General features: G+C 65.3%; 47 protein-coding genes and 3 other RNA genes (2 of these 50 only partly in view). 26 read left to right on the top strand and 24 right to left on the bottom strand.

The features are described 5' to 3' along the window. Together FHY18_RS14530 and FHY18_RS14525 are read left to right on the top strand one after the other, a co-directional pair. On the top strand, window positions 1–508 hold the 3' portion of the coding sequence (locus tag FHY18_RS14530; protein WP_259156355.1) for a helix-turn-helix transcriptional regulator. Its footprint begins 386 nt before the window's first position; 508 of the gene's 894 nt are visible here — the last part of the coding sequence; the start codon falls outside the window, past its left edge; it ends in the stop codon at window positions 506–508. A 48-nt stretch (window positions 509–556) separates the two neighbouring features. After that, window positions 557–3,526, top strand: a complete 2,970-nt coding sequence (locus FHY18_RS14525) for a TonB-dependent receptor (protein WP_259156353.1) — start codon at window positions 557–559, stop codon at window positions 3,524–3,526. A gap of 465 nt (window positions 3,527–3,991) precedes the next feature. On the opposite strand, the gene FHY18_RS14520 is transcribed toward FHY18_RS14525, so the two are convergent. After that, window positions 3,992–5,107 (bottom strand): HDOD domain-containing protein, encoded by a 1,116-nt coding sequence (locus FHY18_RS14520; RefSeq protein ID WP_104612398.1) that lies wholly within the window; start codon window positions 5,105–5,107, stop codon window positions 3,992–3,994. Window positions 5,108–5,254: 147 nt separating this feature from the next. Continuing rightward, window positions 5,255–5,791: an inorganic diphosphatase gene (ppa, locus tag FHY18_RS14515; RefSeq protein WP_005990841.1), complete on the bottom strand. Its 537-nt coding sequence runs from the start codon at window positions 5,789–5,791 to the stop codon at window positions 5,255–5,257. A gap of 196 nt (window positions 5,792–5,987) precedes the next feature. Between ppa and FHY18_RS14510 the strand changes: the two genes are divergently transcribed. Next, window positions 5,988–6,470: a hypothetical protein gene (locus FHY18_RS14510; RefSeq protein WP_259156345.1), complete on the top strand. Its 483-nt coding sequence runs from the start codon at window positions 5,988–5,990 to the stop codon at window positions 6,468–6,470. A gap of 199 nt (window positions 6,471–6,669) precedes the next feature. On the opposite strand, the gene FHY18_RS14505 is transcribed toward FHY18_RS14510, so the two are convergent. After that, on the bottom strand, window positions 6,670–8,697 hold the full coding sequence (locus tag FHY18_RS14505; RefSeq protein WP_259156344.1) for a sodium-translocating pyrophosphatase: 2,028 nt from the start codon (window positions 8,695–8,697) through the stop codon (window positions 6,670–6,672). Window positions 8,698–8,947: 250 nt separating this feature from the next. On the opposite strand from FHY18_RS14505, the gene FHY18_RS14500 reads away from it, so the two are divergent. Beyond that, the gene (locus FHY18_RS14500; protein ID WP_259156342.1) at window positions 8,948–9,469 is read left to right on the top strand and encodes a hypothetical protein; all 522 of its coding nucleotides are present in this window, start codon (window positions 8,948–8,950) and stop codon (window positions 9,467–9,469) included. Window positions 9,470–9,939: 470 nt separating this feature from the next. Further along, complete coding sequence (locus tag FHY18_RS14495) at window positions 9,940–10,611, top strand: hypothetical protein (protein ID WP_259156340.1); 672 nt, start codon at window positions 9,940–9,942, stop codon at window positions 10,609–10,611. 344 nt (window positions 10,612–10,955) lie between these two features. Here FHY18_RS14495 and FHY18_RS14490 read toward each other — a convergent pair whose 3' ends face one another. Continuing rightward, window positions 10,956–12,212, bottom strand: a complete 1,257-nt coding sequence (locus FHY18_RS14490; protein WP_259156338.1) for a 6-phosphofructokinase — start codon at window positions 12,210–12,212, stop codon at window positions 10,956–10,958. A 159-nt stretch (window positions 12,213–12,371) separates the two neighbouring features. Between FHY18_RS14490 and FHY18_RS14485 the strand changes: the two genes are divergently transcribed. From FHY18_RS14485 to FHY18_RS14470, 4 genes are all read left to right on the top strand, one after another. Beyond that, window positions 12,372–12,935 (top strand): adenylate kinase, encoded by a 564-nt coding sequence (locus FHY18_RS14485; protein WP_259156337.1) that lies wholly within the window; start codon window positions 12,372–12,374, stop codon window positions 12,933–12,935. A 341-nt stretch (window positions 12,936–13,276) separates the two neighbouring features. Further along, a complete protein-coding gene (mpl, locus tag FHY18_RS14480) occupies window positions 13,277–14,644 on the top strand; it encodes a UDP-N-acetylmuramate:L-alanyl-gamma-D-glutamyl-meso-diaminopimelate ligase (protein ID WP_259156965.1) in 1,368 nt (455 codons plus the stop codon). After that, window positions 14,644–15,240, top strand: a complete 597-nt coding sequence (locus FHY18_RS14475; protein ID WP_259156336.1) for an LON peptidase substrate-binding domain-containing protein — start codon at window positions 14,644–14,646, stop codon at window positions 15,238–15,240. The genes mpl and FHY18_RS14475 overlap by 1 nt, the downstream gene beginning before the upstream one ends. A gap of 282 nt (window positions 15,241–15,522) precedes the next feature. Then, complete coding sequence (locus FHY18_RS14470; RefSeq protein ID WP_259156335.1) at window positions 15,523–16,407, top strand: bestrophin family ion channel; 885 nt, start codon at window positions 15,523–15,525, stop codon at window positions 16,405–16,407. 643 nt (window positions 16,408–17,050) lie between these two features. Here FHY18_RS14470 and FHY18_RS14465 read toward each other — a convergent pair. Further along, window positions 17,051–19,138, bottom strand: a complete 2,088-nt coding sequence (locus FHY18_RS14465; RefSeq protein ID WP_259156332.1) for a bifunctional DedA family/phosphatase PAP2 family protein — start codon at window positions 19,136–19,138, stop codon at window positions 17,051–17,053. Window positions 19,139–19,300: 162 nt separating this feature from the next. Between FHY18_RS14465 and FHY18_RS14460 the strand changes: the two genes are divergently transcribed. The 4 genes from FHY18_RS14460 (at window position 19,301) to FHY18_RS14445 (ending at window position 23,287) form a co-directional block, all read left to right on the top strand. Continuing rightward, window positions 19,301–19,960 carry a serine/threonine-protein kinase gene (locus FHY18_RS14460; protein WP_259156330.1) on the top strand — a complete coding sequence of 220 codons (660 nt, stop codon included), beginning with the start codon at window positions 19,301–19,303 and terminating at the stop codon, window positions 19,958–19,960. Between the two features lie 125 nt (window positions 19,961–20,085). Continuing rightward, window positions 20,086–20,901, top strand: a complete 816-nt coding sequence (locus FHY18_RS14455) for an NAD(P)-dependent oxidoreductase (protein WP_259156328.1) — start codon at window positions 20,086–20,088, stop codon at window positions 20,899–20,901. Window positions 20,902–21,253: 352 nt separating this feature from the next. Further along, window positions 21,254–22,225, top strand: coding sequence for a YiiG family protein (locus FHY18_RS14450; protein ID WP_259156963.1), 972 nt, complete (start codon window positions 21,254–21,256; stop codon window positions 22,223–22,225). Between the two features lie 120 nt (window positions 22,226–22,345). Further along, window positions 22,346–23,287: a YiiG family protein gene (locus FHY18_RS14445; RefSeq protein ID WP_259156326.1), complete on the top strand. Its 942-nt coding sequence runs from the start codon at window positions 22,346–22,348 to the stop codon at window positions 23,285–23,287. 800 nt (window positions 23,288–24,087) lie between these two features. Here the strand turns inward: FHY18_RS14445 and FHY18_RS14440 are convergent. Further along, on the bottom strand, window positions 24,088–24,960 hold the full coding sequence (locus FHY18_RS14440) for an ion transporter (RefSeq protein WP_259156324.1): 873 nt from the start codon (window positions 24,958–24,960) through the stop codon (window positions 24,088–24,090). A 72-nt stretch (window positions 24,961–25,032) separates the two neighbouring features. Here FHY18_RS14440 and FHY18_RS14435 point away from each other — a divergent pair, with 72 nt between their 5' ends. Next, window positions 25,033–26,259 carry an acetylornithine transaminase gene (locus tag FHY18_RS14435; RefSeq protein WP_259156322.1) on the top strand — a complete coding sequence of 409 codons (1,227 nt, stop codon included), beginning with the start codon at window positions 25,033–25,035 and terminating at the stop codon, window positions 26,257–26,259. 350 nt (window positions 26,260–26,609) lie between these two features. On the opposite strand, the gene FHY18_RS14430 is transcribed toward FHY18_RS14435, so the two are convergent. Continuing rightward, on the bottom strand, window positions 26,610–27,227 hold the full coding sequence (locus tag FHY18_RS14430; protein ID WP_259156321.1) for an HAD-IA family hydrolase: 618 nt from the start codon (window positions 27,225–27,227) through the stop codon (window positions 26,610–26,612). Between the two features lie 391 nt (window positions 27,228–27,618). On the opposite strand from FHY18_RS14430, the gene FHY18_RS14425 reads away from it, so the two are divergent. The 6 genes from FHY18_RS14425 to azu all read left to right on the top strand — a co-directional run bounded on the left by FHY18_RS14425 (window position 27,619) and on the right by azu (window position 34,449). Next, window positions 27,619–29,901, top strand: a complete 2,283-nt coding sequence (locus FHY18_RS14425) for a TonB-dependent receptor (RefSeq protein WP_259156961.1) — start codon at window positions 27,619–27,621, stop codon at window positions 29,899–29,901. 88 nt (window positions 29,902–29,989) lie between these two features. Next, window positions 29,990–31,597: a flavin monoamine oxidase family protein gene (locus FHY18_RS14420; RefSeq protein ID WP_259156957.1), complete on the top strand. Its 1,608-nt coding sequence runs from the start codon at window positions 29,990–29,992 to the stop codon at window positions 31,595–31,597. After that, window positions 31,594–32,019: a cytochrome c gene (locus FHY18_RS14415; protein WP_259156320.1), complete on the top strand. Its 426-nt coding sequence runs from the start codon at window positions 31,594–31,596 to the stop codon at window positions 32,017–32,019. The genes FHY18_RS14420 and FHY18_RS14415 overlap by 4 nt, the downstream gene beginning before the upstream one ends. 23 nt (window positions 32,020–32,042) lie before the next feature. After that, window positions 32,043–32,546, top strand: coding sequence for a RidA family protein (locus FHY18_RS14410; RefSeq protein ID WP_259156319.1), 504 nt, complete (start codon window positions 32,043–32,045; stop codon window positions 32,544–32,546). Between the two features lie 30 nt (window positions 32,547–32,576). Beyond that, a complete protein-coding gene (locus FHY18_RS14405; RefSeq protein ID WP_259156317.1) occupies window positions 32,577–33,779 on the top strand; it encodes a pyridoxal phosphate-dependent aminotransferase in 1,203 nt (400 codons plus the stop codon). Window positions 33,780–33,999: 220 nt separating this feature from the next. Next, window positions 34,000–34,449, top strand: coding sequence for an azurin (gene azu, locus FHY18_RS14400; RefSeq protein WP_259156315.1), 450 nt, complete (start codon window positions 34,000–34,002; stop codon window positions 34,447–34,449). 151 nt (window positions 34,450–34,600) lie between these two features. Here azu and FHY18_RS14395 read toward each other — a convergent pair whose 3' ends face one another. After that, window positions 34,601–37,369: a LuxR C-terminal-related transcriptional regulator gene (locus FHY18_RS14395; RefSeq protein ID WP_259156313.1), complete on the bottom strand. Its 2,769-nt coding sequence runs from the start codon at window positions 37,367–37,369 to the stop codon at window positions 34,601–34,603. 528 nt (window positions 37,370–37,897) lie between these two features. Beyond that, a complete protein-coding gene (gene hemL, locus FHY18_RS14390) occupies window positions 37,898–39,187 on the bottom strand; it encodes a glutamate-1-semialdehyde 2,1-aminomutase (protein WP_259156311.1) in 1,290 nt (429 codons plus the stop codon). 305 nt (window positions 39,188–39,492) lie between these two features. On the opposite strand from hemL, the gene FHY18_RS14385 reads away from it, so the two are divergent. Continuing rightward, window positions 39,493–42,675 carry a TonB-dependent receptor plug domain-containing protein gene (locus tag FHY18_RS14385; protein ID WP_259156310.1) on the top strand — a complete coding sequence of 1,061 codons (3,183 nt, stop codon included), beginning with the start codon at window positions 39,493–39,495 and terminating at the stop codon, window positions 42,673–42,675. A gap of 780 nt (window positions 42,676–43,455) precedes the next feature. Here FHY18_RS14385 and thiE read toward each other — a convergent pair. After that, entirely contained in the window at window positions 43,456–44,079 is a 624-nt protein-coding gene (thiE, locus tag FHY18_RS14380) for a thiamine phosphate synthase (RefSeq protein WP_259156309.1), read from the bottom strand. 23 nt (window positions 44,080–44,102) lie between these two features. Here thiE and FHY18_RS14375 point away from each other — a divergent pair, with 23 nt between their 5' ends. Together FHY18_RS14375 and FHY18_RS14370 are read left to right on the top strand one after the other, a co-directional pair. After that, the gene (locus tag FHY18_RS14375; protein WP_259156307.1) at window positions 44,103–44,342 is read left to right on the top strand and encodes a rubredoxin; all 240 of its coding nucleotides are present in this window, start codon (window positions 44,103–44,105) and stop codon (window positions 44,340–44,342) included. A 217-nt stretch (window positions 44,343–44,559) separates the two neighbouring features. Continuing rightward, window positions 44,560–45,015, top strand: coding sequence for a hypothetical protein (locus tag FHY18_RS14370; RefSeq protein ID WP_259156305.1), 456 nt, complete (start codon window positions 44,560–44,562; stop codon window positions 45,013–45,015). A gap of 29 nt (window positions 45,016–45,044) precedes the next feature. On the opposite strand, the gene FHY18_RS14365 is transcribed toward FHY18_RS14370, so the two are convergent. The 8 genes from FHY18_RS14365 to FHY18_RS14330 all read right to left on the bottom strand — a co-directional run bounded on the left by FHY18_RS14365 (window position 45,045) and on the right by FHY18_RS14330 (window position 49,927). After that, window positions 45,045–45,890 carry a SirB1 family protein gene (locus tag FHY18_RS14365; RefSeq protein ID WP_259156303.1) on the bottom strand — a complete coding sequence of 282 codons (846 nt, stop codon included), beginning with the start codon at window positions 45,888–45,890 and terminating at the stop codon, window positions 45,045–45,047. A 75-nt stretch (window positions 45,891–45,965) separates the two neighbouring features. After that, window positions 45,966–46,412 (bottom strand): DUF192 domain-containing protein, encoded by a 447-nt coding sequence (locus FHY18_RS14360; RefSeq protein ID WP_259156302.1) that lies wholly within the window; start codon window positions 46,410–46,412, stop codon window positions 45,966–45,968. A 236-nt stretch (window positions 46,413–46,648) separates the two neighbouring features. Beyond that, complete coding sequence (rpiA, locus tag FHY18_RS14355) at window positions 46,649–47,296, bottom strand: ribose-5-phosphate isomerase RpiA (protein WP_064510477.1); 648 nt, start codon at window positions 47,294–47,296, stop codon at window positions 46,649–46,651. A gap of 94 nt (window positions 47,297–47,390) precedes the next feature. Continuing rightward, window positions 47,391–47,861 (bottom strand): EVE domain-containing protein, encoded by a 471-nt coding sequence (locus tag FHY18_RS14350; protein ID WP_259156297.1) that lies wholly within the window; start codon window positions 47,859–47,861, stop codon window positions 47,391–47,393. After that, complete coding sequence (locus FHY18_RS14345) at window positions 47,858–48,448, bottom strand: 5-formyltetrahydrofolate cyclo-ligase (RefSeq protein ID WP_259156295.1); 591 nt, start codon at window positions 48,446–48,448, stop codon at window positions 47,858–47,860. The genes FHY18_RS14350 and FHY18_RS14345 overlap by 4 nt, the downstream gene beginning before the upstream one ends. Before the next feature lie 681 nt (window positions 48,449–49,129). Continuing rightward, a non-coding RNA gene (ssrS, locus tag FHY18_RS14340) (6S RNA) lies at window positions 49,130–49,313 on the bottom strand. A gap of 96 nt (window positions 49,314–49,409) precedes the next feature. Next, window positions 49,410–49,709 (bottom strand): cell division protein ZapA, encoded by a 300-nt coding sequence (locus FHY18_RS14335; RefSeq protein ID WP_259156292.1) that lies wholly within the window; start codon window positions 49,707–49,709, stop codon window positions 49,410–49,412. Continuing rightward, window positions 49,706–49,927, bottom strand: a complete 222-nt coding sequence (locus FHY18_RS14330) for a TIGR02449 family protein (protein ID WP_039410450.1) — start codon at window positions 49,925–49,927, stop codon at window positions 49,706–49,708. Before FHY18_RS14330 ends, FHY18_RS14335 begins: the two co-directional genes overlap by 4 nt. Window positions 49,928–50,162: 235 nt before the next feature. Here FHY18_RS14330 and FHY18_RS14325 point away from each other — a divergent pair, with 235 nt between their 5' ends. The 3 genes from FHY18_RS14325 (at window position 50,163) to FHY18_RS14315 (ending at window position 52,337) form a co-directional block, all read left to right on the top strand. After that, complete coding sequence (locus FHY18_RS14325) at window positions 50,163–50,705, top strand: YecA family protein (RefSeq protein ID WP_259156286.1); 543 nt, start codon at window positions 50,163–50,165, stop codon at window positions 50,703–50,705. A 14-nt stretch (window positions 50,706–50,719) separates the two neighbouring features. Beyond that, window positions 50,720–52,051, top strand: a complete 1,332-nt coding sequence (gene pepP / locus FHY18_RS14320) for a Xaa-Pro aminopeptidase (RefSeq protein ID WP_259156284.1) — start codon at window positions 50,720–50,722, stop codon at window positions 52,049–52,051. A gap of 209 nt (window positions 52,052–52,260) precedes the next feature. Then, window positions 52,261–52,337, top strand: a non-coding RNA gene (locus FHY18_RS14315) — sX9 sRNA. A 97-nt stretch (window positions 52,338–52,434) separates the two neighbouring features. On the opposite strand, the gene FHY18_RS14310 is transcribed toward FHY18_RS14315, so the two are convergent. The 6 genes from FHY18_RS14310 to hemW all read right to left on the bottom strand — a co-directional run. Further along, entirely contained in the window at window positions 52,435–52,833 is a 399-nt protein-coding gene (locus FHY18_RS14310) for an XVIPCD domain-containing protein (RefSeq protein ID WP_259156282.1), read from the bottom strand. Window positions 52,834–52,863: 30 nt separating this feature from the next. Continuing rightward, window positions 52,864–54,189 (bottom strand): Xaa-Pro dipeptidase, encoded by a 1,326-nt coding sequence (pepQ, locus tag FHY18_RS14305; RefSeq protein WP_259156280.1) that lies wholly within the window; start codon window positions 54,187–54,189, stop codon window positions 52,864–52,866. A gap of 76 nt (window positions 54,190–54,265) precedes the next feature. Beyond that, window positions 54,266–54,341: non-coding RNA, sX9 sRNA (locus FHY18_RS14300), on the bottom strand. 60 nt (window positions 54,342–54,401) lie between these two features. Further along, window positions 54,402–54,749: a PilZ domain-containing protein gene (locus FHY18_RS14295; RefSeq protein WP_259156279.1), complete on the bottom strand. Its 348-nt coding sequence runs from the start codon at window positions 54,747–54,749 to the stop codon at window positions 54,402–54,404. Next, window positions 54,746–57,157, bottom strand: a complete 2,412-nt coding sequence (locus FHY18_RS14290; RefSeq protein WP_259156277.1) for a DUF1631 domain-containing protein — start codon at window positions 57,155–57,157, stop codon at window positions 54,746–54,748. Before FHY18_RS14290 ends, FHY18_RS14295 begins: the two co-directional genes overlap by 4 nt. 192 nt (window positions 57,158–57,349) lie before the next feature. Further along, window positions 57,350–57,671: the final stretch of a radical SAM family heme chaperone HemW gene (gene hemW / locus FHY18_RS14285; protein ID WP_259156276.1), read on the bottom strand. Its footprint extends 836 nt past the window's final position; only the last 322 of its 1,158 coding nucleotides appear in the window; the start codon falls outside the window, past its right edge; its stop codon occupies window positions 57,350–57,352.

Raw genomic sequence — 57,671 nt, 5'->3', positions numbered from 1 at the left:
TGCGGCGTTGCAGAGCGGCAGCGCGTCGGCGCGCCCGCTGTTGCTGCATCTGGCCGCGATGCAGCGCGACTTCGTCGAGCAGGAGCAGCGCTGTCCAGGTCGCTCGCGCAGCCGCCGGCGTCAGGTATTCGGCCGCATGCAGCGTGCCCGGCTCTATCTGGAAGGCAACAGCGACCGTGTGGTGCGCATCAGCGAACTGGCACAGCTGACCAACTTCTCCAGCTGGTATGTGTCCAAGACATTCCAGAGTCTGTACGACGAAAGCCCGCAGGCGTTGTCGGCACGCTTGCGCCTGGAGCGGGCCTCGGATCTGCTGCGCGATACCTCCATGATGATCGGTGAGGTTGCGGCCGCCAGCGGATTCGACAACTGCTGCAGCTTCGCACGCGCATTTCGTGCGCGTTTCGGCGTCTCCGCATCGCGTTATCGCGACCAGACGACCAATCCGCCAGATTCGGCAAAGCCACGGAACGTGACGCGCAAAGCGATGGCGTTCACGCAAACGTAATTTGCACGGGGGCGCTTAACGCGCCACTAACGAACCCTGGAGAGATTGATGAACCTTCGCACCTCCGCAGTGCGGCTGGGCCTGTTGCCCGCCGGTATTGCGATCGCGTTGACGCCGGCTTTCGCCGCCAATGCACAAGAGCAGTCCGCCCCGTCGACCACGACGCTGGACCGCATCGAAATCACCGGCTCGCGCATCCGCTCGGTCGACGTCGAAACCGCGCAGCCGGTGTTCACCGTCTCGCAGCAGGACATCCAGAAGTCCGGCCTGGTCAGCGTTGGCGACATCCTCCAGAACCTGTCGATCGCCGGTACGCAGACCTACAGCAAGGCTGCCGTGCTGACCTCCGATCCGGAACAGGGCGGCCAGTACGTCAACCTGTACAACCTCAATGAGAACCGTACCCTGGTGTTGGTGAACGGCAAGCGTTGGACCAGCAGCCTGAACGGCCTGACCGACATGTCCACCATCCCGAGCTCGCTGATCGAGCGCATCGAAGTCCTGAAGGACGGTGCCTCGGCGATCTACGGCTCCGACGCCGTGGCCGGTGTGGTCAACATCATCCTGCGGCAGAACTACGACGGCGCAGAAGCCTCGGCGTACTTCGGCCAGAACGGTCGTGGCGACGGTTCCAAGGAGCAGTACTCCTTTACCGCCGGCACCACCACCGACCGGGCCTCGCTGGTGTTTGGCGTCAACTACACCAACGAAGATCCGGTGTGGGCCAAGGATCGCACGCTGACCCGTTACTCGGCCGGCCCGAACCATATCGAAGACAGCCTGAGCGCGACCGGCCCTTGGGGCCGTTTCAACGATCCACGTGCGGTGGGTACGCCGGGCGCGGGCAACTATCTCGACACTGACGGCAATGTCGTCGGTGCCGGCCAAGGCACGTGGTCGCCCAACCAGTGGGTGCTCAACCACACCGGTTCGTTTGACGGCAAGGGCGTCGGCGCTGATTCGCGCAGCCTGTCGAACTATCACATTGGCGCAGGTGTAGACGACTACTACAACTCCGTCGATCAGATGATGTTGCAGCAGTCCAGCAAGAATAAGTCGGTTTTCACCACCGGCAGCTACAACCTCACCGACAGCATCACCTTCAAATCAACGGCGATGTATTCGGAACGTACGTCCAACCGTCAGATTGCCGGGTATCCGCTGCAGGCAACGTCGCAGCCGCAGTTCCCGGTCGCCATCAGTGGCAGCAGCTACTACAACCCGATCGGCCAGGACATCAACAGCTGGTTCCGTCGTACGGTTGAACTGCCGCGCACCACCGAGAGCAACGTCAAGACCCTGCACTTCGATGCGGCGCTGGAAGGCGTGTTCGACGTTGGCAGCCACGGCTGGAACTGGGACGTGGGCTTCAACTACAACAAGTACGATGTGACCCAGGTTTCGCGCGGCAACATCAACCTGCTGGCGTTGCAGAAGGCACTGGGTCCGTCGTTCCTCAATGCACAGGGTCAGGTGCAGTGCGGTACCGCAGCGGCTCCGATCGCGTTGGGTACCAGCAATGCGCTGGGCCAGTGCACCCCGTTCAACATCCTGGGTGGCCCGTCGGCCTCCACGCCGAACGCGCTGCAGTACATCAACGCGCTGGGTCAATCCACGCAGCAGAGCCTGAGCAAGCAGTGGACCGCCAACATCACCGGTGGCCTGTTCGATCTGCCGGCCGGTGAGCTGGGCTTCGCCGCAGGCGTCGAGCACCGCGAAATCAGCGGCTACGACTACCCCGATCAGCTGTCCAGCGCCGGTTACACCACCGACCTGGCTGCACAGGCCACCGAAGGTCGCTACCAGACCAACGAAGCCTACCTGGAGCTGTTGATTCCGGTGCTGAAGGATCTGCCGGGCGCCAAGGAATTGTCGTTCGACGTGGCCGCGCGTTACAGCAACTACAGCCGCTTCGGCGACACCACCAACAGCAAGTTCAGCTTCACCTGGAAGCCGATCGACGACCTGCTGGTGCGCGGTACCTACGGCACCGGTTTCCGTGCGCCGACGCTGTCGGACACCTTCGGTGGCGGCTCGCAGACGTTCGATACCTTCACCGATCCGTGCGATGCGACCTTCGGTTCGCTGGGCAACGCAGGCGTGGCGGCACGTTGCGCCGGTGAAGGCCTGCCGGCGGGTTTCCGTCAGACCGACAGCGCCGGCAATCCGGTCACGCGTCGTGACGTGCAGGGCAACGCGCCGTTCAATTCGGGCGTGGGCAATGCAGAGCTGGAGCCGGAGTACAGCATCACCCGCACCGTGGGCATGGTGTACAGCCCGCATTGGGTGCAGGGCCTGGACTTCTCGCTGGACTGGTACCGCATTTCGATCTCCAACATCATCACCGCGCTGACGGCCAATGATGTGTTGAACAACTGCTACCTCAATAATCTGGCCAGCTACTGCGCCGACTACAGTCGCGACGCGGTCACCGGCCAGGTCACCACGCTGAGCCGCGGCAACGTCAACCTGGGTCGTCTGGAAACCGAAGGCTACAACTTCGGTGTACGTTACCGCATGCCGGAAACCGCGTACGGCAAGTTCGCTGTCAACCTGGACACCAACTACCTGGCGACCTACAAGTCGCAGGCAGAAGCTGGCGCCGAGTGGGCAAACTCTGCCGGCTACTGGAACTTCCCGCGCGTGCGTGCCACCTTGGGCCTGGACTGGTCGCTGGGTTCGCTGTCGGCCAACTGGAACCTGCGCTACTACGGCGGTTTCCGTGATTACTGCTGGGATGCAGCGGCAGGTATCGAGTGCAACAACCCGAACTACCAGACCCCGAATCCGGGCTGGGGCGGCGGTACCGGCTCCAACAAGAAGGGCTCGATCTCCTATCAGGACGTCTCCGTCACCTGGCAGGCTCCGTGGGATGGCAGCGTGACCGTTGGTGCCCGCAACATCTGGAACAAGCAGCCGCCGGTGACCTACTCGATCACCAACAGCAGCACTGCGGCAATCGATCCGATGCTGGACTACGACCGCTTCCTGTTCGTGCAGTACAACCAGCGCTTCTGATCATCGAAGCGTCGTGAAAGAAGAAGCGGGCCGAAAGGCCCGCTTTTTTTATGCCTGTCGTCGACTGCGTTCAATGCGCGGTGTATGCATGTCGCCAAAGTGGCCGTGTAGTGCCAGAAAGCTGGCGCGCTCCACAACGACCTGCACGCACTGGAGCCGGAGCCTAGCTGCAGGCGCATGCCACAAAAACGACTCCTTACACGCGTGTGTGGTCTACGACTGCCCAGCTAAGGGGTCTTGAGTCCGATGGCCGTAACCTTGGTCTGGCTCGGATCGCAGATGTCTCCAGGTCTGGATCGTCCGCTGCGGATAACCCGATGCGCGTCGCCTGACTTTGCAGGTCGGCAATAACGCCTATCACGCATCCCACTCGCGTCATGACGCGGCTACAAAGGGCCAAAGAAAAAGGCGCGAGTCCATCGCGCCTTTTTTGCTACCGCAATCGTTGCCCCTGACGGCCGCCGCTCAAGCCTCGGCAAGGCCAAGCAAGGTGTCGGCCTGCTCGCGCCAGGTCGGCAGGCGGGAGATCACGCCGACCTTGGACAGGTACTCTTCGTCCACGGTTTCGCCGCTGGCCAGTGCCGTGGCGACATGCACCGCGCCGGTCACCCAGAAGCTGCGAAGGCTGGAGCGCTGCGGATGGCGATGGAACGCCACCGCCTCGATGATCGGCATCGGCAGGCCCCACAGACCAAGCAGATACGCGCCGGCTTCGGTGTGGCCCAGCCGCTCGTCGCCGCCTTCGGCAGGCGGCTCGCGCTCGTCGCGTACGCCCGGCAACAGCAGCCCGATATCGGCCAGCAAGGCGGCGGTGGAGCCGAGTTCGGCGCTGGTGGGCGGCAACACTTTCGCCGCCAGCCGCGACGACAGCAGGGCGCGGCGCTGCATCGCGCTACGCTCGGCCGGGGTCAGGGTCTGCACCGAGAAGACTTCGCTGGCCAGTACCAGGTCGCGCAGCGTCGCCACGCCCAGGCGGGTTACCGCCGTGCGCAGGTCGGTGATGCTGCGTCCGCCGGAAAAGAACGCCGAATTGCACAGCTGCAGCACCTTGGCCGCGATCGCCGGGTCGCCGGCGATGAGCTTGGCGATGTCGGCCGCGTCGGCGCCATCGTCTTCTTCCAGGGCGTGCATCAGGCTCAGATACAGATGCGGTGGCGAGGGCAGTTTTTCGATGCGACCGATGGCCGCGCGCAGGCGTGGATTGCTGAGCAGGTCGCGCAGTTCTTCCAGGCTGGTGACGGCTTCGAGCAATACTTCCGGCGCCAGCGGCATCGGCAGGAAACGGTGCGCCACGCCGATGATGCGGGCCGGCGGCGTGCGCTGGCCGTCCTGGGCATCGATCAGCGCGATGCGAATGGTGTCCGGGCGCAGCGTGCGGATCTGCCCCAGCAACGTGGCGGCAGTCAGGTCCGGCAACACCGGGGCAACGATGACCGCGTCGAAGGGCGACAGCGCGGCAGCTTCGATCGCCGAATTTCCATCGGCCACCTGCTGCGCCTGCCACTGGTCGCCGAGATCGGCGACGTACTCGACAAGGTCGGACGGAAGACTGGCTTCGTCCCCAACAAACAGAATACGCAAGACACTTCCCCAGAAGTCACCGACGGCGGGCGCCGGCCAAACGCAGCTCGGCAATGTACCCAATCTACCGACGGCGGTCACCGGGATCACGGCAAAAGCGTGATCCCGGTCGCTCCGCACCTGCGAAGCAGTGTTACGGCCAACGGTTCAGGGCGCGTCGGAATTATAGCGTTCCACCGACTCGACCAGAATGCGCTTGGCCTCGGCCGCGCCGCCCCAGCCGTCGAGCTTGACCCACTTGCCCTTCTCCAGGTCCTTGTAATGCTCGAAGAAGTGACCGATGCGCTCCATCCAGTGGCTGGACACCTGGTTGATATCCTCGATGTGCGCGTAGCCGGAGAAAATCTTCTCGATCGGCACCGCCAGGATCTTTTCGTCGCTGCCTGCTTCGTCGCTCATGCGCAGCACGCCGACCGGACGGCAGCGCACCACCGAGCCCGGGACCAGCGGCAGCGGCAGGACCACCAGCACGTCGGCCGGATCGCCATCGCCGCACAGGGTGTTGGGCACGTAGCCGTAGTTGCAGGGGTAACGCATCGGGGTCGACAGGATGCGGTCGACGAAGATCGCACCGCTGGCCTTGTCCACTTCGTACTTGACCGGCTCGGAATCCTTGGGGATTTCGATGACGACGTTGATTTCTTCCGGCAGATTCTTGCCAGAGGTGACCAGTTCAAGGCCCATGCGGGTAGCTCCGAGGCGTCAGCAGTGTGTGGAGCGCGATTCTACGCGTTCGGCTGTTGCGCTGCAGCGACACTGAATGGGCAATCTTCTGAGGGCCGGATGCGGCATAGCCTGCATTCATAACGGGCGGCCGGCTGATCGTGGTGGGCAGGGACGCGGCGCACGCTGCAGACTCATCCACTGCTCGGGAAAGGTCATGTCCAGACTCGCACGCTTGCTCGTCGTACTGCTGCTCTCCCTCACCACCCAGGCGGCCGCTGCCGCAACGCCACCGCCGACCTACGTGGACGCGGTCGACTGGCCGGCCAATGCCGAGGGCTGGGAGGCCTTCATCGATCTGGAGCAGCGGCTGGACCGCGATTTCGACAACATCTGCGGCGATACCTTCTGCGGAGGCGAATTCAGCGATTACCAGCCGCTGCGCTTTCGCTGCTCGGTCCACCGCGTCACCGGCGTAGTGCGCAGCTGCATCTGGACCTTCGGTGCCAGCGAGGTGAGCGTGGATCCCCGCAGCGGTTACCTGCGCTCGGACAGCCGCGTCTGGCGCTGCACCGCACCGCTGAAAGCCGGTACCCGCCTGGACGAGATGTACCGCGTACTGGCAGTGGCCAACCCCTTGTTCGAACCGCTGTCGGGCGGCGCGCCGCCGATCTACGACGGCTTGGTCGGCTGTCTTTGAGCGATGCCGGGCCGGGGCGGTTGCGCGCCCCGTCGTCACCGTTGTGTGCCTTGGCAGCGTTGCGCGAGCGCCCGATCGCCGGTGATGCCGGTCGCTGCGAAGGCACTGGCGGTCGCCTCGCCCGACGCCTTAGGCAGTCCCGCCTCCAGTACCTGCGGCCGCACGGCCGCAGGTGCCAGATCCATGTGGCCATGCCTGGCTACAACAGCGGTACCAGCAGCAGCGCCACGATGTTGATGATCTTGATCAACGGATTGATCGCCGGCCCGGCGGTGTCCTTGTACGGGTCGCCTACGGTGTCGCCGGTGATTGCCGCCTTGTGCGCTTCGCTGCCCTTGCCGCCGAAGTGCCCGTCTTCGATGTACTTCTTGGCGTTGTCCCAGGCCCCGCCACCGGTGGTCATCGAAATGGCCAGGAACAGTCCGGTGACAATGGTGCCGATCAGCAAGCCGCCCAGGGCGCGTGGCCCCAGCAGCAGCCCGACCACGATCGGGACCACGACCGGCAACAAGGAGGGCACGATCATTTCGCGAATCGCCGAGCGGGTCAGCATGTCCACCGCGCGGTCGTATTGCGGCTTGGCGGTACCGGCCATGATGCCGGGGATCTCGTGGAACTGACGGCGGACCTCTTCGACCACCGCGCCGGCCGCACGGCCCACCGCTTCCATCGCCATTGCGCCGAACAGGTAAGGGATCAGGCCGCCGATCAATAGACCGATGATCACCGTGTGGTCGGACAGATCGAAGGCGAAGACCTCGGTGGGATGGGCCGCCTGCAGGTTGTGGGTGTAGTCGGCGAACAGCACCAATGCCGCCAGTGCGGCCGAGCCGATCGCGTAGCCTTTGGTGACCGCCTTGGTGGTGTTGCCGACCGCATCCAGCGGGTCGGTGATCGCGCGGACTTCCGGTGGCAGTTCGGCCATCTCGGCGATGCCACCGGCGTTGTCGGTGATCGGGCCATAGGCGTCCAGCGCCACGATCATGCCGGCCATCGACAGCATTGCCGTGGCAGCGATCGCGATGCCGTACAGGCCGCCGAAATGGAACGCGCCCCAGATCGCTGCACAGACCGCAATCACCGGCAGCGCCGTGGACTTCATCGAGATGCCCAGGCCGGCAATGATGTTGGTGCCGTGTCCGGTCGTGCTGGCAGAGGCAACATGCTGCACCGGCGCGTATTGGGTGCCGGTGTAGTACTCGGTGATCCACACGATCAGGCCGGTCAGCACCAGGCCGATCAAGGCGCAGGCGTACAGCGAGGCGGCGCCATGGCTGTTGTCGCGCATCAGGCTCTGGGTGATCGGCCAATAGGCCAGCGCAGCCAGCACGCCGGAAACGATCACGCCCTTGTAGAGCGCCCCCATGATCGAGCCGCCTGCTTTGACCTTGACGAAAGCCGCGCCCACGATCGAGGCGATGATCGACACGCCGCCCAACACCAGCGGATACAGCACGGCATGCGGCCCGGTCTCGGCCAGGGTCAGGCTGCCGAGCAGCATCGTGGCGATCACGGTCACCGCATAGGTCTCGAACAGATCCGCTGCCATGCCGGCGCAGTCGCCCACGTTGTCGCCTACATTGTCGGCAATCACTGCAGGATTGCGCGGGTCGTCTTCGGGAATGCCGGCCTCTACCTTGCCGACCAGGTCTGCCCCCACATCCGCCCCTTTGGTGAAAATGCCGCCACCCAGGCGCGCGAAGATCGAGATCAGCGAGGAGCCGAACGCCAGGCCGACCAGTGCGTGCAGGTTCTGCTCCAGCGGCAGCCCCAAGGCCTGCAGCACTGCGTAGTAGCCGGCCACCCCCAGCAACCCCAGGCCCACCACCAGCATGCCGGTGATCGCGCCACCGCGGAACGCGACATCCATCGCGCAGCCGATGCCGTGCCGTGCGGCCTCCGCGGTGCGCACATTGGCGCGCACCGAGACGTTCATGCCGATATAGCCAGCCAGGCCCGACAGGACCGCGCCGAGCGCGAAGCCGATCGCCGTGTACCAGCTCAGGAATAGTCCGACCAAGACGAACAGCACGCCGCCAGCGATCGAAATCGTGAGGTACTGCCGATTGAGATATGCGCGCGCCCCTTCCTGGATCGCCGCTGCGATCTCCTGCATGCGTGCGTTGCCGCTCGGTTGCGCGACCACCCAGCGCGCCGAGACGATCCCGTACAAAATTGCCAATACCGCGCAGCCCAACGCAAGCCCTAACCCGTAGTGTTCCAGCATGACCCCTCCCAAGAGAATGGATGTCATCCGGTCGGGATGAACCAAGGGCGGCGCACGCAACGAGTGGGGTGCGAATACGGTCTCGACGGCCCAAGGGCCGTAATGCGCGTCGCGATGTTCATGATGGCCGGATCGCGGCCGAGTATGCGCCGCGGCTTGCAGGGGTGCCACCACCGCGGCTTTGGCGCGTCGTTCAGTCGCGACATGACAGCCTGCGGCCAACGTGATCGAGCCGATCCAGGAGTAACTTATGTCGAACGATGCCGCGTCCAGGTACGCCGCTGTGCTGGCCATGCTGCTCACCGGCAGCGCGTGCGCTGCAGAGCCAACGCCAGAGTTGAAGGCCCGCCCGGCTGGTACCGCGCAAGCCGTTGGTGCGGTGCACACCTTGCGGCAGATTCCAGAAGCCTGTGCACGCCTGGAAGGTGTGTTCACCGGCAATGCTGCACAGCCCTATACGTTTTCGGTAGTGCGCAGCAGCCCCACCTGTCAGCCGCGCGCGCGCGTTGTGGACTACGCCAAGGCGGCGCCCAGTGTCGCGTCGGGCTGGATCTTCAATGACGTGATCCGCATCCCAAGCGCAGCCTGCCCAAGTCAACAGGCGGTCGTGCGCGTGTGGCGCAAGCCGGTGGATGCCAAGCCGCAGCTCGACGGGCAAGGCCAGTCACGCATCTACCTGGAAGATGCCAAGCAACAGGCCGCTGCCGGCAAGATCCCGCAGGTGCCAATGTTCGCCGCGCAGCAGACGATGGAAGGCAAGGCCTGCCAGTGACACATGCGGCATCGATGCCGGGACGCTACGGCTGTATGAGGGGTACGGACCTTCGCATGGCATGACGCCCGCCAGCGGCATGCCATGCAGTTGACGTATCGATAGAGAGTGCTCGCCGGTGTTGCTACCGATGCCGGCGGCCTTGTTTGCGCATCCGCGTTAGACGCAGCGATCCAGGAATCGCTCGAATTTTGAGCAAGAATCGCCCAAATTCGTGGAAGGGGCGGTCGCGCCGGCGTGCACATGCGCATGGTGCCTGTGCTGCGCATTTGCAGCGATCCCGGGCGCTGCCAAGCAGCTGCGCGTGGTCCGGTTTCCTGCGGCAGTAATCGGCTTTGCCATGCGCCACGCGTACACTCCCGATCCGGCACGCCAGTCACCTGCATCCGATGCATGCCGACGACGATTTGTCGCTGCGCTCAGTGCTGTACCCAGTCGCGTAGCAGCTGCGCTGATTTTTGAGAACGTCTATGAAGGTATTGCGTTATTCCCCGGGCCTGCTTGCCTTCTTCGCACTGTGGCACCCGGTGCCGGTGCGCGCAGCGGCGAGCATGGTGGTCGACGATGCCGGCGTCACGCCACGTGGGCAATGCCAGCTGGAAGCCTGGTGGCGTGCAACGCCGGGTGGTGCATCGGCCACGGCGGTACCTGCCTGCAATGTCCTGGGCACGGAATTTTCCGTAGGAATCACCGATGTCCGGCATGGATCTGCTGCGCTCGATATCGGAGCCAAACACATGCTGCGCGATCCGGAGCAGCATGTCTGGGGGCTGGCAGTCGCGGTCGGGCTGCAGCGCGACTGGCAGGACCCGCAGCAACGCGCGAGTTATCTCACCGTTCCGCTGACGTGGTCGTATGGCGCCGATGGGGCCACGCGGATGCACGTCAATCTTGGTCTGGTCGCACTGCATGCCGGGTCCGATGCCACCACTGCAGGGGCCGGTCTGGAGCAGGTACTCACACCCAAATGGACAGTGTTGGCCGAAGCATCCGGAGACGATCGCAACGGGTGGGGCGCACAAATTGGCATGCGCCGGCTGATGGGCAGGGTGTCCAGCGTCGACCTGGTGGTCGGGCGTGATCACGTAGCGGCACCACGCGGATGGATCACATTGGGGGTCAATCTGGCAATGTCGCCGTGATCTTTCTTGCCTCAGCGCAAGGCGGCAGCGCCTGGCTTCCATGCGCACGCGCTCTTCCGGCTCATTGAAGCCAGGTCCTGTCGCGGTTCGATTGCGGTGGTCTGCACTCCGAACCATGCCGCGCACTGCGACAGCGAAAGGCATGTGCGCACGTGTCAGTCAGCGACCTCCTGCACGGCAATCAGGAGATTCCCTATATAAAGTGGCTCCACAGGCAACCGCCTCCTGGCGGCGGTTGACTGCTTTATGGATCACTGCCGTTGGAGATTCCGCAGACTGCCCAGGGTCGGCCGGTATGAGCGTCCTCACACAGATGCGCTAGCGAGGGCGCGCGGCAGGGTCGCTCAGCCTTCCCACACCGGCAATTTCTTCGCCACCGCCACATTCTTCAAGGTCACATACTTGGGCAGGCCGTCGTTGCCGTAGGCCAGCGGAGCTTCGCCCTTGATCAACGGGGCGAAGTAGCGGCGGGCGCGCTCGGTGATGCCAAAGCCGTCCTTGCGCAGGAAGCTGGGCGGCATCTTCTTTTCGTGATTGGCCACCTTGTGCAGCGGGGCCGGCACGATCTTCCAGCGATAGGGAGCGTCGCTGACGCGTTCGATCACCGGGATCACCGCGTTCATGCCCTTGAGTGCGTATTGCACCGCTGCCTTGCCGACGGCCTGGGCCTGTTCCCAGTCGGTCTTGGAGGCGAGGTGGCGTGCGGAGCGTTGCAGGTAATCGGGTAGCGTCCAGTGCACCTTGTAGCCGAGCTCCTGCTTGACCTGCGCAGCCAGGAAGGAGGCCACGCCGCCGAGTTGCGCGTGGCCGAACGAGTCGGTCGCCCCGCCAGCATCGGCGACGAAACGGCCATGTGCGTCCTGGATGCCTTCGCTGGCGACCACCACGCACCAACCCACCTTCTCCACCACTTGCTTGACCTTGGTCAGGAACGCGGCCTGATCGAAGGCGCGCTCGGGCAGCAGGATGATCTGCGGTGCCTCGTCCGGACCCTGGCCGGCCAGGCCGGCGGCGGCGGCCAGCCAGCCGGCGTGACGGCCCATCGCTTCGTAGATGAAGACCTTGGTGGAGGTATCGGCCATCGCGGCGACATCCAGCGCAGCCTCGCGCACGGACACCGCGGTATATTTGGCCGCCGAACCGAAGCCGGGGCAGGTGTCGGTCACCGCCAGATCGTTGTCGATGGTCTTGGGCACGCCGATACAGTGCAGCGGGTAGCCGTAGGCCTTGGCCAGCTGCGACACCTTCCATGCGGTGTCGGCCGAATCGTTGCCGCCGTTGTAGAGGAACCAGCGCACGTCGTGCGCGCGCAACACGTCGAGCAGGCGTTCGTACTTGGCGCTGTCCTGGTCCAGCGACTTGAGCTTGTAGCGGCAGGAGCCGAACGCACCGCCGGGTGTCTGCGCCAGGGCGGCGATCGCTGCAGCGGATTCCTTGGAGGTGTCGATCAGCTCCTCGCGCAGCGCGCCCAGGATGCCGTTGCGGGCAGCCAGGACCTTGATCTTGCGCGCGCGCGCTTCGGTGATGACGCCGGCGGCGGTCGCGTTGATGACGGCGGTGACGCCGCCTGATTGGGCATACAACAAGTTGCCAGTGGACATAGGGGGACGGGCTCCTCACATGGAAACATGGCGCAGGGGACAGTGCCGGGACATTCCCCGGATGGGGTAAGCTGCACGACCATACGGTCAGCGCCGGCGAAGGCTTGAGTCTAACGCCGCCAACCGCAACGCGTTTTTATTCGAAAGTGGAGTCCACTGATGCGATTGGTTCTGTTGGGACCGCCCGGTTCGGGCAAGGGCACCCAGGCGACACGTCTCAAAGACACGTTTGAAATCCCGCACATTTCCACCGGCGACCTGCTGCGTGCCGAAGTGGCCGCCGGTTCGCCGCTCGGCCTGAAGGCGAAGGAAGTCATGGCACGGGGCGACCTGGTGTCCGACGACATCCTGCTCGGCATGCTGGAGGCGCGGCTCGGTCAGGCCGATGTCGCCAAGGGGTTCATCCTCGATGGCTATCCGCGCAATGTGGCCCAGGCCAATGCGCTGGACAGCCTGCTCAGCAAGATCGGTCAGCCACTGGATGCAGTGGTGCAGCTGGACGTCGCCAGCGAATTGCTGGTCGAGCGCATTGCCGGGCGTGCCAAGGCCGAAGGCCGCGAGGACGACAACCCGGAATCGGTGCGCAAGCGTCTGCAGGTCTATACCGATTCCACCGCGCCGGTGATCGGCTTCTACGAGCAGCGCGGCAAGTTGGCGCGCGTCGATGGCGTTGGGTCGCTGGACGAGGTGCTGGAGCGTATCAGCAAGGCGCTCGGCCGCTGAGTCACCCGGGCCGGGCGCAATGCCCGGTCCTGTTCACCGCGCGCCCGTTGGCCGCGTCGTCTGCAGATCCAGATCCCAGCAAAGAAAAACCCCGGCCATACGAGATGACCGGGGCAGAATAACGCCAGTAGTGAGCTTGCTCAGAGCCCCGACAGCATGAGCTCCCTGGGGATTTGGTCTCTTGGGGAGTAGAACCAAAGGGTGCTGCGACTGGCGTTCAGCATAGTGAGGGATGTGACGCAGTTCGCATATCGGGAAATTCCCGACAGTACGGTAGGAGTTTCCCGACAGCTGCACCCGGTGCCGATCGGAATGTCCTGCAACTGCAGTGATCGGCGACAATATGCGGCATGAGCAAACTCCACATCCTCGGCATCGCCGGGACTTTCATGGGCGGTGTGGCCGCCCTGGCGCGCGAACTGGGCTGGCAGGTAGAAGGCAGCGACCAGGCCATCTATCCGCCGATGTCCACCCAGCTGGAAACGCTCGGCATCGCGCTGGCCCAGGGCTACGCGCCGTCCAATATCTCGGCAGACGCCACCGAGGTGGTCATCGGCAATGCCTTGTCGCGCGGCAATCCTGCAGTGGAAGCGGTACTCGATGCTGGCCGCCGTTATAGCTCCGGCGCCCAATGGCTGGCCGAGCAGGTGCTGCCGGGCCGCGACACCCTGGCGGTTGCCGGCACCCATGGCAAGACCACCACCACCACCATCCTGAGCTATCTGCTCGAGGCGGCCGGCCGCGCGCCGGGATTTTTGATCGGCGGCGTGGCCGAGGACTTCGGCGTGTCGGCGCGGCTGGGGCAGGGGCGCGAGTTCGTGGTGGAAGCCGACGAATACGACACCGCATTCTTCGACAAGCGCAGCAAGTTCGTGCACTACCGGCCGCTGGTGGCGATCCTCAATAACCTGGAATACGACCACGCGGATATTTTTCCTGACGTGGGCGCGATCCAGCGCCAATTCCATCATCTGGTCCGTACCGTGCCGGCGCGTGGGCGCCTGATCGTCAATGGCGAAGACGCGCGGCTTGCCGAGGTCTTGGCCATGGGCTGCTGGACGCCGGTGGAGCGCTTCGGCTTCGATGCGGCGCTGGAGTGGAGCGCGCGCCTGATTGCCGCCGATGGCAGCGTGTTTGCGGTGTCCCATCGCGGCGTGGAGATCGGCCAGGTGCAGTGGCCGCTGGTCGGGCGGCACAACGTGCTCAACGGACTGGCCGCGCTGGCGGCGCTGCATGCGGTCGGCGTGGACCCGGCAACGGTGATGCCGGCGCTGGCGCACTTTCACAGCGTCAAACGCCGCCTGGAAGTGTTGGGGCAGGCGCTCGATATCACCGTCTACGACGACTTCGCCCATCACCCCACCGCCATTGCGACCACGTTGCAGGGGCTACGTGCGAAGGTGGGCGCGGCGCGCGTGCTGGTGGCGATGGAGCCGCGCAGCAATTCGATGCGGTTGGGTGCGCATGCGCAGGCGCTGGCGCCGTCGCTGCATGATGCCGATGCGGTGGTGTTTCTGCATCGCCCCGAATTGCCATGGGATGCGGCGCCGATCATCGCGCAGGTGCGCGGGCAGGCGCACGTGGCGCATGACGTGGAGGCGCTACTGCAGACGCTGGGCGACATCGCGCAGCCGGGCGACCATGTGGTGTTCATGTCCAATGGCGGGTTCGATGGCGCGCCGCGTCGTTTCCTGGGGCAGCTGTCGTGATGGCATCGCCCCCCGCCACGGCCGACACCAGCGCATTGCCGCTGTTTCCGTTGCACAGCGTGTTGTTGCCCGGCGCGGCGATGGGGCTGCGCGTGTTCGAGCGCCGCTATCTGGATCTGGTGCGCGAGTGCGGACGCAGCGGCACCAGCTTCGGTGTGTGCCTGATCCTGGATGGCAACGAGGTTGGCGTGCCGGCAACGCCGGCGGCGTTCGGCACCGAGGTGCGCATCGAGGATTTCGATGTGGGCGCCGATGGCGTACTGGTGCTGCGCTTGCGCGGCACGCGTCGCTTTCATGTGCAGCGCTCGCGCATCCGCGACAACGGGCTGGTAGTGGGCGAGGTGAGCTGGTGCGAGCCCGACCCCGACGACGAATTACGGCCCGAGCACAGTTTGTTGGCAACCGTGCTCGAGCGCATGCTCGAACAGGTGGGCGGCGAATTCGCATCGGTCGGTCCAGGGCTGCTGGATCAGTCCGCGTGGGTGGGCTGGCGGCTGGCCGAATTGCTGCCGCTGACCGAACAGCAACGCTTGTCGCTGTTGCAACAGGACGACCCGCATCGGCGCCTGGATCAGTTGCTGGCCTGGATGCCCTGAGCGAAGCCAACACCGTATCGCGAGCGATGGCCGGGCAGTTGCGCATGCGGTGCGAAGGCGTCGGACCTGGAAGGGCGATGTAGGTCGATTCCGGGTATCGTCCACGACCGACTGATGATCGCGCAGCGTGTTTCGCTGCGGCGAGGGAAGGCGTTCGGCCGCCCCGTCACCGTGCTTGCACCGCCGCAACGGCACACTCGCCACGCTTGAGTGCGCTATCGATGGCATCCATGCGCTGGATGCGCGACATGGCGAAACTCGTTTCAGTGAGGGAGTGAGCCTTTGATCATCGATGTCAAACCGCGTGTGGCGGATGTAGTCAGTCAGGTCTGGCGGACCCTGGCGGTGTTGTTTGTCTGGGACGTGTTGATCACGATCATCTATTACGTGCTGCCGTTCCGCGCGCCGGCATTGCCGTTGACCATCTTCGGTTCGGCACTGGCGTTGTTCCTGGGCTTCCGCGCCAATTCCACCTATCAGCGCTGGTGGGAAGGGCGGGTGCTGTGGGGGCAGATGATCAATGCATCGCGCAACCTGGTGCGTTTGAGCGTCAGCATCCTGTCTGCGCCGGAAGCTGCAGCGTTGGGGCGCACGATCGCGCTGCGTCAGGTCGCCTACGTCAACGCATTGCGTTGCCAGTTGCGGCGGCTGCCGGTGGCGATGGCACTGGAGCCGCGGCTGGAGGCCGACGAAGTAGCAGCGGTGATCACCCGCACGAACGTGGCCAATGGCTTGCTCGACACGACAGGCCGCGCAGTGGAACAGGCGCGTCGCGCTGGCTGGATCGATAGCATCCAGCAGGCCAGCGTCGAGCGCATCCTGGTGGATATCGCCAACGCGCAAGGCGGCATGGAGCGGCTGAAAAACACGCCGTTGCCGTATCAATACCGCTTCTATCCGAACCTGTTTACGCGGCTGTTCTGCGTGCTGTTGCCGATCGGCCTGGTGGAAACGCTGCAGTACGCCACCCCGGTGGGATCGACAGTGGCCGGCTTGATGTTCCTGGCGGTGCTCAAGATCGGCGATGAGCTGGTCGACCCGTTCGCCAACACCATCCATGACCTGCCGCTGGACACCATGTGCCGCACGGTGGAGATCGATGCGCTTCAGGCCATCGGTGAGCAAGCGCCGGAGCCGATGCAGCCGGTGGATGGCGTGTTGTGGTGAGGCATCGCGTGTTGGGCCAATGCGGGCTTTGTAGTGCCGAACGGCACTGATTTGCAATCTCCCGTTCGCCTTGAGAGGCGATTGAACGGTGCGAAGAGTTGTAGAGCGACCAACCCGCGAGTTTTCTGCAGGGCCCTTGCCCGCCCACCATCGCGGGACACGCTGCAAGTACGTCCCTGTAAGCCCTTACGCGGCATCCATGCCGCGTAAGGTCCCGCGACGGTGGGCGGGCAAGGGCCGGTCGAGATGGTCGGTGGGCATGGTGCAAGCAATGCTTCTACTTCGCTAGCTCACATGTAATTCTGCGACCCACATCAGCAGGCCAATGCAACTCGCGAGACGGCCAGCTTGTTACGCAGCTACCGACCAACGTCCTGGGGCGGTGTCCTTGCCGATTGCGGGACCGTGTGGCGGCATGGATGCCGCCACCGAGCCTCCATGGACGGATTCACGGCGTGTCCCGCGAGCGGTAAGGGCACCGCGCCCTCGACTCACCAGGGCTTTTGACCTAAACATTCGGCCGCATCCAAACGACGCGAACGCGTTGCCGCCATCGCTACAGCGTTCAAGGGTTTTGCCAGCAGCTCTGATCTATAGTGCTGCGCGCGTGGTCGCTGGCCGATCGCCGCTGTAGCCCGATCGATCAACGGCGCTGTTGTGACGGAGCCGATGCCGCCGGGTCGGATGCGGTGGTTTCCGGCTGCGGTGCAGCATTGTCTTTGTCCTCTGGCCGCAACGCATTTCCCGAGCTACTGTCGATCAATATCACGGGCACCTGCGAGCGTCGACGCTGTTCCAGGCGATGCGGCAAGGGGTCCAGTGCCTGGCGCAACGCGCTCAGTGCAGGGTCCACACCGCGTAGCGGATACCACAGGCCGATCAGGCTGAAGTGGCGGCTGTAGCGCAGCGTCTGCGTGCTGCCTACCCACAATGGCTGCGCATTGGGTTGCAAGCGCGCGGCTGCAGGCCACAGGCGCAACACATGCACGTGCCCTGGCGCGGCATGACGCACCATCAGCAAGGCTTCAACCTGGGTGTCCAGCGTGGCCGGCAGGATCGGAACTTCGTCCGGGCGGCCACTCACATCCAGCAGATGCAGCGCCTGCTCCCAGCCCGCCTGCGGTTGTGCCCGCCAGCCGCGCGCTTCGAGCTGACGTTGCAGCGGCGCGAGCGGGCCGGCAACCTGTACGTCCAGCGGCCAACGTTGGTCGTCGTCGAATTCATTGCGGCGTGCCGGCAGCAGCCGCCATTGCCCCTCCCACCAGTCGCTGGCGGGCAGATCCATCAGCAGCGGCGGTGGCGGCTCGAACTTGGCCAGCTTGGTGTCGAGATTGCGCGGCGCAAAGAAGATCGCGCAGCCCACGAACACGCCGTAGAAGGTCCACGACACCGGCTTGACCCAGAACGCGCGGGTGGCGCGGCGCCGATATGCAATGCCCAGCACCAGCAGCCAGAAGATGCCGAACAACATGCCGCCGACCACGTCGCTGAGCCAATGCGCGCCCAGGTACAGGCGTGCGAAGCCGATCAGGGAGACGATCGCGCCACTGACCAGATATGGCCACACCCGGCGCCGGCCGGGCAGTTCGCGCGCGATCAGCAGCGCGAAGAAGCCAAAACCGATCGTGGCCATGGTGACCGCCACCGACGGAAATCCGAAGCCGCTGCTGGCGGCCGGCGGGCGCACCACCTGGACAGTGGCGCCCAGCAGTTGCGTCAGCGCCAGGCCAAACGCCAGTGCGATCACCCAGTGCGTCACCGCCATCCAGCGGCGCCGCCAGGCCAGGTAGCCCATCGCTGCGGCGATCGCCGGCAACAACACCTGCCAATCGCCCAGCGAGGCCAGCGCGACCATCGGGTAATCGGCCAGCGGATTGCGCAAGGCCAGCATCAGGTCGTGCACGGCCAGGTCCACGCGCAGCGGCTCGCCATGCGCCAGCACCACCATCAGCAACACGAACCAGCCCCAGCCCAGCAGCAACAGCATCAGCGCCATCATCGCCAACGGGACCGACTCGCGTCGGCGTGGGTCGAACACGCTGACCGACCAGTTGCCCAGCACCGGGTGCCGATGCGACCACTCCAGCAGCCGCGCCAGCAGGGCATCCAGATGGCCTGCCGACCAGCGGTACGAATACAGCACCATGGCCCAGGCCAGGCCGATCACCGCAGCCAGCAAGGCGACCACCACGAACAGGCGCCCGGCCACTGCGGCCACGGCGTCGTAGGCGGTGCCCAGTACCCAGCCCGGCACCAGAAACAGCAGCGCCCACGACACGCAGGCCAGCCCGCTGGCAACCAGGTAGCGCTTGAACGGCATGTGCGACATGCCGGCGATGGCCGGCACGAACGGCCGCACCGCGCCAACATAGCGTGCGATCAGGATGCTCTTGAAGGCATTGCGCCGGAACAGCAGCTCGCCGCGTTCCAGCAACTGGGGATAGCGGCGGAACGGCCAATACGTGTGCAACTGGTGACCCCAGCGATGGCCCACCCAGAAACTCAGCGCATCGCCGACAAACGCGCCCAGCGTGGCGCAAACCACCGCATACGGCCCGTTGATCTGGCCGAGCCCGATCAGCACGCCGATGGCGAACAGTAGCGGTAGCGCGGGCACGATGGCGCCGAGCACGATCACCGCATCACAGAATGCGATGGCAAAGATCACCACGCCAGCCAAGGTGGGGTGGTGTCCGATCCACTCCAGCGTGGCGTCGATCCATGAGTTCATTCCCGAATTATAGGTGGGCATGGCGACGACTGACTTGCGCCACGCTCACATCGGGCGGTTGGCTTCACCTGCGGTTGCAACCAGGCGGCTGCGCGCGCCGATGGCATCGGCGTGCACATCAATGGCGGTATGGCAATGCCGGCCGCCCGCCTACAATGGGGGATGAGTCACGAGCCCGCAGGCAATCTGCCGCTGAAGTCCGATACGTTCGGGCGCATTTTGTTGATCCGCGACGCCGGCCGGGTGTTCGTGCGGCGCGACCTGAGCGTGGCGCCCTGGGGCCTGCGGGGTGTGGCCTGGTGGCTGGCGCGGCGCGAAGCGCTGGCGCTGCGCCAGCTGGATGGCCTGCCGCACACGCCACGTTTGCTGCATTGGGATGGGCGCCATCTGGACCGCAGCTATCTGGCCGGCGATGCGATGTACCAGCGCCCGCCGCGCGGCGACCTGGCGTATTTCAGGCAGGCGCGCCGGCTGTTGCAGCAGCTGCATCGGTGCGGCGTGGCGCACAACGATCTGGCCAAGGAAGCCAACTGGCTGGTGCAGGACGATGGCAGCCCGGCAGTGATCGATTTCCAGCTGGCGGTGCGCGGCCACCCACGCGCGCGCTGGATGCGTCTGCTTGCACGCGAGGACCTGCGTCACCTGCTCAAGCACAAGCGCATGTATTGCCCGGCCGCGATCACCCCGGTGGAACGCCGCGTGCTCAAGCGCAGGTCATGGGTGCGCGAGCTGTGGTTCGCCACCGGCAAACCGGTCTACCGCTTCGTGACCCGCCGCGTGCTGCACTGGGAAGACAACGAAGGGCAGGGGCCGAAGCCCTGAGTGGCAGGGATTGGGGATTCGGGATTGGGGATTCGCAAGAGCGTATGGCTTGAGCGGTGGGTTGGTCGGTAGGAGCAATGAAAGAATAAGCTCTTACGAATCTCCAATCCCGACTCCCTAATCCCATGACGTTATCAGGCAAGACCCTCTTCATCACCGGTGCCTCGCGCGGGATCGGTCTTGCGATCGCGCTGCGGGCTGCACGCGACGGAGCCAATGTGGTCATTGCCGCGAAATCGGCGGTGGCCAATCCCAAGCTACCAGGCACCATCCACAGCGCGGCCGAGGCGGTGACGGCGGCAGGCGGTCAGGCGCTGGCGCTCAAGTGCGACATCCGCGACGAGGAGCAGGTGCGTGCGGCCGTGGCCGCCACGGTCGAGACCTTCGGCGGTGTCGATATCCTGGTCAACAACGCCAGCGCGATCTGGTTGCGTGGCACGCTGGACACGCCGATGAAGCGCTTCGACCTGATGCAGCAAGTCAATGCGCGCGGCAGTTTCCTGTGCGCGCAGGCTTGCCTGCCGCATCTGTTGAAGGCGCCCAATCCGCACATTCTCACCCTGGCGCCGCCGCCGTCCTTGAACCCGGCATGGTGGGGCGCGCATACCGGCTACACGCTGGCCAAGATGGGGATGAGCCTGGTGACACTGGGGCTGGCCGCCGAATTCGGCCCGCAGGGCGTGGCGATCAATGCGTTGTGGCCGCGCACGGTGATTGCCACCGATGCGATCAACATGCTGCCGGGCGTGGACGCCGCTGCCTGTCGTCGCCCGGAAATCGTGGCCGACGCCGCGCATGCGGTGCTGACGCGCACCGCGGCCGACTTCCACGGGCAATTCCTGATCGATGATGAGGTGTTGACGCAGGCCGGCGTCACCGAGTTCAGCGGCTATGCGGTCGATCCGTCGCGGAGCCTGTTGCCGGATCTGTTTCTCGACTGAGCGGCCCACACAACGCCTGTGCCCACCGATAGGCGGGCACGGCCGGTGCTCGGTGCAGCCTGTGCCGCTTCTACGGTGCGGTGCTGCGGTGCGCCGTCCGTACCCGTCTGGCGATTGCGCGCTGTGGTCTTTGTCGCTCCGAGCGCGATGCAGGCGTCGTGCGCAGATGCATCGATGCACACACGTAAGCCACTCTTCAACACAAAACCGATTTCCCCTGCGCGCATCGCCGCATGCAGTGCAGACGAGTGCCGGCGTCCACCACGATCCCGGGCACGCTGATTTCACACCACAGTTTGCTATCGTGCGCGGCTGAAACCGTTTCCAACAAGGACGTTTGCCTGTGTTCCCGATGCCGCGTGCGTTTGCGCCCGCCCTGTTCGTGCTTGCGCTTGGCGCCGGCTGCAGCAAACAGACCACGCCAACCGGCAACGCGGCGGCCAGCAAGGGCGCCGATGTGCCGCACGATGCGCAGCACGCACTCAACGCCAAACTCGGTGCGTATATCGATTGCTTCAACCTTGTCGATCTGCCGGTGCATGCCGGCGCCAAGCATTACATCGGTTCGATCGACGATGAGGACGCCGGCCCGAGCGGGCGCGAAACGCGCGTTGCCGGCCCGTACGACATCAGCGACTTCGACATGAAGCAGTGCGATGCGCCGGTCAGTGCGGCCGCCGCCGCGCAACCGTCGCTACCGGCACTGGACACGGCGGCCCGGCAATATCACACGGCCCTGCAGGCGCTGCGGCCGATCAGCCACCAGGTGGCCGATTACTACGCGCGCCAGGATTACGAAGACGACCAGTTCGCCAAGGGCAAGCAACTGCACGCGCCGTTGATGGCGGCGCTGGAGCGTTATGCGCAGGCCAGCAGCGCATTCGGCGCCGAGCTGGAAGCGCAGAACGATGCAGCGCATCGCGAAATGCTCAAGATACTGGAGCGCGAGCAGGGACGCACGCGCGAGTATTACCGGCTGTCGATGATGCTCGATGCCAAACAACTGACCGACGTGCTGCAGGAAGATCGGTTCGACATCGCGCGTGCAAACACGCTGCTGGAGGGCTTCAACCGGCTCTCGGACGAGGCGCATGCCAAGGTGGCCGACCAGGAGCCGGACAAACTCAAGTGGAACAGCTTCGAAACCGCTGCGGAAGACTTCCGCAGGCAGGCCAAGTCGCGCGTGAAGCGCGTGGTCGACAAGACCCCCTACAGCCGCATCGAAGAGGGATGGCTCGATAGTCCCTCGCTGGCCCCGGAAGGATCGCCGCGCAAGTTGCTCAATACCTACAACGCGCTGGTGTCCGAGAGCAATCGCCAGTAACTGCCAGCGTCATTGCACGATACAGCGCGTGCGGCCATCCGCACCGCGCTGACGGCGACGCGCGCGATCGGCCATCGCTCGGGTCAGCTCACTTCTTCACCACTGCACAGGAAACATCGCATGCCTCATCCACGTCGTTACGCACCGCTCAGCGCAGCTGTCGCACTTGCCGTGCTGCTTGCCGGCTGCCAGAAAGAGGCGCCGGTCGCCGCTGCGCCCGATGCCGACAAGGTCAATGCCTACATCGCCTGCTTCAACGGTGTCGAGCAGCCGCTGCACGAGAGTTACCAGACCTACACCGGCTGGATGAAGGATCCGCAGGCCGGGCCCACCGGCAAGGAAGACACGATCCGTGGGCCGGGCACGGTGCTGTCGCATCGGGTCGAGGCCTGCGGCGCACCGATGACGGCCGCATTGGCACAGCAACCGGCCAACGCCGAACTCGACCCGGTGGCCAAGACGTATCAGCAACGGTTTGCCACGCTCAACGAGCGCATCGAAGAAACGGCGCGGTACTACGAGCGCGAGGATTATCTGCGCGACGAAGGCAAGGGCATGCGTGCATTGCATGCGCCGTTGATGCAGGCTTATGCAGCGTTCTTCGAGGCGGGCGAAGCGATGAATGCGGCGCTGGATCGCAACGAAGACATGCGTCGCCAGGCGCAGATCGATGCGATCGAAAAGGAAGAGGGTCGCAGTGCCTCCTGGTATCACCTGAAGATCATCGGCGAAGGCAAGCAGCTGGTGCAGGTGCTCGACAGCGACGCGCCGGATCTTGCCGCAGCGCAATCCCAGCTCGCACGCTACCAGGGCATTCTGGAAGAGGCGCAGAAGGCCAAGGTCGGCCAGGGCGATGCCATGTGGGGCCACATGGAACGTTCTGCCGACAAGCTGGCGCGCGAGTCGGGACGACTGGTCGAGCGTATCCGCACCAAGACACCATTGAACAAGAGCGAGCAGATGCTGCTGGAAAGTGGCTCGCTTCCACCGGGCGGCACGCGCCAGGCCGTGCTGGCCAGCTACAACGATCTGATCGACATGAGTAATCGCATGTCGCATTGATGCTGTGCATGCATTCCTGTCGCGTTGTGTCAGCGCATCGCGCGGGTGATTGCGCAGGCTTCAACGACGCTACGATCTGGAACTTCAGCGCCGTTGTATGTTTCCAGGCAGGGTTGGTCGAGGGCGCGGTGCCCTCGCCGCTCGCGGGACACGCCGCAAGTACGCCCCTGCAGGCTCGGTGGCGGCATCCATGCCGCCACACGGTCCCGCAACCGGCGAGGACACCACACCTGGAAGTTTCAAGGTTGCTTCATTGAAAGCCTGCTCATTGCTCGGCTTGTCTTGGATGACTAATGAGGCGTGCTCTTATAGAAACGCGCACGTCATGCTCTGCTTGCACCCGAACACCGATCGTCTCGACTGGTCCTTGTCCGCTCACCGTCGCGGGACCTTGAGCGGCATGGATGCCGCGCCAGAGCCTACATTGACGTACTTGCGGTGTGTCCCGCGATGGTGGGCGGGCAAGGGCCCCGCAGCCAAGCGACAGATCATCCGCTCTGCGACTGGTCTATCCGCATGATCCGACCACTCCTAAACAAGACACCGGGTTTTCTGATCGCTGCGGTCTTTGGAGTCAGGCGGAAGCTCAGATCGTCGGAGGTGCGATGCCCTCACCACTTGCGAGACATGCCGTGAATCCGTGCACGGAGGCTCCACGGCGGCATCCATGCTGCCAAGGGTCCGGCAATCGGTAACGACACCGCACCTGCCAGCTTGGTGGTGTGCCGATGGGAATCGCAACGTCGACTGCGGCCATCGATCGGTGGCCGCAGTCGTCGCATTAAGTCCGCAGTACCGCGTCAGCCGTTGGCGATCTCCGGCAGCGGCTCGGCACATTGCCGGCAATAGCGCGCGTCGGTGGCGTGGCCTTCCAGCCCGCAGCGCGCGCAGTTGCGAACGTCGCGCCGGCCGGCGTGGCCGCCTTCGCGCAGCGTGGTGGCCAGTTCGGCGGTGTAGATGCCGGTGGGTACGGCGATGATGCTGTAGCCGATCAGGATCAGTGCCGAGGTGACGAAGCGGCCCAGCGTGGTCTGTGGCACCAGATCGCCGAAGCCCACCGTGGCCATGGTGACGATGGCCCAGTACATGCTGGTCGGGATGCTGGTGAAGCCGTGTTGCGGGCCTTCGATGATGTACATGGTGGCACCGGCGATCACGGTAATGGTGAGCACGGTGAACAGGAACACCAGCACCTTGCGGCGGCTGCGCCATAACGCGTCCACCAGTTGCCCGCTTTCCTGGATGTAGCGGGTGAGCTTGAGGATGCGGAACAGGCGCAGGATGCGCAGTACGCGCACCACCAGCAGGGTCTGCGCGCCGGGCACGAAAAACGATAGGTAACTGGGCAGGATCGACAGCAGATCGATCACGCCCCACACGCTGAGCGCGTAATGCAGCGGGCGCCGCACCACCGCCAGGCGCAACGCGTATTCGATGGTGAACAGCACCGTGAATGCCCATTCCAGCGGCACCAGCCAGTGCGCCGAATGCGAATGGATGCGCGGCACGCTGTCGATCATGATCACCACCACGCTGGTGAGGATCGCCACCACCAGCATCAGATCGAAATTGCGCGATGGACGGGTGTCGTGGCGGTAGATGATGTCGAACCATTGCCGGCGCCAGCCGTCGTCGGTGGCGGGAGTGAGCTGGGGATCGGAGAAAGGGCGCATGCGCGCATTGTGCCGCAGGCCGGCGAATGCGCGAGAATGCGGGTTCTCCCTCCGCTTCTGCGACCCACCATCATGAGCACCGCTGCCGATTCGCCCCTGTCCCTTGCGCACTACTACCTGCCGGTGTATCGCCCGCGCCAGGTGGTGCTGGAGCGCGGGCAGGGCAGTCGTGTATGGGACGATGCGGGGCGCGAGTATCTGGATCTGTCCTCCGGCATCGCGGTGAGCGGGCTGGGCCATAACGATGTGGATCTGGTCACCGCGCTCACCGAGCAGGCGGGCAAGCTGTGGCATACCAGCAACATCTTCTACAGCGAGCCGCCACTGCGGCTGGCCGAGGAGCTGGTCGGCGCGTCGCGGTTTGCCGAGAACGTCTTTTTGTGCAACTCCGGCACCGAGGCCAACGAGGCGGCCATCAAGCTGGTGCGCAAGTGGGCCAGCACTCAGGGTCGCCCGGCCGACAAGCGCGTCATCGTGACGTTCCGTGGCAGCTTCCACGGCCGCACGCTGGCTTCGGTCACCGCCACCGCGCAGCCGAAGTACCAGGAAGGCTATGAGCCGCTGCCAGGCGGATTCCGCTATGTGGATTTCAACGATGTGGCGGCGCTGGAAGCGGCGATGGCCAGCGGCGACGTGGCCGCGGTGATGGTGGAGCCGATCCAGGGCGAGGGTGGGGTGATGCCGGCTGCGCCGGGCTTCCTGGCGCAGGTGCGCGCGCTGTGCGATCGGCATGATGCCTTGCTGGTGCTGGACGAGATTCAATGCGGCATGGGGCGCACGGGTACCTTGTTCGCGCATTGGCAGGAGCAGGTGACGCCGGACATCGTGACGCTGGCCAAGGCGCTGGGCGGCGGTTTCCCGATCGGTGCAATGCTGGCCGGCCCCAAGGTGGCGCAGACCATGCAGTTCGGCGCGCACGGCACCACCTTCGGCGGCAATCCGCTGGCTGCCGCCGTGGCGCGCGTGGCGTTGCGCAAGCTGGCGTCGCCGCAGATTGCCGAGAACGTGGAGCGGCAGTCGGCGGCATTGCGTGCCGGCCTGGAGACGTTCAATGCCGAGTTCGGCCTGTTCGCACAGGTGCGCGGGCGCGGGTTGATGCTTGGTGCGGTGCTGGCACCGGCGCATGCCGGGCAGGCCGGTGCGCTGCTGGATCTGGCGGCCAAGCATGGGTTGCTTGTGCTGCAGGCCGGCCCGGATGTGCTGCGCTTCGTACCGGCACTCAATCTGACCGACGCCGAGCTGGCCGACGGCCTGGCCCGCCTGCGTCTGGCGATTGCCGAGTACGCCGCGCAGCGGTGAGTGGTTGCTGGGTCTGTTGCGTGGTGGTGGCTGGTAGGGCGCTGATTGGTGAGGGTAGGGAAGGCCTGTGTGCGCTTGTTGTTTGTGGAGCGCGTAAGGCAGTAGCAGGGGACGCGCCCTGCGTCGCAACCCTTTCCCTCACCCCAACCCCCGCTCCGCGCCCCAGCCCGCGTTTGCGACGCGGGCGCTCCAGGGCACGCGCGCCAGTGGCGCGCAAACCGCGCCTTCTCGCCCCCAGCGAAGGGGCCTGAGCGGCAGCTCGACTGCCTGTCCTTCTCCCGCACGGCGGGAGAAGGTGGCGCGCAGCGCCGGATGAGGGGGCGCACGAAGCCGCCCCCCAATCCCCAATCTCACCCCAACCCATACCGCTTCAACACCCGCCGCAAGGCGCGCGCATCGCGCACGGTATCGGCATGCAATCCGGCGGCACGGGCGCCGCGGACGTTGACGAACAGGTCATCGACGAACAAGGTACGTACCGGGTCCGCATCCAGCTGCGCCAGCGCGCGTTGATAGACCTCCTGCTGCGGTTTTCTGCCGCCCAGCGCACCGCTGCACAACACGCGGCCCTGCAACAGCGGAAACAGCGCTGGCACGATCCGCGCGATCGCCTCCGTCATCAGCGGGCCGTTGTTGGTAAGTACCGCCACCGCGGCGGTCGTCGACACCGCCAGCACCTGCGCCACCACTGCGGGGTCGGCTCGGCAGGCTGCCACGCGCGCCGCAATCCAGGTGGCGCAGTCGATCGGATGTCCCAGCTCCTCGCTCAACTGGGTCAGGTAGGCCTGCGTGTCGAGGGCGCCGGCATCGTAGGCGCGCTCCAGTCCCTGCTCGAACAGCACCTGCTGCACCCGCTGCGGCGGGCATGCCGCAGCACTCGCCAATGCGGCCAGCCGGCGTGGGCGCGAATAGCTGGCCAAGACGCCGTCGAAATCCAGCAGCAGCAAGGACGGAGGGGCAGACGGCATGGGCATGCTCGCGAGGTGGGCATCGCAGCGTTGTCGATCTGCCGCTGCATCGCAAGCGTACGGGATCTGCTATGCCCGCAAAGGCGCAAACGGGTAGGCGCGTGATGCGCGAGCTCATACGCCCGCGCACGGCACGTGCGAACGCCCGATCGCCAACGCCCGGCGCCTGCACGAGCACGCCACACGGGCAGTTGCGCTGCGTATTCAAACTTTCCAGTACGGAAACAACCTACCCGCACGCGCAGACCCTACCCTCCGCACCGCATCTGCGGCGCAACCGCGCTGGGTATGGTCGATCCATGCCGCAGTCGCGGTGTCAGCCGGTCTTGGGGAGCGGGTCCGGTCACTCAGCACGCACCATCTTCCAGGGGTCGATTGCATGCCTAAGCGCTTGAACACCGATCAATTGGCGGCCGCGATGGCCGCCATTCTCACCGCCGCCACGCGTCGCCACACGCTCGCTTCGATGACCTTGCTGATGTCTGGCGCATACAGCCTGCCGGTCCTGGCGCAGGAGGCGCGCACCCTGGACGCGGTCAGCGTGGTCGGCACCGGCTCCACGCGCACCACCGCCTCCATTTCGATGGACGAGATCCAGGCCCAGGTGCCGGGCGTGGCACCGCAGCAGCTACTGGCCAGCCTGCCCGGCGTCAATGTGCAGACCACCGACCCGTTCGGGTTGTACGAGTTCGGCGACTCGATGACCATCCGCGGCTTTTCCGCCAACCAGATCGGCGTGACCCTGGACGGCATCCCGATCGAAACCTTCGACACCCGCGAAGGCGGCCCGATCACCCGCTACGTGTCCAGCGAGAATCTGCTCGACGTCACCGTGTCGGCCGGCTCCGGCGATGTCACCCAGCCGTCGTACCACGCACTCGGCGGTGCGATCCGCTACACCAGTCTTCCGCCCAAGGGCGGCGATACCTGGAGCGGCAATCTCACCCAGACCATCGGCTCGGACGATCTGGTACGCAGCTTTGTCCGCCTGGATACGCCGAATTGGTGGGACGGCGGGCCGAGTGCATACATCTCCGCATCGCGCACGCAGGGCGGCGTGTGGGACATGGAGCCGGCCACGCAGAAGAGCGATCACTTCGAAGCCAAGATCCGCCAGGCCTGGGACGTGGGCAGCCTGACCCTGGGCTGGATCTACAACAACCGCAAGGACTACGACGTGCAGTCGTACAACTCCGACGGTTCGGTGGCGTGGGATCTGCACGAACGTATCACCGGCAATCCGGAAGTGGATGCCGAGCATTACAGCGAATGGCAGAACGGCCGCCGCGACTCGTTGCTGAGCCTGCATGGCGATTTCCTGTTCAACGATGCGATCGGTGTCACCTTCACCGGCTACTACGAGAACAAGCATGGTTATGGCGTCGGAGGCACGCCGCCGAGCACGGCCACCGGCCTGTACAACGACGCCATCGCCGGCACGCCCGGGCGCACCGATATCGCCATCAACGACCCGCAGATCGTCGATGCCGATGGCAATGTCACCCGCGTCGGTGCGATGACGCGGCGCGAGGAAATCATGGGCGGCGATCGCTACGGCATGACCACTGCAGTGTCGTGGGAGACCGAGCACAACAAGCTCGAAGTCGGTGCGTGGTACGAGAATTACGACTTCGACCAGGTGCGGCCGCTGTACAACCTGGACCCAGCCACTGGCGCACTGCTAAAGGGCTCGCTGCCGATCGTTATCTACTACGACAATCACTTCTCCACCGAGGTGAAGCAGCTCTACATCAAGGACACGCTGCGCCTGCTCGATGACCGGCTCACCATGGAGTTCGGCGCCAAGGGGCTGGATGTCAAACGCGATTACAACGGCATCGCCAATCTCGATGATTTCAACGTCGGCGTGCGCCGCGATGTCACCATCAAGAATAGCGACTGGTTCCAGCCGCAGGTCGGCGCCAGCTTCCAGCTTGCCGAGGGCGTGCAGGTGTTCGCCAACTACGCGGAAAACTTCAGCTCGGCACCGCGGCTGGCGCTGACCTCCGGTGCCTTCAATCCGGATATCGCGCCGGAGGAATCCACCAACATCGATATCGGCATCCGCGCCGAATCCAGCCAGTGGAGCGGCTATATCGCCGCCTACAAGATCGATTACGAGAACCGCATCATCGCACTGACCGATCCGGACCCGCTGGTGGTTGCGCCCACTGTCTACGCCAATGTCGGCGATGTGCAGACCTATGGCGCGGAAGTGTCCGGCATGTGGAAACCGGCACCGGGCTGGCGGCTGGGGGCGTCGCTGACCTGGAACAAGTCCGAATTCCAGGACAACTATTTCGGCCCGGTCAGCGGCAACCTGGTGCGGGTGGAGGGCAACGAGGTGCCGGACTCGCCCAAGGTGATGTTCAGCGTCAACGGCGGTTGGGAAGGCGAACATTTCTTCGCCAATCTCGACACCAAGTACACCGGCAAGCGCTACGGCGACACGCTCAATACCGACCAGGTGGATGCCACCTTCATCGTCAACGGCAGCGTCGGCTATCAAGGCGGCGATGCCGGCTTTCTTGCCGGTGGCCGGTTGCAATTGTCGGTCTACAACCTGTTCGACAAGGACGATGCGATCGGTGCGGTGTTCCCGAACGAAAGCTCCGGCTCGTACCAGTTGATCGCACCGCGCCAGCTGTTCGCCAGTCTGTCCTACAAGTTCTGAGGTGGTGATGCGGCCGGCGTCATTGCCGGCCGCGTCATGTGTTTTCGTCGGTCGCACTTGATCCATGACATGCAAGGACTACGCGTTGATGCAAGGCAATCACACTGGGGCGATGACGCGGCGGCAATTGCTGGCGCGCATCGGCATGACCGCTGGCGGCGCGATGATGTATCAGGCGATGAGCAGCCTGGGCATGGCGGCCGAATCGCGCTTCACCGGGCCACTGCAGCTGGATGGCGACCCGAAGGGCGCGTCCGTGCTGATTCTGGGCGCGGGGCTGGCCGGGATGACCGCTGCCTTCGAATTACGCAAGGCTGGATATCGCGTGCAGGTGCTGGAATACAACGGCCGCCCCGGCGGCCGTAACTGGACGCTGCGCGGCGGCGATCGCTATACGGAACTGGGCGGCGCCACGCAGCACTGCCAGTTCGACGATGGGCTGTATCTCAACCCCGGGCCGTGGCGTATTCCGCACCATCACAAGGCGGTGTTGAGTTACTGCAAGCAGTTCGGCGTGGCGTTGGAAGCCTTCAACCAGGTCAACTACAACGCGTTGCTGCATAGCCAGAACGGCTTCGATGGCAAGCCGCAGCGATTCCGCGCGATCGATGCCGATTACAAGGGCCATGTCTCCGAGCTGCTGGCCAAGTGCACGCAGCAGCACGCACTGGATACGGCTGTGAGCCGCGAAGACCAGGAGTTGCTGCTCGAATCGCTGCGCACCTGGGGCGCGCTGGATCAAAAGTTCGGCTACGTCAAAGGCAAGGACAGCAGCGAGCGGCGCGGCTTTGCGCGCTACCCCGGTGGCGGCTTGTCGGGCAAGCCGGAATTCTCCGAACCCTTCAGCGTGCAGGATGTATTGCGCTCGCGCCTGTGGACCACGCTGGCGGCCGGCAATAACTACGAAATGCAGACCACCATGTTTCAGCCGGTGGGTGGCATGGACCAGATCGGCAAGGCGTTCGCGCGCCAGCTCGGCGATGCCATCACCTACAACGCCAAGGTCACCAAGATCGATCAGGACGGCAGCGGCGTGCGTGTGTCCTGGCAGGATGCCACGCGCGGCGGCGAGGAACGCGTGGCCAGTGCCGATTGGTGCATCTGCACGATTCCGTTGTCAGTGCTCAGCCGGATTCCCACCACCGCCAGCGACGCGATGACCACCGCGATCGGCAGCGTGCCGTATGCCGCATCGGTCAAGGTGGGCCTGCAATTCAAACGGCGCTTCTGGGAAGAGGACGAGGCCATCTACGGCGGCATCAGCTACACCGATCTGCCGATTACCCTGATCAGCTATCCCAGCACCGGTTACCACAGCTCCGGCAAGGGCGTGCTGCTGGGGGCGTATGTGTGGGGGCTGGATGCCTACCAATTCACCTCCATGTCTCCGGAGCAGCGGGTGCGCAAGGCGGTCGAATACGGAACGCAACTGCACCCGCAATATCCGCGCGAATTCGACAACGGTATTGCGGTGGGTTGGCATCGCGTGCCGTTTACGCATGGCTGCTTCGGCATGTGGAGCGAACAGGCGCGTGCCGAGCACTACGAGCCGCTCTGCCAGATCGATGGCCGCCTGGCGCTGGCGGGCGAGCATGTGTCCTATATCCCGGCCTGGCAGGAGGGCGCGATCCTGTCGGCGCACGATGTCGTCGGCCGCCTGCATCGCAAGGTCATTGCCGGGGGAGGTCGCGCATGAATCTGTTGCCACGCGTGTTTGCTGCGGCCGTTGCGCTGGTCATCGGCGCGGCGCTGCTCCCTCCCGGCCTGCGCGATGCGCAGGCGCAAAGTTCCGACGCCACGGCGCTGTATCCGCAAAAGGGGTTCGCCACCGCATCCGGCGAGCATGTCTATCGTGCGGTCTGTCAGGGCTGCCACATGCCCGCCGGCAGCGGTGCGCAGGGCGCCGGCGAATACCCGGCGCTTGCGGGCAATCCCAAGCTGGCGGCTGCGCCCTACGTCACCATGATGGTGCTCGACGGTCACGCCGGCATGCCGGGATTTGGCGACATGCTCACAGATCGCCAGGTGGCCGAGGTGGTGAGCTATGTACGCACCCATTTCGGCAACGACCATGCCGAGCGCGTCACCGCCGACGACGTCAAGCTGCTGCGCCATTGAATTCTTTCTTCCAAGGAGTTGCCATGTTCCGTCCCATCGCCACCGCCCTCGTTGCCACCGTCGTGTTGTCTGCAGGCCTGAGCGCCGCAACTGCTGCCGAGGTAATTCGCCACAAGATTCCCAACAGCGATTTTCCCATTGCCGCGGCGGTCGAAATCCCTGCCGGCAAGGCCACCGTGTATGTCAGCGGCAAAGTGCCTGCGGTGGTGGACACCAGCGCGCCGAAGGACTCTGCAGTCGCGTACGGCGACACCAAGGCGCAGACGGTGAGCGTGCTGAAACAGATCCAGGACCAACTGAAATCGCTGGGCCTGGGCATGGGCGATGTGGTGAAGATGCAGGTGTTTCTGGTCGGCGACCCGGCGATGGGCGGCAAGATGGATTTCAACGGGTTCATGGAAGGCTACCGCCAGTTCTTCGGCACCAAGGAACAGCCCAATCTGCCGGCGCGCTCGGCCTTCCAGATCGCTGCGCTGGGCAATCCGCTGTATCGCGTCGAGATCGAAGTGGTTGCCGTGCGTCCCTGAAGTCGCGTCTTTGCCTTGCTGGAGAGTGCCATGAACACTGCCGTATCGCGTCGCAGATTCCTGCGTGATTCCGCCCTGTTTGCCGGTGCCGCCGGGACCGGTGCATTGCCGCTGCTTGCCAGCGCCGCCGAACGCACTGCGGCCATTGAACCAACAACCGCAGGCGCGCTGGCGCCGGTGATGATCGGCTCCAACGAGTTCCCGGATGGCCCGTCTGCGGCCGCAGTCAGGGCCATTGCGCAGATCGCACCGCAAGGCGGGCGCTATCTGCGGCAGGTCCAGATGGAATTGATGACCACGCTGGCGGCCGAGCTCAAGCTGCCGGTCGATCACCTGATGGCCTATGCCGGCTCCACCGAGCCGCTGGACTACACGATGCTGGCCTTCACCTCGCCAGGCGCCGCGCTGGTGACGGCCGACCCGACCTACGAATCGGGGTGGCGCGCTGCCGCGCGCAATGGCGCCGAGGTGATCAAGGTGCCGTTGCGCAAGGATTTTTCGCACGACGTGCAGGCGATGTGCGCAGCCGACGCCAATGCCGGCGTGATCTACATCTGCAACCCCAACAATCCCACCGGCTCGGTCACCGCCCGCAAGGATCTGGACTACGCACTGGCGCACAAGCCCAAGGGCAGCGTGCTGGTGGTGGACGAGGCCTATATCCACTTCGCGCGCAGCACCAGCAGCGTGGTGGACATGGTTGCTGCCGGCGAGGACGTGGTGGTGCTGCGCACCTTCTCCAAGCTCTACGGCATGGCCGGGATCCGGCTTGGCTACGCGGCCGCGCGCCCGGAGTTGCTTGCCAAGCTGATGTTCTACAGCGTCAACAGCCTGCCGGTGACGGCGGCCGCTGCGGGTCTTGCCAGCTTGCGCGACCCGGATCTGGTGCCGCAGCGCCGTGCACGCACCGCAGCCACGCGCCAGGACGTCATCGATTTCCTCATCAAGCAGGGTTACGCGTGTACCGCATCGGAGAGCAACTGCTTCATGGTCGACGTGAAGCGACCTGCTGCCGGCTTCAAGGACGACATGGCCACCTTTGGCGTGTTCATCGGGCGCAGTTGGCCGGTGTGGCCAACCTGGTCGCGGATCACGGTAGGGACCGAGGCGGAGATGGCACGCTTCAAGCAGGCATTCGTGCTGGTGATGGCCGGCAAGCGTGGCCCGTTGCCTGTGCCGCAGGCCACGGCCGATGTGCACGATCCAATGCGGGACTTCTTCCGCTATGCGTAGCGTCGTGGGTGCCACTGCCGCGCGGTGATCGTGCCGGCGTGGCTATCGCCTGATGCGCTGGCGGTCAGTCGTCGGCGCATCTGAATCGCCGCGTGCGGTTGATCGTGCGGCGGCGCAGCACTGCATTGGCGATGGCAAGGGGTACTCTGACGGCACCGACGCAGGCGCGAGCGTCGGCAGCTTGCACGCACCGCGCTTTACTTATTGCAGGAGGACTGCCTTGAAGCTGTTTTCGACGATTGCCGTGCTTGGCGTGATGGCGATGGCGCCCTCGGCCTGGGCGCGGACCTGCGCGGTGACCATCACCGGCAACGACCAGATGAAGTTCGACCAGAGCGCCATCACCATTGCGCCCGACTGCACCCAGGTGGATGTGACGCTCAAGCATGCGGGCAAGATGGCGGCCACGGTGATGGGACATAACTGGGTGTTGACTAAATCCGCCGATTTCCAGGCGGTGGCCAACGCCGGTATGCGCTCGACCATTGCCGACAGCTATCTGCCCAAGGCCGATGCGCGGGTGATCGCGCATACCAAGGTGGTCGGTGGCGGGGAGAGCACCACGGTCAGCTTCGTAACCAGCAAGCTCACCAAGGGCGGCGCCTACACGTTCTTCTGCTCGTTCCCCGGGCACTGGGCGATGATGAAGGGCACGCTGAGTTTTGGCTGATGGTGGCGCACTGGGAGCCTGTCTCTAGCGCCCTCTGCGGCGCTGACGCATCTGCATCGATCCGACGATAGCCAGCGCATCGCCACGCACCAGCGTGTTGTTCTTCGCATTGAGCGGCGTGCGCATCGGCCGCGCATGATGCGCACGCCGCTCAATGCGGCGGCACATCCGCGGCGTGTTGCATGTCCTCGCCGCGCAAGACCCCGCGCTGCAGCGCCTGCGCCAGGGCACTTTCGCGGCTGCGCGCGTCGAGCTTGCGATACAGATTCTTGAGATGGAATTTGACCGTGTTTTCCGACAGGTGCAGGTGGCGGGCGATCTGTTTGTTGGAGTAACCGCGCGCCAGTTGCGCCAGCACCTCCAGTTCGCGCTCGCTGAACACATCGCTGGCGGGATCCTCATCGCCACTGAGGCGTTCAAGCAGCGCCTGGATGGTCAATGCGCGCGTGGTGCCGCCGACGGTATGCGGGTCGTGCTGACGCAGCGAACGCAGCATCGCCTTGGCGGGCAAACCGAGTTCGACGATCGCCTGCCAGCTCTGCGTCAGCGCCACATGGTCCAGCGCGCTGTACAAATGCGGCAGGGCGGCGAGCAGCTCGCCGCGTTGCTGCAGGACCAGCGCGATGCGCGCGCGGGTGCGCGCGAGATGGCAGGCATTGTCGTTGCTCAGACAGGCCTGCTCGATCTGGCCGAGAATGGTCAGCGCCGCATTGCTGCGCCCGGCCAGGCGATGCCACCGCGCCAACGCAAAGCCCATCGCCGCGCGATCGCGCCAGCGATGCGCCGAGCGCAGGGTATGCGCCAGCCCGGATTCCCCGCCGGTGCGCGCGATCACCACGTCGATGGCGGCGTTGCCGGGATGCTCCAGCAGCAACATCAGTCGCCAGGCCGACGCCAGCTCCGACAGCCGCGTCAGCTTGCGCCCATGCGCGATCTGCTCGACATGCTCGAGCAACACCAGCGCGCTGCGGCCGCTGTGATCACGCACGCGTTCCAGGCCCAGCGCGGTGTCGTACGCGGCCGCCAGCACGTCCGCGCTGCCATCGTGTTGCTCGAGCAGTTCCAGCGCCGGATGCAGCAGGTCGGCGGCATCGTCGTGGCGACCGCGCTCGTAGTGCACCTGCGCGAGCAGGCAGCTGCCGGCAGCTTCCAGCACGCGGTCCAGTTGCGGCGTGCGTGTGCACCAGTGCAGCGCTTGCCGGTAACAGGCTTCGGCGTCGCCGAGCCGCCCGCGGTAGAAAAAGCTCTGGCCAAGCCAGAGCAACGCCTGGCTGGCGCCCAGATCGCTGCCGCCGCGGTGCATCGCATCGCGCGCAGCCAACGCATAGCGCTCGGCCACCGCAAACCCGCCCTGCGCCTGCGCGGTCGTTGCACAAATGCACAGCAAGGTGCCGCGGCCCAGATGATCGTCTTCGTCCAATGCGTTCGCCTGCGCGGCAATCTGGGTCAGGCCGTGCGGATTGCCGCAGATTTCGTCCAGGCGGTCGCGCAACAACGCCACCACCACGGTGTAGTCGCGCTGCAGCGGCTCGCGCACGGCGGCGGGGAAATCGCGAAAGCGTTCCAGCAACAGGCGTGCATGACTGAACTCACCCAGTTTCAGGTGCAGGTACGCCTGGGTGAGATTCAGTGCCGGCGTGTCGCGGATGCTGCGATGATCGAAATGGCGCAGCAACGCGCGTACCGCATGCATGCCGTGGGTCAGCAGTAACTGCCAGGTGCCGGCGCGCGCGATGTAGCTGGCGGCCAGGTCGCCGCAGTCGCCACGCGCGGCGTGGCGCACCGCGTCGGCCAGATGCTGGTGCTCGCCGAACCAGCGCGCTGCGCGCTGATGCAGGTGCACGGCCTGGCCCGGGTGGTCGCGATCGAGCAATTGCTGCAGGAAGTCGGCAAACAACGGGTGATAGCGGAACCATTCGCGCTCGCCATCCAGCGGTACCAGCAGGCCGTGGAAGTGTTCCAGCCGCGCCAGCAGCCGGCCGCTGTCGTCGCGTTGGCGCACGGCGTCGGCCAGCGCGGCGTTGACGCGCTCGAGCAGGCTGGTGCGCAACAACAGATCGCGCGTGTCGGCATCCAGGTCGTTGACCACCTGTTCGGCCAGGTATGCGGCAATCTGCGCACTGCGCCCGGAAAAACGTGCGGTCACTTCCTGCTGACGTTGTGCATCGCCTTCCAGCCACAGTCGCGCCAGATACAGCGCGACCGGCCAGCCTTCGGTGTAGCGCAGCAGTTCGTCCGCCACCGGTGCGGGGATGTGCGGCCCCAGCAGCGCGCGCGCCTCGTCGTTGTCCAGCGCCAGTTGCGCGCTGCCAAGGCGGCCGAGTTGCGCCTGTAGATCCAGCCGCGCCAGCGGCAATGCCGGCACGCGGCGCGTGGCCAGCAACAGATGCAGGCGCCCGCCGCTGTGTTCGACCAGGCGCAATACCAGCTCATCGACCGGGCCATTGCCGGGCCGGTCGTAGTCGTCGAGGATCACGCTGATACGACGCGGTGCGCTGCGCAAGGCGCGGATCAACACGGTGGCCGCATCGCGTGGGTCCTGGTCGCGGTTGTGCATCACCCCGGCGCACAGCGCCGGATCGGCGCCGGCACCCTGCAGCGCCAATGCGAGATGGCCGAGAAAACGCGCCGGATCGGCGTCTTCTTCGTCCAGCGACATCCACGCCACCGCATCGTCGTGCGCGCGTCGACGCGCATGCCATTGCGCAAGCAGGGTGGTCTTGCCAAACCCCGGCGGGGCCAGCAGCAGCGTGAGCGGGCGCAACTGCGCCTGATCCAGCGCGGTGAGTAATCCCTCGCGCACTACCGCACCCGGGCGCGGCAGTGGCGGCTCCAGCTTGCTGGCAAGCAGCCAATCGGGAAGAGCATGGTCGCGCGACGGTGACGGGCGCGGGGTGAGCAACGCAACAGGCTTGAGCATGAGGCGAGGGCGGCCGTGGCAGGCGTCAGCGGCGCGTCGGCTCGACACGCTGCACAACGGAAGTGAAACAGCGGCGACGGCCGGCATGTCACCGCGATGGCGACAACGACGGATCGGCTGCTTCGAGGGTCCCCACCCATGCCCATCCGTGAGCACCTTTCAGAAAGGTATGACAGCCGCAAGACAAAAGCAAAGCGCGTGGCCCTCAGTGAGCGCCATCGCAGCGAGAAATGCTGCGCGTTGTGCGCGGGGTCAAGGAACGCGCGGGCCCGCCTGCGTATTCACCCAATGCAGGATGCACGTCCCGCAAGCGGGAATTCCCGCTGCCAGGCAACCTCGCTGATGTTCTGCCCTGCAACCACGCGCCGTCGGCAACGGCGGCGCGCCGGCAGATACCCGCTCGCCCAGGCACTGTCGCCTCGCCGGTGGATGCAAACCCACGCCAGGCAGCAAGCGCGCCAGGCGCGCGACCGCGCGCTGCCAATGCGTGCGAGACGCTCTGCATTGCTGCAGGTTTCGACCCAAACCTCAGCGTGCCACGTCCGCAAACGCCTCGCGTGCGGCCGCGAGCGTGGCGTCGATCACCGCAGCGTCGTGCGCGCTGGACATGAAGCCGGCTTCGTACGCCGACGGTGCCAGGTACACGCCCCGCTGCAGCATCGCGTGGAAGAAGCGATTGAAACTGGTGGTGTCGCAGGCGGTGGCCTGCGCGTAGCTGTCCACGATTTCGTCGGTGAAGAACAGCCCGAACATGCCGCCGACCCGATTGGTGGTGACGGCGATGCCGGCGGCGCGCGCGGCATCTTCCAGTCCCTGGCACAACACGCCTGTGGCCTCGCTGAGGCGGGCGTGGAAGCCTGGTTCCTGCACCAGCTCCAGCATCGCCAGGCCGGCCGCCATCGCCACCGGATTGCCCGACAAGGTACCGGCCTGGTAGATCGGCCCGGAGGGCGCGATCTGCTCCATCAGCTCGCGCCGCCCGCCATACGCGCCCACCGGCATGCCGCCGCCGATGATCTTGCCGAAGGTGGTCAGGTCCGGCGTCACCCCGTACAGCGCCTGCGCGCCACCCAGCGCGACGCGGAACCCGGTCATCACCTCGTCGAAGATCAGCAGCGCGCCATGCCGCGTGCACAGCGTGCGCAGATGCTGCAGGTAGCCGGCCAGCGGCGGTATGCAGTTGGCGTTGCCCACCACCGGCTCGATGATCACCGCCGCCACGTCGGCGCCGATCTCGTCGAACAGCGCGGTGGCGCCTTCGAAGTCGTTGAAGCTGAGCGTGGCGGTCAGCTCGCTCAGGCCCGCCGGCACACCCGGCGACGTAGGCACGCCCAGCGTCAGCATGCCGCTGCCGGCCTTGACCAGGAACGAGTCGCCGTGGCCGTGATAGCAGCCTTCGAACTTGACGATGCGATTGCGCCCGGTGGCGCCGCGCGCCAGGCGCACTGCCGACAGCGTGGCCTCGGTGCCGGAGTTGACCATGCGCACCATCTCGCACGAGGGCACCAGCCGGGTGATGGTGTCGGCCATGGTGACCTCGGCGGCGCATGGCGCGCCGAACGACAGTCCATCGCGGATGGCGCGTTCCACCGCCTCGCGCACGGCGGGGTGGTTGTGGCCGGCGATCATCGGGCCCCACGAGCCCACGTAGTCGATGTAGCGGTTGTCGTCGACGTCGTACAGATACGGGCCGTCGGCGCGCGCCACGAAGAACGGCTCGCCGCCGACCGACTTGAACGCCCGCACGGGGGAATTGACGCCCCCGGGCAACAGGGTCTGCGCCTGGGCGAACAGGGCGTGGGAGCGGGTGTGATTCATGCGCGCAGATCCTTGAGGAATATCGATGGGGGCAGCGATGCCCGGTAGCGGGCATCGCGTCCGCCATTGTCAGGCCTGCGGGCTCGCGCGCCTACCCGACAGTGGCCCGCCTACCCGTCGGAGCCGCCGGGTAGGGGAACTTGGCTGCCTATGATCGAACGCGACGGTATCGACATTTTGGGTATGAGCTGATGGCGTGCGGTCATTGGCGCCCGGCTGCCGATGTTCAGAAAGTGTGATTCCGGTGGCCGTTGGCCCCGTTCAGTTAGCCGCGTTGCCGGCAGTGTCCATCTTGGGGAGAAAGCATGAACCGTAGTATCCAGAAGCGTGCCTTGGCGTTGGCGCTGGTCGTGGCCATGGGGAGCGTCCACGCGCAGTCCACCAGCGGCAGCATCGTCGGCAGCGTGGGACAGAGCAGCGGCACCAGCGTGCTGGTGGAGAACAACAGCGGTTTCAGTCGCGAAGTGCCGGTGGATGCGCGCGGCCGTTACACCGCCGGCAATCTGCCGCTGGGCACCTACAAGGTGACGGTCAAACGCGACGGCGCGGTGGTGGAAACCCGCGAAAACGTCAGCATCACCGTCGGCGCCAACACCGATGTGTCGTTTGCTGCCGCCAGCGCCGCGGGGAGCGGCCTGCAGACCCTGGACAGCGTCACCGTCAGTGCCGCCAGCCTCGCCACCATCGACGTCAGCAGCGTGGACACCCGCACCGTGGTCACCTCCGAACAGCTGGCGCAGCTGCCGCTGGGGCGTACCGCCGAGGCGATCGCGTTGCTGGCGCCGGGCGTGGTGGTCAACAGCGGCGGCTTCGACAACGGACCGCTCGGCGGCTCGCTGCCCAGCTTCGGTGGCTCGGCCGCCAGCGAAAACGCTTACTACCTCAACGGCTTCAACACCACCACCATCAGCAACAACCTGGGCGGCCTGACCCTGCCGTACGGCGCCATCGACCAGCAGGAAATCTTTACCGGCGGCTACGGCGCGCAGTTCGGCCGCTCCAATGGCGGTGTGATCAACCAGATCGGCAAGCGCGGCACCAACGAGTGGAAGTTCGGCGCCGCCGTCATCTGGGAGCCCAACGGTCTGCGCGCCAACCAGCGCGATATCTACTGGCGCCCGGACAGCCAGGGCAGCACCGTCAACAACGCCGCCTACCGTTATGCGCGCGCGGCCAACGGTCTGTACCAGCCGGCCAGCGAGGCCGAAGCCAACCAGACCACCTACAGCGCCTATGTCGGCGGGCCGATCATCCAGGACAAGCTGTTCTTCTTCCTGGCCGCCGAGCAGGTCGATTCGGACGGCGTACGCGTGGGCACCAATCGCGACACCGACAACGGCCGCACCGGCGGCCTCACCGATTACGACTACAAGCAGAAGCGCTGGTACGCCAAGGTGGACTGGAACATCACCGACAACCACCTGATCGAGGTGACTGGTGCCAGCGACGAGGCCGAGACCAACGGGTCGATCTACCGCTACGACTATGTCAATCGCCAGCGCGGCAGTTATTTCACCGATGAATCCACCTGGAAAACCGGTCCGACCCTGTTCACCGGCAAGTACACCGGCTACCTCGGCGACAACCTCACCGTGACTGCGCTGTACGGCAAGATGACCACGCCCGACGAGCTGACCCCGTTCAACTACAACGCGGCTGGCGGGCCCGTCATCAATAGCGCCGCGCTGCAGAATCCGGCGTACACCGGCGGTACGCCGCGTATCGGCAACCAGTTGGTAACGTCGGTCAGTTCGCCCGACCGCGAGTACAAGAAGGACAATCAGCGCCTCAATCTGGAATGGCGCATCGGCCATCACACGCTCAACTTCGGTATCGACAACCAGAAGTCCGAAGGCATCGATGTCGGCTCGGTGCTGTCAGGTCCGGGCTTTGCGTGGACCTACGGCCAGACCAACGATCCCAACGGGCTGGCGACCGGCGGGTTGGTCAGCCAGTCCGCCAACGAAGCCGGCGGCATCGGTGCACCGAGCCCGGGCCTGGTCGATCCGGTCAACGGCTCCAGCGGCTACTACGTGGTACGCAACATCAACACCAGCCTGTATTCGTACGAGGCCAAACAGCGCGCTTATTACATCGAAGACAAGTGGCAGGTCACCGACAACCTGCTGCTCAGCCTGGGCCTGCGCAAGGACGAATTCACCAACTACACCCCGTTCGGCGACCCCTACATCGAAGTGGACAATGCCTGGGCGCCGCGCCTGGGCTTCAGCTGGGACGTCAACGGCGATTCCAGCCTGAAGGTGTTCGGCAACGTCGGCCGTTACTACCTCGGTCTGCCGTTGTCGGCAGTGAGCCTGTTCACCCCGGCCACCACCACCGATACCTACTTCACCTATAGCGGCATCAACGCCGACGGCACGCCGATCCTGGCGCAGCAGCTGGGGTCGGCGGTGTCGGCCAACTCGCGCTTCGGTCGCATCGCCGATGTGCGTACCGCGGTGGTCAAGGACATCGAGGGCGAGAACCAGGACGAAGTCATCCTCGGCTTCACCAAACAGCTGGACACCGGCTGGGTGCTGGGCGTACGCGGCACGCATCGTCGGCTCAATGCCGGCATCGACGATCAGAACTACGACGTCTCCAACACCGCGTTGATCAACGCCGCGGCCGCGCAGGGTGTCACCATCGACTTCTCGCAGGTGGCCGGCGCATCGCTGATCAATCCGGGCCAGACCAACACCTGGGGCGTGATCGGCACCGACGGTCAGTTCCACGAAGTGTCGGTGAGTCGCGAAGCGGCGGGTTTCCCGAAGTTCAAGCGCAACTACTCGGCGGTGGAATTCAATCTGGAGCGCCCGTTCGACGGCAAGTGGTACGCCAAGGTCAATTACGTCTGGTCGCATAGCTACGGCACCACCGAAGGCCAGGTGCGTTCGGACCTGTGGCGCACCGGCGGCGCGCTGGGCAGCTACCAGGGCCAGGCCTCGGTCTCGACCACGCAGAGCTGGGACCATGCAGCGTTGATGGAGCATTTCAACGGCGATCAATCCAACGACCACCGTCATCAGCTCAAGCTGTTCGGTTTCTATCAGTTCAACCCGCAATGGGGCGCTTCGGCCAACTTCAGCCTGATCTCCGGCGCACCGCATAACTGCCTGGGTAACTACTACGGCACCGAGTACAGCGGCCGCGATCCGGCCGGTTACGGCGGCAGTGCGATCACCGGCGGGCCGTACCACTACTGCTACAACCCGGAAACCGGCACCGGCAGTGCATCGCCTCCGGGCTCGCAGGGCCGCCTGGGCTGGATCGCCCAGCTCGACATGGGCGTGACCTACAAGCCGGCGTTCGCCGACGGCAAGCTGGCGCTGCGCCTGGATGTGTTCAACATCACCAACGAGCAGACCGCGACCAACATCTACCCGTTCTCGCAGTTGCCCGACAACACCACCAACCCGCTCTGGGATCAGGTCGTGGCCTACCAGGCGCCGCGCTCGGGCCGGGTGACGCTGAGCTACGACTTCTAATCGCGTCAGGCGACGGAGTCAAAACCAGCAGCGACGCGTGATGGCACGCGTCGCTGCTTTTTTTTGCGGTGATGGGACTTCAATCAGCTTCAATGGCCTTGATAAGACACGCGACCCGCGCGACCTTTTTACCGAGTCACGATCAACATTCTGGTGCGGCGAGGGCAGCGCGCCCTCGGTCCACTGAGCTTTGCCTGCATCTATCCGATGCGACGACTCGATCATTCGGTTGTCTTGAGTGGGGTGGATGATGCGGACAGATCACTTGCAGAGCGGTTGATCTGTGGTTTGGCTGCAGGGGCCTTGCCCGCCTGCCATCGCGGGACACGCCGCAAGTACGCCCCTGTAGGCTCTTACGCGGCATCCATGCCGCGTAAGATCCCGCGACGGTGGGCGGGCAAGGACTAGTCGAGAATGTCGGTATGCATGGTGCAAGCAGTGCATGACGTGCATTGTTTGGATGACGCCGGGTCCGATCAGCTTCCTAACGCAAGCCGAGCAACAGGCAGGCTTTCAACGAAGCGACCTGCAGACTCTATGGTGCGGTGTCCTTACCGATTGCGGGACCGTGTGGCGGCATGGATGCCGCCACCGAGCCTCCACGGACGGATTCATGGCGTGTCCCGCGAGCGGTGAGGGCGCCGCGCCCTCGACTGACCAAGCTTTTGACCTGAGCTTCCGACTGCATAAAACATCGTTACGACTCGGAATCTTCATGGTCTTGCGTCTGGCGTCTTGGACAGCACGTGTCGAGGGCAACGCTGTCGTCTGCCAGCCACGCTACCGCGCAAACCCGGCCCGATATGCCTGCACTGCTGCGACCGGATCCGGCGCGGCGTACACGCCACTGACCACGGCAACCAACTCGGCACCTGCTGCAACCAACGCGGGCACCTGCGCCGCCGTGATGCCGCCAATCGCTACCCGTGGCACTCCCAACTCTCCAGCTTGCTGTAGCAACGCAGGCGTAGCACGACGCGTCGTCACTTTGGTCGTGGTCGGGAAAAACGCACCGAAGGCCACGTAGCTGGCACCTGCGGCAGTTGCGGCGCGGGCGCGATCGATCTCGTCGTAGCACGACACCCCGATGATCGCCTGCTCGCCCAGTAGCGCGCGTGCCGCCGGCACATCGCCATCGTCCTCGCCCAGATGCACGCCCTGCGCACCGACCTGCGCGGCCAGCTGCGCATCGTCGTTGATGATCAACGGCACCCCGTGCACTGCGCAGGCCTCCCGCAGCGCGCTTGCCTGGCGCAGCCGCAGGGCCGTGTCTGCCTGCTTGTTGCGGTATTGCAGCCAGGCGATCGCAGGCAGCAACGGTGCGGTGCGCAGCAGCAGGCGCTGCGTGTTGGGCTCATCGGGAGTGATCAGGTAAACGCCGCGGACGTTGAGGCGGTTGGGCATGACAGCGCTTCCGAAAGAGGTGGGTGGGATGGGACAATGCAGGCCCACCGTTGCGTGACCGCGATTATCCAATGAGCGACACATCCACCACCACCTACCGCACCTGGATGTGCGTGGTCTGCGGATTTCTCTACCACGAGGCCGACGGCATCCCCGAAGAAGGCATCGCCCCCGGCACCGCCTGGCAAGACGTGCCCGAGACCTGGACTTGCCCGGACTGCGGCGTGACCAAGGACGACTTCGAGATGGTGGAGATTGACTGAAGAGATGCCGGTCAGAGAATTTTATTGATCTTATCTCTGAAGAATAATGGAATTATCTTCTTGGCTAAGAATTTCATGTGGGGAGGTTGAAATACGAATTTTAGAAGAGTAGCTTGCGTGGGCAGCCAATAATGTCTGCCAGAACCATGATTGCTTTTCGGTTGGCCCTGTTCATGCGCAATTCTCCGAAATCATTTCAATACTAAAAGGATTTTTTATGTTGAAGGTATCGATGCGTGCGGCGATGTTTGCCTTGGCCTTTGCAGTGCCATTCGGGGCGATTGGTTCCACCACTGGCCAGCAGTCCCTGATTCAGGGCATGGGTGAGCGGTTGCCGGCTGGCAAGGCAAATCTAAGCCTGTCGCCGCTGTTTAAAGTGTATGTTTTCGAGAAGGCGGGTCTTAAATTCGTTCAGATTAACGCTCTTAACAACGATGTGTTAGCAGTGTTATCCCTTGTGCCAGGTGCAGCATCTCAACTGCCTATAGGAACCAGTGCACAGGGTGGTATGGCGCAATCGAACGGAATGCTGACAGCTCAGGCAAACTGTCCTTGTAGTGCGCAGGTGGTTTACAGTGACGCTAACTATAATATAGTGGTTATATATGGTGCGAATGGAGAGTATATAACCTCCTATCAGGTGCCAAGGTCTCCTCAGGGTAAACCCCAGTAGCGCCTTGAATGGTTTCCTGACAGCAACAGTCAGTGCGCCCGGGCGCGCTGACTGTTCAATTCCACCAGATGCTCGTGCAGGTTTGCAGCATCCTGGGCGCCGGGATTGAGCAGCAGATAACGCGACAGATCATGCCGGGCACCGTTGCGGTGGCCCAGGTGCAGATACGCCATGCCGCGGTCGCGCAGCGCTTCGGGCTGGTCGGGCACCAGCTTCAGGATGCGGTCGGCGCTGCGTGCGGCGCGGTCCCAATGCTCGGCATCGGCATAGACGCCGTGCAGATTGCGCAGGATGCGGATCAGGATCGCCCGGTGCGGAGCGGGGTCGAGGATCTGCGCCAGGGCGCGGTCGTCGGGAATTTCGCCGCCCAGGTGCGGACGCGCACGTTCGCGCAACTCGTCCACGCCCAGCGGGCGGCCGCCATTGAACGGGTCCATCACCAGCACGCCGTCGTCCACCGGCAGCCGGACCAGGAAATGGCCGGGAAACGACACCCCGGCCAGCGGGATGCCCAGGCGCCGGGCGACTTCGATCTGCACCATCGCCAGCGAGATCGGGTTGCCCAGCCGGCGCTCGAACACCTGGTTGAGATAGCTGTTGCGCGGGTCGTAGTACTCGTCGTGATTGCCCGAATAGCCCAGCTCGTCGAACAGGTAGCGATTGACCGCCGCCATCTTCAATGGCCACAGATCGATCGCATCCACCTCGCGGCGCAAGTGCTCGACGTGGCTCTGCACGAGCGTGTCGTACAACTCGGCGTCCAGCTGCGGATATTCGTCGCGCGCGATCAGCAGCGCGGTGGACATCAACGGCACCGCATCGTCGTCCAGGCTGGCGAGCGCGGTCCAATGGGGAAGTGGGAGCATGTCGACCATGCCGACAGAGTGTCGGCAAGCGGCGCGGGGTTCAAGTCCGGTACTTCCTGACAGGAGACACCGCATCGCTGTGAATCACTTCAGCTTGGGAATATCCGGGCTGAAAACAAGCTCGGTCCCGTCCTGCAGGTTGAGCTTGGCCGCCTGGCCGGCATTGAGCTCCAGCACATAGCGGGCCGGCGCCCTGCTGGGGTAGGGCGGGCAGGCATCGCCGGCCGAACACGGCGGCACGTCGCGCTGCTGGGACACCAGCCGGCGCTGGTTGTCGAAATACAGGATGTCCAGCGCGATCTTGGTGTTTTTCATCCAGTACGCCATCGGTTCCTGGCGGTCGTGGATGAACAGCATGCCGCGATCTTCGTCCATGGCATCGCGGAACATCAGCCCCTTGGTGCGGTCGGCAGCGTTCTGCGCCAGCTCCACCTGATAGCGCGTGCCGGCCAGTTCCACCCAGGAGCCGCTGCTGGCGCAGCCGCCGAGCAGGATCAGACATGCAAGAACGAGGAAGCGGACAGGGCGCATGCGGCATACCGGCGGGGCGAGGGATGGCGCACCTTCTGTCATGCACCGGCGCGCGTCAAGCCGGTGCATCGCTGCGCGCGCGTCTTGCGCAGGCGTCCAGGCCGAGTAGATGACTGATCTGCGGCCTGGCGGCTGTCCCTTGCCGCCGAGCGGCAAGGAACCTGCCCCAATCCACGTGTCTGCGGCATCCATGTCGCAGAATGTCCCGCGCCGCCAGCCGGCAGCGGTGAGTCGAGTCAGAGCACGCGCGGCGGTTCGCCGCCGACGATCACCACATCGGCCGGGCGGCGCGCGAACAAACCAACGCAGACCACGCCGGGGATCTGGTTCAAGCTGCGCTCCAGCGCCACCGGGTCGGTGATCTGCAGGTTGTGCACATCCAGCACCACGTTACCGTTGTCGGTGACCACGCCATCGCGCCATACCGGCTGGCCGCCGGTCAGCGCCAGGATCTGGCGGGCGACCAGGCTGCGCGCCATCGGAATCACTTCCACCGGCAGCGGAAACTTGCCCAGCACCGGTACCTGCTTGCTCGGGTCCACGATGCAGATGAAGCGCTCGCTGGCTTCGGCAATGATCTTTTCGCGCGTCAACGCTGCGCCGCCGCCCTTGATCAGGCAGCGGTTCGGGTCGCACTCGTCGGCGCCATCCACATACAGCGACAGGTTGCCGGTGTGGTTGAGATCCAGTACCTCGATGCCGTGCTGGCGCAGGCGTGCGGTGCTCTGTTCGGAACTGGACACCGCCCCCTTGATGCGATGGCCTATGCGACCCAGCGCATCGATGAAGTAGGCCACCGTCGACCCGGTGCCGACACCGACGATCATGCCGTCTTCCACGTAATCGATCGCCTTCTCGGCGGCCAGGCGTTTTGCTTCGGACATGGGTGAGAGCTCGGGATTAGTGATTGGGGATTGGCAGAGCAGGTCACGCGGGGCGGCGATGGGCGAATCCCCAATGCCGAATCCCCAATCACGGCTACTCCATCGCCAGCAACAATTTCCACTGCGCGGCGGTCACCGGCAGGATCGACAGCCGGTTGCCGCGGGCGATCAGCGGGAAGCCTTCGCCCAGCGCATCGGCGTGCTGCTTGATCTCGTCGAGCGAAATCGTGCGTTTGAGTTTGCGCTCGAAGGCCACGTCCACCAGCATCCAGCGCGGATCTTCGCGGTTGGCCTTGGGGTCGTGGTAATCGGATTTGGGATCGAACTGGGTGTCGTCCGGATAGGCCGCGCTGGCCACCCTGGCCAGACCGACAATGCCGGGCACCTTGCAGTTGGAGTGATAGAAAAACACGCCATCGCCGACCTGCATGCCATCGCGCATGAAGTTGCGTGCCTGATAGTTGCGCACGCCGTTCCACGGCTCGGTGCCGACACGCTCCAGATCATCGATGGAAAACGTGTCCGGCTCGGACTTCATCAACCAGTAGCGCTTGCGGGCAGTCATACAGAGCGGTTGTCGTCTTTCAGGAAGGTGGCGTGTTCGGTGCAGATGGCATCCACCGTCACGTCCCAGGATTCGGTCGGCAAGGCAGGCACCTGCTGCGCGGCGAAGCCGACGCCGACCAGCCAGGGCGGCGGCGCCTGGCGATGCCGGAACGCGAAGCTGCGATCATACCAGCCGCCCCCCATGCCCAGCCGCCGACACGCGGCGTCGAAGCCGGTGAGCGGCGTGACCACCAACGCCATCTCTTCAGCGGCAAGCGTATCGGCACGCTCCACGTCCGGCTCGGGAATGCCATAGCGATTGCTGGTCAGGCCCTGGCCCGGTCGCCATGGCGCAAAGCGCAACATGCTCCCGTCCAGCACCGGCAGGCAATAACGCACTCCGGCCGGCAGGCTCAGTTGCCAGCGATGCAACGCGATCTCGCCATCCATCGCCCAATATCCGGCCACCGCGCCGGTTTGCGGCGCAAACGGCAGCGCCAGCAAGCGCTCGGCCAGTGCATCGGCAGCGGCCAGACGCTGCGCGGCCGGCAGGCTGCGCCGCTGCGCGCGCAATTGCTGGCGTAACGCCTCTCGTTCCTCGGTCATCGGTGTCTCGCAGCGGTGAGGGAGGCATATTGTCGGTGGCGGGCGTCCACCTGCCTAGCAGTGCGGCCGGAGTGGCGCGCCGGTGGTCCACCGCGTCTTTGCGAGCTGCACTTTTCGGACGTGTCGCGACGGGGATTACTCTCATGGGATGTCGCGTCATTGCATGGCTGACCCGACGCCATACACATGCTCGCGCCATCGCACCTTCCCCTCCCCGCAGGAGTGCGCGCGCGCGATGGGTTCGACCGCAGCGTGCGGCAAGGCTCTGGCGTCGTCACTGGAAGAGCAGGTGGTGCGGATACGCCAACTGGCGTCAGGAGGGATCGCATAGAGGAACGGGGGGTGAGTTCAGGCGCGGCCACGACCAAATACACGATGCAGGGCGCATGCACCGCACTGGTACCGATTCGGTGGCGTTGGGCTCCGGTTCGTGTAGCTACGACGCCAGCACGGTGTCGGTGGGTGGTGGCCGCAGCGCTCCAGCGACGCATCGCAGCGTTGCGCTGCCAAGCGGCGTGCGCGTACGCCAACGCGTCTCTGCACGGGCGCAAATGGCGCGCTAACGCAGATCGCAACGCAGCACGTCGTGCCCACGCCCCAGCTGCAAGCGCTGGATGCGTAAAAAGACGAGGACCGGACGTACAAAAAAGAAACGACGCCCGAAGGCGCCGTTTCAGATTTGCATTCTCCGCCATGACGATGCGGGCGAAACGACCTTGAACCCGGGGTTCAAGTGGGGACGTTGTGAGGCCATCGGGCTTCCCGCTACAAGGCGGACTTGCACACCCGGCTTCGTCGCGCCCCCGTGGTCGTAATTAAGGGACAAGGCGAATGTTTTGCACGCTGTCGTTTACAGCAGAGAACGCAAGCGAATTATAGACCTCTGTTGCGCGATGGCTAGCCCATTCGTCGGCGCGCGCCCTGCAAAGTTCATCTTTGCGACGGCAGTGCGACGTACGCCTCAACGTGGCGTGTCGACAACGCTGTCCAGACGGCGATTCAAGGTGTCGAGCGTATTGGCCAGTTCGCGATCGTAGAGCGCCTGCTGATCGCGCAACTGCTGCAGCTCGTGCGCAAGATTGAGTGCGGCCAGCACGGCGACGCGATCGACTGCGGCCATCCGGTTGCTGCCGCGGATCTCACGCATGCGCAGATCCAGCAGCCGCGCTGCGGCGGTGAGGCTCTCGCGCTCGTCGGCAGTGACGCCAACCGTGTATTCACGATCCAGAATACGCACGCTGACCGGCTCGGTGGTGCTCACGTGTGCTGCTCCAGTGACTTCAACCGCACGATCATCGCTTCCACCCGCGAGCGCGCCTGCTCGTTCTTGGTCAGCAGCTGCGAACGTTCGCCGATCAGCTGCTCCTGTTGATGGCGCAGGCTGCGGTTTTCGTCGGTCAGCCGTTGAGTCCGCTCGACCAGCGCTTCCACGCGGGCGGCAAGTGCGCGGATCTGGGCGAGGGCGGCGGCGTTGTCCATGCGCTCACGATAGGGGCGCGCGCGCGCGGCGGTCAAGCGCCGAATGAGGGCCTGCTTGCGCGCCGTCAGGCCAAGCCCGCCAGGGCCTCGGTCCGGGTCGCGCCGGCCCGGAACAGCGTGCGTGGAACGCTGCATGGAACGTCGCGGTAGCGGCCGACGCGGGGTGCCTTGGTACAATGACAGGTCTGATCGCCCGCCCGCGCGGGTGCCTTCTGCCCCTAGCCTGGATGACTCGATGGATCTGCCTGACGTAACCGCTGTGCAAACTGAAAGTCGTCAGCTCGCGCTGGCGTCCTCTGCGGCGGAGTTGCATGGCGGATTATGCGGATGGCTGTCCGGCGGCGGCGCCGACAGCGGCGATTGGCTGGCGCGCATCCTGGCCGACGCCACGCAGGTCTCGCCCAAGCAGGGCGGCGCGCTGGATCGGCTGCGCCAGGCCACCGTGGCGCAGCTGGAAGATCGCGATTTCGCCTTCGAGCTGCTGCTGGTCGAAGACGGCGCCCCGCTGCCGGCGCGCACCGATGCCTTGTTCGACTGGTGCCGCGCGTTTCTGGGCGGCTTCGGGCTGGCCGCGCAGCAGCGCCCGGCGCTGAGCGAAGAGGGCGAGGAGGCGTTGCAGGATCTGGCGCGTCTGGCGCAGGCGTCCAGCGACGACTTCGATGCCGGCGAAGAAGACGACACCGCGCTGGCCGAGATCGAGGAATTCGTGCGCGTGGCGGTGCTGTTGCTGCATGGCGACTGCGTGATGGGGCCGCGGTTCCGTCAACGCCTGAACTGATCGGCTGCACCGCCATGAAAAAGCTCACCGGGATCGGCGCGGCCGAATACGCGCGCCGGCGCAAGCAGCTCATGCAGATGGCCGGCGAGCAGGCCATCCTGATCCTGCCGGCCGCGCCGGAACGCATCCGCAGCCACGACACCCATTACCCGTACCGGCAGGATTCGGACTTCTGGTATCTGAGCGGGTTTCCCGAGCCGGAAGCGGTGCTGGTGCTGGTGCCCGGCCGCAAGCATGGTGAGGCGATCCTGTTCTGCCGCGAGCGCGACGCCGAGCGCGAAGCCTGGGATGGCCCGCGCGAGGGCCAGGAAGGGGCGGTGGAACGCTATGGCATGGACGATGCGTACCCCATCGACGATGTGGACGAAATCCTGCCGGGCCTGCTGGAAGGCCGCAGCCGGGTCTATTACCACTTTGGACGCGATGTCGATTTCGATCTCAAGCTGATCGGCTGGCTCAAGCGGGTGCGCGAGCAGGTGCGTCATGGCGCGCAGCCGCCGCACGAATTCCTTGAGCTGGGACATCTGCTGCACGAGCAGCGGCTGTTCAAATCGCGCGACGAGATCGCGTTGATGCAGCAGGCCGCCGATATCAGCGTGCGCGCGCATCGTGCGGCGATGCGGCTGGCGCGTCCGGGCCTGTACGAATACGAGTTGCAGGCCGAGGTCGAGCGCGTGTTCCGCGCTGCCGATGCGTGGCCGGCGTACGGCAGCATCGTCGGCACCGGCAGCAACGCCTGCGTGCTGCATTACCGTGCCAACAACGCGCGCAGCCGCGACGGCGACCTGGTGCTGATCGATGCCGGTGCCGAATACCGCGGCTATGCGGCCGACATCACCCGTACCTTTCCGGTCAATGGCCGCTTCACACCCGCGCAGCGCGCGTTGCACGATCTGGTCGGCGCTGCGCAGGCGGCCGCGCTCGCACAGGCACGCCCGGGCGTGGCATACGAGGCCGGCCATCTGGCTGCGGTGGAAACCCTGACCGAGGGGCTGCTGCGCCTGGGCCTGCTCAAGGGCAAGCTGGAGCGCAACATCGCCGAGGAGCAGTACAAGCGCTTCTATCGGCACAAGACCGGGCATTGGCTGGGCCTGGACGTCCACGACGTCGGCGATTACCGGTTGGCCGGCGAATCGCGGCTGCTGGAGCCCGGGATGGTGTTCACCATCGAGCCGGGGCTCTATGTCTCGGCCGACGATACGAGCGTGGATGCCAGGTGGCGCGGCATCGGCATCCGCACCGAGGACGATGTGCTGATCACCGCCGATGGCCATCGCGTGCTCACCGATGCGCTTGCGCGCAGCGCCGACGAGATCGAAGCGGAGATGGCCGGCGTTCTCGTGTAATTGCTGACGGATCGATTGTCGGAAGTGCCAGTCTCCTTGCCGTCCGCACCGTCACCGAGGTGCAGGACGCTTGGCATGGCGATGCATGACCGCAAGCGGCAGGCTGGCCGGCGCAACCGCACCAGGACCTCAAGGTGCGCAATGCACAGTAGAGCCGCCAACAACTGGTGTGCAGCCGCCAGGCGGGCGCGGCCAGTGCCCTGTGCGGCATGTACCCCTCGTATGCATAGGTTCCGAGTGCGCCGCCCGCGCCTACCTGACCGCTGCTCGCTACGTGGTGCCAGCCGCCCTTGGTGATGCGCGCCAAGCGTGTGTCCAAGGCAGCGCGTGCGCGGCCGAGGTGGCCTTGCCAGGCGCGCCGCCAGCACGACCCGCCGGCGGGCTCATTGGCCCAGCTGCGGCGTCTGCGTGCGCTGTGGCTGTTGCAACGCCTCGCCATGTGCGGCGATCTGCCGCGCACGCTCGAATGACTGTTCTTCGGGCGTGGCCAGTGCCTGCTCGGTTTTCATGTGCGCGCGCACATGTGCCGGGTTGGCGGGGTCGCCCTGCACGACAAACACGTTTTCTCCGCCATGCACGCCGGTCTTGTTCGCTTCGCTCATCAGTACGTGATCCACGCGCGACAGCCCGCCTTCCTTGGCCAATGGCAGCAAGGCAGCGGTCAGTCGCGCGCTGGTCTGGTCTGGAGCGCGCCCGTGCGCGGCGTCGATCGCATGCACGCCGCGTTCGATCTGCTGATACATCGGGTGGTCCGGGTGCGAGGTCTGGCGTGGATCGTTCATGGCGATGCTCCGTGCTGTGCAATGCAAATCTTAAGGTGCGGCAAAGACCGGGCGGGTCAGGTTTTCCGGTGCGTCATCGGTGCACACCACCTCGTCTTCGATGCGGATGCCGCCGTAGGGCTTGAACTGCGCGACGCGCTGCCAGTCGACACTGGCGGCGTGGCCGTTCTTTTTGACCTCGTCCAGCAGCATGTCGATGAAGTACACGCCGGGCTCGATGGTCACCACCATGCCGGGTTCCAGGACGCGGGTCAGGCGCAGGTACGGGTGGCCCGCCGGGCGTTCGATGCGGCCGCCGCGGTCGCTGGCGGCGAAACCGGCCACATCGTGCACCTGCAAGCCGATCAGGTGGCCCAGGCCATGCGGGAAGAACGCAGCGCTGACGCCGGTGGCGAGTGCGGCTTCGGCCGACACGGTGAGGATGCCGAACTCCTTGAGGATGCCCATCAACGCCAGATGCGCGTCCACATGCAATTGCTTGTAATCCACCCCGGCATGCACGCTCTGGCCCATGCGCACCTGGGCGGCATCAATGGCGTCGATCAGCGCCTGAAATTCGCTGCCGGTGTCGGCGGCGTAGGTGCGGGTGATGTCGCTTGCATAACCGTCTGCCGACGCGCCGGCGTCGATCAGGAAGCTGCGCAGCGGTTGCGGGGCGTGCTGGCCCAGCTCGGTGTAGTGCAGCACCGCACCGTGTTCGTTGAGCGCGATGATGTTGCCGTACGGCAGCGCGGTGGCATCCTGGCCCACGGCCGCGCAGTAGGCCATGTGGATGCCGAATTCGCTCTGGCCAGCGCGAAACGCCGCTTCGGCCGCACGGTGTCCACGCACCGCCAGTTGCTGCGCGATACGCATCAGTGCCAGTTCGTACGGTGTCTTGACGGCGCGCTGGTAGTCCAGGTAATCGATCACCGGCTGCGGGTTGTTCGGCACGTAAGCGCCCAGGGCGCTGCGCGCCTCGCCGAGGATGGCGCAGCGCTCGCTGCGCGCGGGCAGCAGCTTCAAGGCCTCGTCCGGAGTACGGATGATGTGGATGTCGCAGTGCTCCACCCACCAGCCGCCGGGGGCGTCGGGCACCACATGCCAGTAGTCGAACGGTTGATAGAAGATCACCGTCGGGCGCTTGCCCGGGGTGTAGATCAGCCAGCTGTCGGGTGTGCGCGTCAGCGGCACCCAGCTCTTGAACTGCGGGTTGACCGCGTACGGGTAATCGCGGTCGTCGAATACCTGGTAATGCAGGCTGCCGCTGGGCACGACCAGGTGATCGAAGCCGCCGCGCTGCAGGGCCTGATCGGCGCGCGCGGTCAGCGTGCGCAGGTGGTCGGAATACAGGTGGCTCAAGGACGGCTGGGTCATGCGGGGACTCGATCGGCAATGCAAGGGCAATGCGCAATTTTGCCGCAATCCTGGCAGCGACGCTGTGCCTTGGAGCGGCCGATGACACGTGGCGAGCAGTCGTCAGCTGGGCGGGGACGGCGCGGAAGAACCGGGGTGGATGCGTGATACATGCCGCGCCGGGCATCGGCCGCGCCGCCAGGGGGCAGGCGCAGTGGGGTTGTTGGCCGCGCTTAGCCGACCATGTGTTCTTCGGCGATCCAGGCGCGCAGGCGCTGGCGATGCGGCTCGGACATGCTGAGGAAACGAAAGCCGGCCCAGGCCTGCCCCGGCGCATGCGCCGCTTCGGACCACAGCAGATGCACGCCGACATCGATTTCGGTGGCGCGGCCGATGCGTTCGGGCAGGCTGAAACGCAGCTGGTACAGCGCGTCGTCGTGCAACGGAACCGAGGCCAGCAGCAGCATGCCGGTTTCCGAGACGTTGCCGACCCGGCCGATCTGCGCTTCGCTGAGCATGTCGATCACCGGCACCAGGTCGCTGGGCTGGCGGCGCGGCGCGCGGCGGGTGTCCTGGATCATGCGGATGCCTCATCGGAGGAGTGGCCGGCCAGGCTGCGCAGCGTGCGCACGGTGGCGTGCCAGGCGCGATCGATCAGCCGCGACTTTTCTTCCACCAGCAAGCGCGCCTGGCCGCTGGCCATCAGCCGCGCCAGGCCATCGAGCGATTGCTCGCCCAGTTTTTGCCCGCGCTGATTGACGAACAATGCGTTGTCGGTCATCGGGCTGTACCAGGACAGACGTTGCCGGCGCAGATCGCCTTGTTGATTGATCACGAATTCGAACCAGGTGCCGAAGGGCAGGCTGCGCAGTTGCACGTAGCAGGCTTCCTCGTCAGGCGTCCGCGGCGTGGTGGCGGGCTTGCGCGTGGCGGCGTCGCCCTGGTCGCCCAGGCGTGCACGCGCCTTGAGTTTGGCGGTGAGTTCGGTGCGCGAGGTGAGCTCGTCGTCGCCACCGGGCGTGGACAGGCGCCGCGCGATCGCGGCCGCTTCATCGTGGTGATAGCCGACCTGCAGCAACGCCGTTTCGACATCGGTGCCCAGCGCGATGTCGGTCGGCAGTCCCTTGCTGCGGCAGGTGACCTCGGCGATGCGTGCGGTCAGCGCCTGGCGCTCGTCCCATTCGGGCGATTGCTCGCCCTGCCGCAGCAAGGTGAGCGTGAGCACGTCCGACCACGCCTGGCGCAGCAGCGATTGCACGAAGCGCGGCGGCGCGCTGTCCTGGCAGAGTTGCTCGATGCGCGCCTGCGCCTGCTGCTTGGCCGATTCCAGCCGTTCCTTGCCGCGTGCAGCATCCACATGCCGGCGCTCGGCCACCTCGGCCTTGCGCGCCAGGTTGCGCAGATGCGTCTGGATGTCGTCGTTGGCGGCGGCGAACACCGCCTCGTCGCCCTGGTAGTCGTGGACGATCCGGTCGACCGCGTTGCCCAGCTTGTGCAGCAGCTGTGGGTCGACATCGTCCTCGCCCAGCCAGACCGCGCCGGACTCGGCCACGGTGTTGAGCAACTCGCGCACCGGGTGCTGGTCGCGCACGAAAAAATGCGTGTCGGCCAAGGCGGCGCGCACCACCGGCACCTGCAGCTTGGCGAGCAGGGCCTGAGCAGGCGTGTGCTCGCGTACTTCGCGCTGCATCTGCGCGTAGAGCAGGCCGAGCAGATCGAAGGTGTCGTTGTCCTGCGGCGATAGCGCGGCCTGTGCACCGTGCTCGGCGCGCAACAGCTCCAATACCTGACGCTGCACCGCATCGATACCGGCGGCCTGCGGCGTTGCAGCGGCCTGTGCGCTCAGTGCGCCCTGCAGGCTGGCCAACGCCTGGCCGAGCGCTGCCTTTGGCACGCTGACCGGCGCCGGGCCAGCGGGGTGCGCATGCGCTTGCGCCGCCGCAGCCTGCGCAAGGCTGCCCGGCGCGCCGCCCTGCTGGACATGAGCGCCGCCCGCCGCCTGCGACTGGCGGGCCGAGGACATCAAGCCGCCCAGCGCGTGGGCCACATCGTCCAGTGCGGGTGAGGCCGCTTGCGCGGTTGCCGATGCGATCGGCGCAACCGCGGAAGTGCCGTGCGCATCGAGCAGCGCGCTCTGCCATGCGGTTGGCGCGGAGTGGCCGGCCCAGGCGGTGGCCGGGCGCGGACTGCGTTGCGCGCCTTGTGTGCCGGAGGGGGCGGCTTGCCTGGGTGCAGCTGCGCTGCCCGGCAGGGTGCGACGTGTCTGCACCTGCGTGGGTTTGACCAGATACGGGTGGTAGATCAGCCCGGGCAGGATGCCTTCCTGGGCCAGCGTGCCGTTGGCGCGTTCGTACATATCGCCGAGGCGATCCATCACCTGGTGCTCGAACACCTTGTACAGCGCCAGCTGGCCATCCAGATTGAGGCCCAGGGTCTGGCCGCACTCGCGCACGATCCGGCACAGCGCGTAGGGACCAAGCGGCAACGCATCCAGCTCGAACTCCGGCACCGCGCCGATCACCGCCAGCCGCTGCGCCAGCAACTGCAGCGCATCGGCCCGGCGCGAGGTTTCGCGCCGGGCGATGTCGCTGAGCACGATATCGCGGTCGATATCGGTGTCTTCCACCAGGGTCAGCATCTGCGGCTGAGCGGTCGTTTCGGCGGGCGGTGCCAGGCTGGGACGATCGCGCAGCGTTGCCAGATCCTGCGCCAGGTGCTGCAGGAACAGGTGCGGGAACTGGTCGATATGATCGCGCAGCCCGCGCATCTGCGCATAGGTGTCGGCCTGGATCTGGCTGTTGCGCGCATGTTCGGCCTGATGCAGCAGCGCGCGTTCCAGCTCGACGATGGTCAACCGCAGCGGGCCACCAAGCGCCTGCACGCAGTGTGCATGCAGCATGTCGAGCAGGCGCCGGCCACGCGCGGACACGGGCGCCTCGGCGATCGGGCCGCTGCGTGTGGGCTGCAGGGAAGAAACGGGCGTGGACATCCGGGAGGGCGGGCTCGATGCGAAGCGTGAGCTATGTAGCATGTTTTCCCACCGGCCAGCGACCCTGTGGGCGCTGGCGCTCGACGCGTGGATGTCGTGCACGTGTGCGTCGACAGCTGAGTGCGCCGACGCCAGACCTCGCCAGTGGTCGCGTCAGCGTGTGGTCGACAGCGCCCGCAGGGCGGTGTGCGGTCAGCTCAGGAACAGCTCGACCACATCGTTGGTAAAGCGGCGGCCCAGCTCGGTGGGTACCACGCGCCCGTGCTGCTCGATCAGCCAGCCCTGCGCCACGGCACGCGCCACCGGCGCAGCGATGGCTGCGGCAGCCAGGCCGGTCGATGCCTCGAAATCGCCCAGGCGAAAGCCTTCGTGCAGCCGCAGCAGATTGAGCATGTACTCGAACGGCAAGCGCTGCTGCGGCACGATGTCATCGCCGCCGATGGATGCGGCAGTGCCGGCACTGGCCAGATAGCTTTGCGGATGCTTGTGCTTCCAGCGACGCAGCACGTGTTGC

Source organism: Xanthomonas sp. 3793 (genome assembly GCF_024806835.1).
Taxonomy (GTDB): Bacteria; Pseudomonadota; Gammaproteobacteria; order Xanthomonadales; family Xanthomonadaceae; genus Xanthomonas; species Xanthomonas arboricola_F.
This window is presented reverse-complemented; position numbering and strand designations above follow the sequence as displayed.

What these genes read in the sequence shown, in the direction of transcription:
- thiE (WP_259156309.1), bottom strand. Translation starts at nt 44,079, where the DNA reads ATGCCCAACCGCCTCAACGTCCGCGGCGTTTACCTGATCACTCCCGAT.
- FHY18_RS14475 (WP_259156336.1), top strand. Translation starts at nt 14,644, where the DNA reads ATGGCATCGCCCCCCGCCACGGCCGACACCAGCGCATTGCCGCTGTTT.
- FHY18_RS14490 (WP_259156338.1), bottom strand. Translation starts at nt 12,212, where the DNA reads ATGTCCACTGGCAACTTGTTGTATGCCCAATCAGGCGGCGTCACCGCC.
- FHY18_RS14395 (WP_259156313.1), bottom strand. Translation starts at nt 37,369, where the DNA reads ATGCTCAAGCCTGTTGCGTTGCTCACCCCGCGCCCGTCACCGTCGCGC.
- FHY18_RS14460 (WP_259156330.1), top strand. Translation starts at nt 19,301, where the DNA reads ATGAGTCACGAGCCCGCAGGCAATCTGCCGCTGAAGTCCGATACGTTC.
- FHY18_RS14325 (WP_259156286.1), top strand. Translation starts at nt 50,163, where the DNA reads ATGGATCTGCCTGACGTAACCGCTGTGCAAACTGAAAGTCGTCAGCTC.
- pepQ (WP_259156280.1), bottom strand. Translation starts at nt 54,189, where the DNA reads ATGACCCAGCCGTCCTTGAGCCACCTGTATTCCGACCACCTGCGCACG.
- FHY18_RS14510 (WP_259156345.1), top strand. Translation starts at nt 5,988, where the DNA reads ATGTCCAGACTCGCACGCTTGCTCGTCGTACTGCTGCTCTCCCTCACC.
- FHY18_RS14360 (WP_259156302.1), bottom strand. Translation starts at nt 46,412, where the DNA reads ATGCGCCCTGTCCGCTTCCTCGTTCTTGCATGTCTGATCCTGCTCGGC.
- FHY18_RS14295 (WP_259156279.1), bottom strand. Translation starts at nt 54,749, where the DNA reads ATGATCCAGGACACCCGCCGCGCGCCGCGCCGCCAGCCCAGCGACCTG.
- ppa (WP_005990841.1), bottom strand. Translation starts at nt 5,791, where the DNA reads ATGGGCCTTGAACTGGTCACCTCTGGCAAGAATCTGCCGGAAGAAATC.
- FHY18_RS14365 (WP_259156303.1), bottom strand. Translation starts at nt 45,890, where the DNA reads ATGGTCGACATGCTCCCACTTCCCCATTGGACCGCGCTCGCCAGCCTG.
- FHY18_RS14525 (WP_259156353.1), top strand. Translation starts at nt 557, where the DNA reads ATGAACCTTCGCACCTCCGCAGTGCGGCTGGGCCTGTTGCCCGCCGGT.
- FHY18_RS14435 (WP_259156322.1), top strand. Translation starts at nt 25,033, where the DNA reads ATGAGCACCGCTGCCGATTCGCCCCTGTCCCTTGCGCACTACTACCTG.
- FHY18_RS14385 (WP_259156310.1), top strand. Translation starts at nt 39,493, where the DNA reads ATGAACCGTAGTATCCAGAAGCGTGCCTTGGCGTTGGCGCTGGTCGTG.
- FHY18_RS14500 (WP_259156342.1), top strand. Translation starts at nt 8,948, where the DNA reads ATGTCGAACGATGCCGCGTCCAGGTACGCCGCTGTGCTGGCCATGCTG.
- FHY18_RS14410 (WP_259156319.1), top strand. Translation starts at nt 32,043, where the DNA reads ATGTTCCGTCCCATCGCCACCGCCCTCGTTGCCACCGTCGTGTTGTCT.
- FHY18_RS14420 (WP_259156957.1), top strand. Translation starts at nt 29,990, where the DNA reads ATGCAAGGCAATCACACTGGGGCGATGACGCGGCGGCAATTGCTGGCG.
- hemL (WP_259156311.1), bottom strand. Translation starts at nt 39,187, where the DNA reads ATGAATCACACCCGCTCCCACGCCCTGTTCGCCCAGGCGCAGACCCTG.
- FHY18_RS14290 (WP_259156277.1), bottom strand. Translation starts at nt 57,157, where the DNA reads ATGTCCACGCCCGTTTCTTCCCTGCAGCCCACACGCAGCGGCCCGATC.
- FHY18_RS14450 (WP_259156963.1), top strand. Translation starts at nt 21,254, where the DNA reads ATGCCGCGTGCGTTTGCGCCCGCCCTGTTCGTGCTTGCGCTTGGCGCC.
- FHY18_RS14370 (WP_259156305.1), top strand. Translation starts at nt 44,560, where the DNA reads ATGTTGAAGGTATCGATGCGTGCGGCGATGTTTGCCTTGGCCTTTGCA.
- FHY18_RS14505 (WP_259156344.1), bottom strand. Translation starts at nt 8,697, where the DNA reads ATGCTGGAACACTACGGGTTAGGGCTTGCGTTGGGCTGCGCGGTATTG.
- FHY18_RS14345 (WP_259156295.1), bottom strand. Translation starts at nt 48,448, where the DNA reads ATGACCGAGGAACGAGAGGCGTTACGCCAGCAATTGCGCGCGCAGCGG.
- FHY18_RS14465 (WP_259156332.1), bottom strand. Translation starts at nt 19,138, where the DNA reads ATGAACTCATGGATCGACGCCACGCTGGAGTGGATCGGACACCACCCC.
- rpiA (WP_064510477.1), bottom strand. Translation starts at nt 47,296, where the DNA reads ATGTCCGAAGCAAAACGCCTGGCCGCCGAGAAGGCGATCGATTACGTG.
- FHY18_RS14430 (WP_259156321.1), bottom strand. Translation starts at nt 27,227, where the DNA reads ATGCCGTCTGCCCCTCCGTCCTTGCTGCTGCTGGATTTCGACGGCGTC.
- FHY18_RS14310 (WP_259156282.1), bottom strand. Translation starts at nt 52,833, where the DNA reads ATGAACGATCCACGCCAGACCTCGCACCCGGACCACCCGATGTATCAG.
- FHY18_RS14455 (WP_259156328.1), top strand. Translation starts at nt 20,086, where the DNA reads ATGACGTTATCAGGCAAGACCCTCTTCATCACCGGTGCCTCGCGCGGG.
- FHY18_RS14415 (WP_259156320.1), top strand. Translation starts at nt 31,594, where the DNA reads ATGAATCTGTTGCCACGCGTGTTTGCTGCGGCCGTTGCGCTGGTCATC.
- FHY18_RS14405 (WP_259156317.1), top strand. Translation starts at nt 32,577, where the DNA reads ATGAACACTGCCGTATCGCGTCGCAGATTCCTGCGTGATTCCGCCCTG.
- FHY18_RS14445 (WP_259156326.1), top strand. Translation starts at nt 22,346, where the DNA reads ATGCCTCATCCACGTCGTTACGCACCGCTCAGCGCAGCTGTCGCACTT.
- FHY18_RS14440 (WP_259156324.1), bottom strand. Translation starts at nt 24,960, where the DNA reads ATGCGCCCTTTCTCCGATCCCCAGCTCACTCCCGCCACCGACGACGGC.
- pepP (WP_259156284.1), top strand. Translation starts at nt 50,720, where the DNA reads ATGAAAAAGCTCACCGGGATCGGCGCGGCCGAATACGCGCGCCGGCGC.
- FHY18_RS14350 (WP_259156297.1), bottom strand. Translation starts at nt 47,861, where the DNA reads ATGACTGCCCGCAAGCGCTACTGGTTGATGAAGTCCGAGCCGGACACG.
- FHY18_RS14495 (WP_259156340.1), top strand. Translation starts at nt 9,940, where the DNA reads ATGAAGGTATTGCGTTATTCCCCGGGCCTGCTTGCCTTCTTCGCACTG.
- FHY18_RS14330 (WP_039410450.1), bottom strand. Translation starts at nt 49,927, where the DNA reads ATGGACAACGCCGCCGCCCTCGCCCAGATCCGCGCACTTGCCGCCCGC.
- FHY18_RS14485 (WP_259156337.1), top strand. Translation starts at nt 12,372, where the DNA reads ATGCGATTGGTTCTGTTGGGACCGCCCGGTTCGGGCAAGGGCACCCAG.